This window comes from Paraburkholderia sp., assembly GCF_026225065.1.
In the GTDB taxonomy this organism is placed as follows: domain Bacteria; phylum Pseudomonadota; class Gammaproteobacteria; order Burkholderiales; family Burkholderiaceae; genus Paraburkholderia.
This window is the reverse complement of sequence record NZ_JAMFSB010000303.1, coordinates 1-44,871: the sequence shown is the minus strand read 5'-3', so window position 1 is coordinate 44,871 and position 44,871 is coordinate 1. Positions and strand designations below refer to the sequence as shown.

General features: G+C 62.1%; 41 protein-coding genes and 1 tRNA gene. 22 read left to right on the top strand and 20 right to left on the bottom strand.

The features are described 5' to 3' along the window. Positions 1–2,517, bottom strand: a 2,517-nt coding sequence (locus M0954_RS21930) for a maltotransferase domain-containing protein (RefSeq protein ID WP_297355463.1), incomplete at its 3' end; no start/stop codon positions are given. Positions 2,518–2,962: 445 nt separating this feature from the next. Further along, the gene (locus tag M0954_RS21925) at positions 2,963–3,625 is read right to left on the bottom strand and encodes a DUF1345 domain-containing protein (RefSeq protein ID WP_122157644.1); all 663 of its coding nucleotides are present in this window, start codon (positions 3,623–3,625) and stop codon (positions 2,963–2,965) included. A 276-nt stretch (positions 3,626–3,901) separates the two neighbouring features. Here M0954_RS21925 and M0954_RS21920 point away from each other — a divergent pair, with 276 nt between their 5' ends. From M0954_RS21920 to M0954_RS21905, 4 genes are all read left to right on the top strand, one after another. Next, on the top strand, positions 3,902–4,483 hold the full coding sequence (locus M0954_RS21920) for a sugar dehydrogenase complex small subunit (protein WP_122157645.1): 582 nt from the start codon (positions 3,902–3,904) through the stop codon (positions 4,481–4,483). Between the two features lie 88 nt (positions 4,484–4,571). Beyond that, entirely contained in the window at positions 4,572–6,173 is a 1,602-nt protein-coding gene (locus M0954_RS21915) for a GMC family oxidoreductase (RefSeq protein ID WP_297355461.1), read from the top strand. A gap of 19 nt (positions 6,174–6,192) precedes the next feature. Continuing rightward, positions 6,193–7,620 carry a c-type cytochrome gene (locus M0954_RS21910; RefSeq protein ID WP_122157647.1) on the top strand — a complete coding sequence of 476 codons (1,428 nt, stop codon included), beginning with the start codon at positions 6,193–6,195 and terminating at the stop codon, positions 7,618–7,620. Between the two features lie 165 nt (positions 7,621–7,785). After that, positions 7,786–8,523: a metallophosphoesterase gene (locus M0954_RS21905; RefSeq protein ID WP_122157648.1), complete on the top strand. Its 738-nt coding sequence runs from the start codon at positions 7,786–7,788 to the stop codon at positions 8,521–8,523. Positions 8,524–8,546: 23 nt separating this feature from the next. Here the strand turns inward: M0954_RS21905 and M0954_RS21900 are convergent, their stop codons facing one another. The 3 genes from M0954_RS21900 to M0954_RS21890 form a co-directional block, all read right to left on the bottom strand. Then, positions 8,547–9,248: an RES family NAD+ phosphorylase gene (locus tag M0954_RS21900; RefSeq protein WP_297355458.1), complete on the bottom strand. Its 702-nt coding sequence runs from the start codon at positions 9,246–9,248 to the stop codon at positions 8,547–8,549. Then, positions 9,245–9,607 (bottom strand): MbcA/ParS/Xre antitoxin family protein, encoded by a 363-nt coding sequence (locus M0954_RS21895; protein ID WP_122159409.1) that lies wholly within the window; start codon positions 9,605–9,607, stop codon positions 9,245–9,247. The genes M0954_RS21900 and M0954_RS21895 overlap by 4 nt, the downstream gene beginning before the upstream one ends. Before the next feature lie 868 nt (positions 9,608–10,475). Continuing rightward, positions 10,476–11,330, bottom strand: coding sequence for a LysR substrate-binding domain-containing protein (locus M0954_RS21890; RefSeq protein WP_122157651.1), 855 nt, complete (start codon positions 11,328–11,330; stop codon positions 10,476–10,478). 98 nt (positions 11,331–11,428) lie between these two features. On the opposite strand from M0954_RS21890, the gene M0954_RS21885 reads away from it, so the two are divergent. Next, on the top strand, positions 11,429–11,812 hold the full coding sequence (locus tag M0954_RS21885; protein ID WP_074266572.1) for a tautomerase family protein: 384 nt from the start codon (positions 11,429–11,431) through the stop codon (positions 11,810–11,812). A 49-nt stretch (positions 11,813–11,861) separates the two neighbouring features. On the opposite strand, the gene M0954_RS21880 is transcribed toward M0954_RS21885, so the two are convergent. Continuing rightward, the gene (locus M0954_RS21880) at positions 11,862–12,572 is read right to left on the bottom strand and encodes a phosphatase PAP2 family protein (protein ID WP_297355456.1); all 711 of its coding nucleotides are present in this window, start codon (positions 12,570–12,572) and stop codon (positions 11,862–11,864) included. A 420-nt stretch (positions 12,573–12,992) separates the two neighbouring features. Here M0954_RS21880 and M0954_RS21875 point away from each other — a divergent pair, with 420 nt between their 5' ends. Together M0954_RS21875 and M0954_RS21870 are read left to right on the top strand one after the other, a co-directional pair. Continuing rightward, positions 12,993–14,183 carry a PHB depolymerase family esterase gene (locus M0954_RS21875; protein ID WP_297355454.1) on the top strand — a complete coding sequence of 397 codons (1,191 nt, stop codon included), beginning with the start codon at positions 12,993–12,995 and terminating at the stop codon, positions 14,181–14,183. Positions 14,184–14,315: 132 nt separating this feature from the next. Further along, positions 14,316–14,492 carry a DUF3563 family protein gene (locus M0954_RS21870; protein ID WP_122157654.1) on the top strand — a complete coding sequence of 59 codons (177 nt, stop codon included), beginning with the start codon at positions 14,316–14,318 and terminating at the stop codon, positions 14,490–14,492. 81 nt (positions 14,493–14,573) lie between these two features. On the opposite strand, the gene M0954_RS21865 is transcribed toward M0954_RS21870, so the two are convergent. The 6 genes from M0954_RS21865 to M0954_RS21840 form a co-directional block, all read right to left on the bottom strand. Next, positions 14,574–16,073: a deoxyribodipyrimidine photo-lyase gene (locus tag M0954_RS21865; RefSeq protein ID WP_297355452.1), complete on the bottom strand. Its 1,500-nt coding sequence runs from the start codon at positions 16,071–16,073 to the stop codon at positions 14,574–14,576. Between the two features lie 36 nt (positions 16,074–16,109). Continuing rightward, the gene (locus M0954_RS21860) at positions 16,110–16,529 is read right to left on the bottom strand and encodes an organic hydroperoxide resistance protein (RefSeq protein ID WP_122157656.1); all 420 of its coding nucleotides are present in this window, start codon (positions 16,527–16,529) and stop codon (positions 16,110–16,112) included. Between the two features lie 147 nt (positions 16,530–16,676). Further along, positions 16,677–17,129, bottom strand: a complete 453-nt coding sequence (locus M0954_RS21855; protein WP_122157657.1) for a MarR family winged helix-turn-helix transcriptional regulator — start codon at positions 17,127–17,129, stop codon at positions 16,677–16,679. Between the two features lie 129 nt (positions 17,130–17,258). Further along, positions 17,259–18,065: a BPSS1780 family membrane protein gene (locus M0954_RS21850; protein WP_122157658.1), complete on the bottom strand. Its 807-nt coding sequence runs from the start codon at positions 18,063–18,065 to the stop codon at positions 17,259–17,261. Then, positions 18,056–19,051, bottom strand: a complete 996-nt coding sequence (locus M0954_RS21845; protein ID WP_122157659.1) for a homoserine kinase — start codon at positions 19,049–19,051, stop codon at positions 18,056–18,058. Before M0954_RS21845 ends, M0954_RS21850 begins: the two co-directional genes overlap by 10 nt. 178 nt (positions 19,052–19,229) lie before the next feature. Further along, complete coding sequence (locus M0954_RS21840; RefSeq protein WP_123386873.1) at positions 19,230–19,625, bottom strand: hypothetical protein; 396 nt, start codon at positions 19,623–19,625, stop codon at positions 19,230–19,232. Positions 19,626–19,824: 199 nt separating this feature from the next. On the opposite strand from M0954_RS21840, the gene M0954_RS21835 reads away from it, so the two are divergent. Continuing rightward, positions 19,825–21,351 carry an AMP nucleosidase gene (locus M0954_RS21835; protein WP_122157661.1) on the top strand — a complete coding sequence of 509 codons (1,527 nt, stop codon included), beginning with the start codon at positions 19,825–19,827 and terminating at the stop codon, positions 21,349–21,351. Between the two features lie 12 nt (positions 21,352–21,363). Here M0954_RS21835 and M0954_RS21830 read toward each other — a convergent pair whose 3' ends face one another. Both M0954_RS21830 and M0954_RS21825 read right to left on the bottom strand, forming a co-directional pair. Further along, complete coding sequence (locus tag M0954_RS21830) at positions 21,364–21,894, bottom strand: chromate transporter (RefSeq protein WP_122157662.1); 531 nt, start codon at positions 21,892–21,894, stop codon at positions 21,364–21,366. After that, positions 21,891–22,460 (bottom strand): chromate transporter, encoded by a 570-nt coding sequence (locus M0954_RS21825; protein WP_297355450.1) that lies wholly within the window; start codon positions 22,458–22,460, stop codon positions 21,891–21,893. Before M0954_RS21825 ends, M0954_RS21830 begins: the two co-directional genes overlap by 4 nt. A 98-nt stretch (positions 22,461–22,558) precedes the next feature. Between M0954_RS21825 and M0954_RS21820 the strand changes: the two genes are divergently transcribed. Further along, positions 22,559–23,467, top strand: coding sequence for a transcriptional regulator GcvA (locus M0954_RS21820; protein ID WP_133893745.1), 909 nt, complete (start codon positions 22,559–22,561; stop codon positions 23,465–23,467). Between the two features lie 10 nt (positions 23,468–23,477). Here M0954_RS21820 and M0954_RS21815 read toward each other — a convergent pair whose 3' ends face one another. Then, positions 23,478–24,221 (bottom strand): TIGR00730 family Rossman fold protein, encoded by a 744-nt coding sequence (locus M0954_RS21815; protein ID WP_297355448.1) that lies wholly within the window; start codon positions 24,219–24,221, stop codon positions 23,478–23,480. A gap of 1 nt (position 24,222) precedes the next feature. On the opposite strand from M0954_RS21815, the gene polA reads away from it, so the two are divergent. The 3 genes from polA (at position 24,223) to M0954_RS21800 (ending at position 29,528) form a co-directional block, all read left to right on the top strand. Beyond that, positions 24,223–26,976 carry a DNA polymerase I gene (gene polA, locus M0954_RS21810; protein WP_122157665.1) on the top strand — a complete coding sequence of 918 codons (2,754 nt, stop codon included), beginning with the start codon at positions 24,223–24,225 and terminating at the stop codon, positions 26,974–26,976. 166 nt (positions 26,977–27,142) lie between these two features. Next, positions 27,143–28,498, top strand: a complete 1,356-nt coding sequence (locus M0954_RS21805; RefSeq protein ID WP_122157666.1) for an NAD(P)/FAD-dependent oxidoreductase — start codon at positions 27,143–27,145, stop codon at positions 28,496–28,498. A gap of 160 nt (positions 28,499–28,658) precedes the next feature. Then, entirely contained in the window at positions 28,659–29,528 is an 870-nt protein-coding gene (locus M0954_RS21800; protein ID WP_122157667.1) for a dienelactone hydrolase family protein, read from the top strand. 89 nt (positions 29,529–29,617) lie between these two features. Here M0954_RS21800 and M0954_RS21795 read toward each other — a convergent pair whose 3' ends face one another. Further along, positions 29,618–30,487 carry a sulfurtransferase gene (locus M0954_RS21795; protein WP_122157668.1) on the bottom strand — a complete coding sequence of 290 codons (870 nt, stop codon included), beginning with the start codon at positions 30,485–30,487 and terminating at the stop codon, positions 29,618–29,620. 218 nt (positions 30,488–30,705) lie between these two features. Continuing rightward, positions 30,706–31,812 carry an aromatic ring-hydroxylating dioxygenase subunit alpha gene (locus M0954_RS21790; RefSeq protein ID WP_122157669.1) on the bottom strand — a complete coding sequence of 369 codons (1,107 nt, stop codon included), beginning with the start codon at positions 31,810–31,812 and terminating at the stop codon, positions 30,706–30,708. A gap of 286 nt (positions 31,813–32,098) precedes the next feature. Here M0954_RS21790 and M0954_RS21785 point away from each other — a divergent pair, with 286 nt between their 5' ends. The 4 genes from M0954_RS21785 (at position 32,099) to folE2 (ending at position 36,263) form a co-directional block, all read left to right on the top strand. Then, positions 32,099–32,404: an exodeoxyribonuclease VII small subunit gene (locus M0954_RS21785; protein WP_297355446.1), complete on the top strand. Its 306-nt coding sequence runs from the start codon at positions 32,099–32,101 to the stop codon at positions 32,402–32,404. Continuing rightward, complete coding sequence (locus tag M0954_RS21780; RefSeq protein WP_133893741.1) at positions 32,401–33,282, top strand: polyprenyl synthetase family protein; 882 nt, start codon at positions 32,401–32,403, stop codon at positions 33,280–33,282. Before M0954_RS21785 ends, M0954_RS21780 begins: the two co-directional genes overlap by 4 nt. Before the next feature lie 85 nt (positions 33,283–33,367). Further along, entirely contained in the window at positions 33,368–35,275 is a 1,908-nt protein-coding gene (dxs, locus tag M0954_RS21775; protein ID WP_133893740.1) for a 1-deoxy-D-xylulose-5-phosphate synthase, read from the top strand. Positions 35,276–35,453: 178 nt separating this feature from the next. Then, positions 35,454–36,263, top strand: coding sequence for a GTP cyclohydrolase FolE2 (gene folE2, locus M0954_RS21770; RefSeq protein WP_297355444.1), 810 nt, complete (start codon positions 35,454–35,456; stop codon positions 36,261–36,263). A 60-nt stretch (positions 36,264–36,323) separates the two neighbouring features. Here folE2 and tsaD read toward each other — a convergent pair whose 3' ends face one another. Continuing rightward, positions 36,324–37,352 carry a tRNA (adenosine(37)-N6)-threonylcarbamoyltransferase complex transferase subunit TsaD gene (gene tsaD, locus M0954_RS21765; RefSeq protein WP_122157674.1) on the bottom strand — a complete coding sequence of 343 codons (1,029 nt, stop codon included), beginning with the start codon at positions 37,350–37,352 and terminating at the stop codon, positions 36,324–36,326. A gap of 79 nt (positions 37,353–37,431) precedes the next feature. Between tsaD and M0954_RS21760 the strand changes: the two genes are divergently transcribed. From M0954_RS21760 to dnaG, 4 genes are all read left to right on the top strand, one after another. Beyond that, complete coding sequence (locus M0954_RS21760; protein WP_297355442.1) at positions 37,432–38,649, top strand: NAD(P)/FAD-dependent oxidoreductase; 1,218 nt, start codon at positions 37,432–37,434, stop codon at positions 38,647–38,649. 68 nt (positions 38,650–38,717) lie between these two features. Next, complete coding sequence (gene rpsU, locus M0954_RS21755) at positions 38,718–38,930, top strand: 30S ribosomal protein S21 (protein WP_122157676.1); 213 nt, start codon at positions 38,718–38,720, stop codon at positions 38,928–38,930. Positions 38,931–39,154: 224 nt separating this feature from the next. Beyond that, positions 39,155–39,601, top strand: coding sequence for a GatB/YqeY domain-containing protein (locus M0954_RS21750; RefSeq protein ID WP_122157677.1), 447 nt, complete (start codon positions 39,155–39,157; stop codon positions 39,599–39,601). 92 nt (positions 39,602–39,693) lie between these two features. Next, a complete protein-coding gene (dnaG, locus tag M0954_RS21745) occupies positions 39,694–41,559 on the top strand; it encodes a DNA primase (RefSeq protein WP_297355440.1) in 1,866 nt (621 codons plus the stop codon). A 23-nt stretch (positions 41,560–41,582) separates the two neighbouring features. Here the strand turns inward: dnaG and M0954_RS21740 are convergent, their stop codons facing one another. Continuing rightward, entirely contained in the window at positions 41,583–41,924 is a 342-nt protein-coding gene (locus tag M0954_RS21740) for an RNA polymerase subunit sigma (RefSeq protein WP_297355465.1), read from the bottom strand. Here M0954_RS21740 and rpoD point away from each other — a divergent pair. Both rpoD and M0954_RS21730 read left to right on the top strand, forming a co-directional pair. Next, a complete protein-coding gene (gene rpoD / locus M0954_RS21735; protein ID WP_297355438.1) occupies positions 41,812–44,025 on the top strand; it encodes an RNA polymerase sigma factor RpoD in 2,214 nt (737 codons plus the stop codon). The genes M0954_RS21740 and rpoD overlap by 113 nt on opposite strands. A 164-nt stretch (positions 44,026–44,189) precedes the next feature. Then, a tRNA-Ile gene (locus tag M0954_RS21730) sits at positions 44,190–44,277 on the top strand. A 399-nt stretch (positions 44,278–44,676) separates the two neighbouring features. Here the strand turns inward: M0954_RS21730 and M0954_RS21725 are convergent. After that, the coding region (locus tag M0954_RS21725; RefSeq protein WP_297355436.1) for a helix-turn-helix domain-containing protein at positions 44,677–44,871 on the bottom strand (195 nt) is incomplete at its 5' end.

The following is a 44,871-nucleotide window of genomic DNA, read 5'->3' as shown; positions in this document are numbered from 1 at the left end:
GCCCGCTTCGATCCAGAACAGGATCACATCGCGCAATGCGAGCCACAGGTCGGGCTTGGCATCGTGCGAATAGAAATCCGGGTTGACGATGTCCTGGTACTTCTTCGGCGGATTCTCGGCATACCTCAATGTGCCGTCGGGGCGCCACGCGAACCAGGTGGGATGCTCCTTCAGCCACGGGTGATCCGGCGAGCACTGGATTGCGAAGTCGAGCGCGATCTCGAGACCCTGCTCGTGCGCGGCGGTGAGCATCTGCTTGAAATCGTCGAGTGTGCCCAGCTCCGGGTGGACCGCGCTGTGGCCGCCTTCCGCCCCGCCGATCGCGTAGGGGCTCCCAACGTCGCCCGCCTGGGCCGTTAGCGTGTTGTTGCGGCCTTTGCGGTTCGCGACGCCGATTGGATGGATCGGCGGGAAGTACAGCACGTCGAAACCCATGTCGCGGATGCGCGGCAGTTTCTTCGTGACATCCGCGAAGGTGCCGTGCCGCGTTTCGTCGTCGCTCATCGAACGCGGGAAGATCTCGTACCAGCTTGCAAAGCGCGCTGCAGTCCGTTCGGCATCGATGCGGTACGTGATCGGGTCGCGTGTCTGGAACGGGCGATGACGAGCCGCGGCCATCGCTTTGGCGGTGGTCGGGGCGAGCAGCAGGGCAAGCTTGGTGTCCGGGTCGGCCTTGGTGAAGACCTTGACGATATGTTCGAGCGGTTCGGTCACCGCGCCTTCCACCGTTTCCACTTCGGCCAGCACCAGCGCGAACAGATGGCCCGCTTCGGCGATCTCAAGCTCCACCGTCTGCCCGGCCTTCAGCTTCTTCTGCACGTGCTCGACCAGCGAGGCGAAGTCGTCGCGCCATGCAAGCACCGTGAATTCGTGGCGGCCCACCCGTTCGAGCGGGATGCGCGCATGCCACAGGTCATTGCCGGCCGGTGGCGCGGGGACCATCGGTGTTTCGTGCCAGGCGGTTTCGTCGGCGGCGCGCCACATCACGGCGGCGGCAATCTTGTCGTGCCCTTCCGCGAAGATCGCAGCCTTCACCTCGACCCGCTCGCCCACCGTGCGCTTGACGATGAAGCGGCCATTGTCGACCGACGGCGTCACGCTTTCGATTGCCACGCGCGGGGCAGCGATGGCTTCCTGTACCGATTTGCGACCACTGCGCTTGCTGCCCGCCTTGTCGATGGGCGGGGCAAGCCGCACGGGCTTTTCGGCTTGCGCGCTAAACAGGCGGCAGGCGCCGGGTCCGAGCGTAAAGGGGCTGAGGGTCGCGGGTTTGGTGTTCGCGGGGGCATTGAGCGGGACGAAGCGCGTGAAATTGCCGGGCACCCCGGCCAGGAAACGCGCGGGATCGACGCGCAACGGCGTGCCGAGGTCCGGGTTGATGACGATCAGGATCGCCTGCTGACTGTCACGCAGATCAAGGTGATCGCCGCGCAACAGCACGGCTGCGGGCGCGCTCGGACCGCTCAGGGCGCGCAGTTCGCCGACGCTCTGCAGGGGCTCGGACCCATGTAACACCTCGTTGATATGCTTGATGGGCCCGGACAGGTCGAAGCGCGCTGTCTTGCACTGCTCGGCGTACTGCGCAGCATTGGCACGTGTGTACGACATCGGCGTCGCGACGCCGTATTCGAAGCCCATCGGCAGCAGCCAGCCAGTGCCGGTCGATGCGGAGGTGAACAGCGCGCGGCGGTAGGCGCGCTCCAGCATCGCGGCGTCATGCACGTCGTCGAGATCGGCGGCGAGGCGAGTGCCATAGGGCGCTTCCGGAAACGCGATGGGTGCGCCGATGCGAATCAACGAGGCGTGCTCGTCGGTCATCCAGCTGGAGCGGAAGTCCCACCAGCGCACTGACGAAAACACGCTGTCGAAGCCTGCGTCATCGAGAGGCTGCAGATCGCCGCGTGCGAGACCCGGCGTGGCGGCAAGAAAGCGTATCTCCGGATACTGCGCCCGCACGGCTGCACCAAGCTGGCGCCAAAACGCAACCGGCACGCGGTGCGGCGAATCGAAACGAAAGCCGGCTACGCCCGCTTCGGCGAGCGCGCCCAGTTCGCGAGTCCACCAGTCGAGCAGCGCAGCGGTGCTGCCCTCGTTGCCGAAGTTCACATAGGCAACGTTGTCCTCGCGATGCGCGTGGCGCGGATCGAGCCGCGCCTCTTCCGATTCGAACGGATGAAACCAGTCGGGATGCTCGGAGAAGAGGGCGCTGTCTGCCGCGAAGCGATCGATCACGACGTCTGCCAGCACTTTCAGGCCGTGCTGGTCCGCCGCGGCGGTAAGGCCGCGCAGCGCTTCGGGCGCGTCTTGCTGCGCTCCGAAGACAGGGTGCAACTTACGGTGATCGCTGACAATCTGCGCGTGTCCCGCCCGTCCGGGCTGGAACAGCGCGCCGATCAGCACATGGTCGAAGCCTAGCGCGGCGGCGTGCGCAAATTGCGCTGGCCACGCGTCGAGCGGCCCGACGAGGAGAGAGTGGAGAAAATAGATCCGCGGCGCATACCTTTGTGAAGGTTCCATCGGTCGTTTCCAGATTCGTCCTGCCGCGATGTAGATGCATCGGGATGCGATTACACCGCTGTTTGGGGCTTCCAGAGCCGGAGACTGCACGCTGCGTGAATTCAACGTGCGTACTGGTCAATGTAGTGCAAAGATCGCTTGCCCGCCGGGCAGTATCGAACACTACGCACGCGCATGCGCCAGTCGCGCGGTTCTGGACCAGATAAATGTAAAGTCTGCAGCAAACGCTGTGCCAGCGGCGATAGCTGCCGCGAAAACGGAGGGAAGTGCGAGTACTCAGGGAGCGCATCGGCGCCGCAGATCGTCTGGCCCGCGGCTGGCGTGTAAATCGGGTGAGCGCCCAGCGGGTTTTACATGAAACGGATTTCGGGAACGGCATCGTCGACAATCTGCGATGCCGGTTGATCTGATTATGGGCGCATCCGGGTGCGCCAGTCTAGTTGCGTTACGAGCCGAGCAGCCCGGCCGCGATGTTGACGCACAGGCCTAGTACGGCCACGTTGAAGTAGAACGACAGGATCGATTGCGCCAGCGCGGCACGCCGGATCGTGCGCGATCGCAGAACCACATCCGAGGTTTGCGACGCCACCGCAATGGTGAACGAGAAGTACAGGAAGTCCCAGTAGTTCGGTTCGAGCTTGTCATCCGGGAACAGCAACGCGGTCTCGTGTGCGTCCGGCGTGTAGTAGAGGCGCGCGTAATGCAGCGTGAAAATGGTCGGGATCAGGAACCAGGCGCCGAACATGGTCAGGCCCGTGAGCAGGTAGTGCGCGAGCGTCGACGCGGTGCCGAGGTTTTTTGCGGACGCCAGTTCGAGGACGATGGCCGCGATGCTCGCCAGCGTCGCAAGACAGATGACGAACAGGACGACGCCGGCATTTTCGTCGTCGCGTTGCGCGAATTCGCGGACGTCGTGCTCATCTGCCTTGGCCATATGAAGCCAGATGAGAACAAGGTACAACCAGACCGTGAGGTCCCAGCCGGCCAGCACGCGCACCATCGGCCGCATGTGCGCGGGCACTGCCAGCGCGCCGACGATGCCGATTCCAAGCGCGACAACCATGCGTGGACGGTTGCGTAGAACCTGTGGGTAAAAATTCGTTGGCATGTGTGGTGTCAAGCAGGATTGAGCGTGGCCGATTCTACCTTGAGCTTCGGGCGCCAATTGTCGAATGCTCGCGAGGCAGCTATAGTCTGTCGCAGCGGCCTTGCGCCGGGCTTTCACTTTGTCATTTCTTTTCATATCGCAGCAGCTGCAACACGAGACCGCTTAAGCGGCGCAGACCAAGTTTGGGGCGGGCGACCGGAACAACTTGCAGGGCAGGCATGTCTTTACCTGCAATGTTGGCCGGTTGAAAATCGATTCATCATCTGTGGAGCCGCCATGACAGATGTTCACCAGAACGATAAAAATTATGCGCACCCAAGGGTGACGCATGTCCGTTCCGCCGGCCGCCGGACCTGGCTGCTCGGCGCATGCGCCGCGGCTGCTGCGCTGGCGTTCACGAGTACCGGACGCTTCGGGACGTCATTTGGCATTCCTTCCGCCTTTGCCGACGCGCCCGCAAGCGGCGGACTCGATGCTTTCCTTGCACTGTCCCAGCATTTAACCGCTCGAACCAGCTTTAACCCGGTCCTCGGCAAGCGTGTCTACGACGCGCTCGTACACGCGGACAACCAGTTCCCGCAGAACGTCGGCGCCCTCAATACGTGGCTGCAAGGCCATGGCGGCGTGCCGTCGGACACGGTCACGCAAGCGCTGCAGACCGATCAACCGGTGCTCGCGAAGACGGTGAGCGCCATCATGCGCGCGTGGTATCTCGGCCTCGTCGGCGAGATGCCGCATGTTCAGGTGGTGGCCTACGAAAGCGCATTGATGTTCGATCCGGTCAAGGACGTGTTGACGATTCCGTCCTATTGCCGCGACGTGCCGTTCTACTGGACGCAAAAGCCCTCCGGCGCTTGAAGCACGGCATGCCTCTCGAACGTGTCGTGGCTCGCGTCGTCTGCGACCGCGGCATGCACAAATAAGCAAGCAGCAACAGAGGGCAACAATGGCAAATTCCAATTACGCCGACGTCGTTGTAGTCGGCTCGGGCGTGGCGGGTGGTCTGGTCGCGCATCAGATGGCGCTGGCTGGCGCCTCGGTGATCGTGCTCGAAGCAGGACCGCGCATTCCGCGCTGGCAGATTGTCGAGAACTTCCGTAACTCGCCAGTCAAGGACGACTTTGCGACACCTTATCCTTCCACGCCGTACGCGCCGCATCCCGAGTACGCGCCGCCGAACAACTATCTGATCCAGAAAGGCGAGTATCCGTACAACTCGCAGTATGTGCGGCTGGTGGGCGGCACCACCTGGCACTGGGCGGCTGCCGCGTGGCGTTTGCTTCCTTCGGACTTCCAGTTGAAGAAGCTATATGGGGTGGGCCGCGACTGGCCTTATCCGTATGAAACGCTGGAGCCCTGGTACTCTGCCGCTGAACTGCAGCTCGGCGTATCGGGTCCAGACAGCAGGATCGATCTCGGCTCGCCCCGCTCGAAGCCGTATCCGATGAGCCAGTTGCCGTTGTCGTACATGGATCAGCGCTTTAGCGACGTCCTCAACGCGCAAGGCTTCAAGGTGGTGCCCGAGCCGGTGGCGCGCAACAGTCGGCCTTACGACGCTCGCCCCACTTGTTGCGGCAATAACAACTGCATGCCGATCTGCCCGATCGCCGCCATGTATAACGGTGTCGTGCATGCGGAGAAGGCTGAGCAAGCAGGGGCGAAGCTGATCGCGGAAGCCGTTGTGTATCGCGTCGAAGCGGACAACAGTGGACTCATTACCGCGGTCCACTACAAGGATCCGAACGGCAACAGCACGCGCGTGAGCGGCAAGCTGTTCGTGCTCGCGGCGAACGGCATCGAAACACCCAAACTGATGCTGATGTCGACTTCCGATAAATTTCCGCACGGTATCGGCAACAGTTCCGACCAGGTGGGCCGTAATCTGATGGACCATCCGGGTACGGGCGTGACCTTCCTCGCCAACGAGCCGCTGTGGCCGGGACGCGGGCCGATGGAAATGACCTCGGTGGTGAATTTCCGTGACGGTGCGTTCCGCTCCGACTACGCGGCGAAGAAGCTGCATCTATCGAACGGCGTGCCGACGATGTCCGTCACCGCCGGTCTGATCAAAAAAGGCTTGACCGGCGCCGAACTGGACCGCCAGATTCGCGACCGCGCGGCGCGTACGCTGAACATCAATAGCTTCCACGAACATCTGGCCGAGCCGCAGAACCGCATCATGCCCTCGGCGGATCAAAAGGATTCGCTTGGCATTCCGCAACCGGAGATCTACTACTCGATCAACGACTACGTGAAGAAGAGCGCGGCGAACACGCACGAACTGTATGCGCAGATCGCGGCGCTGTTCGGCGGCACCGAGGTCTCGTTCGACGACACCTTCGCGCCGAACAATCACATCATGGGCACCACGATCATGGGCAACGACGCAGCGGATTCCGTCGTCGATGCGGATTGCCGTACGCATGACCATTCGAATCTGTTCATCGCGAGCAGCGGTGTCATGCCCACGGCGGCCTCGGTGAACTGCACGCTGACGATTGCGGCCTTGTCGCTCAAGCTGGCCGACAAGCTCAAGCATGAAATCTGAACCGAGCCGGAGAGCCACAATGACGAACAAAACGTCTCGCGTGCAGCCGGCCGGTTTGCTCGCACAGGGCGTGCGCCGCCGCCGTATCCGGATGGCCACGCTTGCTGCTGCTTTCTCGCTGTTCGCGATGTATCTCGCATGGGACAACGCCTATGGTCCGCCGGTGCGCCGCGACGACGAATCGCCGATAAGCCAGGCGATGGCCGATGACTCGTCGTCAGTCGGGGACGCAGCGCCGAGCGGGACTGCAGCCTCCGATCTGGATCTGGTGAAGCGCGGCGAATACCTGGCGCGTGCCGGCGATTGCGTGGCCTGTCACACGGCCGATAAAAGCCGTCCGTTTGCCGGCGGTTTGCCGATTGCCACACCGTTCGGCACGATCTACACCCCGAACATCACACCGGACCCGGACACCGGTATTGGCCAGTGGACCGACGCCGATTTCCAGCGGGCGATGCATGAGGGCATCGGCAAAGGTGGCGAGCGCCTCTATCCGGCGTTCCCCTACGCCGAATACACGAAGGTCACCGGGCAGGACGTGCAGGCGATTCGCGCCTATCTGAACACGCTGCCGCCGATCCATTACGCGCCGCCGCGCAACGAAATGCGCTTTCCGTTCAACCAGCGCTGGCTGATGGTGTTCTGGAATCTGTTCAATTTCACCGAAGGGCGCTTTGTGCCCGATCCCAAGCAGAGCGCGGAATGGAATCGCGGTGCGTATCTGGTGGTGGGGCTCGCGCACTGTGAGGAGTGCCATACGCCGCGCAATATCCTGCAAGGGCTGAAGTCGACCGATCGCTTTTCCGGCGCGACCCAGGCCGGCTGGCACGCGTTCAATATCACGCCGGATAAAAATAGCGGCATCGGAAACTGGAGCGACGATGATCTGGTCAAATACCTGTCGACAGGTGTGGTGCCAGGCAGGGCGAACGCGGCGGGACCGATGGGACAGGTCGTCGAGGACAGCACGCAGTATCTGACGCCTGAGGATCTGACCTCCATCGTGACGTATCTGCGTTCGGTTGCACCGGTGAGCGGCGGCGAAACGCATCCGCGCGACCAACTGGGTACGCCCGCCAGCGACGTGACCGCGCTGCGTGGCACCGAGATTACCGGCGTGAACGGCGCGCAACTGTTTGTCGCCAACTGCGCGTCGTGCCACAACTGGACTGGGCAAGGCGCCGGCGCGAGCGCGCCTGGGGCGTATCCTTCGCTGATTCACAACTCGACGGCCGGCGCGAACGATCCGGCGAATCTGGCGATGGTGATCCTGCACGGCGTTAGCCGTACGACGAAGCAGTCCGATGTGCTGATGCCGGCATTCGGCGGCGAACTCACCGACGATCAGGTCGCGGCGATCACGAACTATGTGACGAAACAGTTTGGTAACCCGCAAGCCACGCTGTCGGTAGATCAGGTGGCAAAGCTGCGGGCGCAGCAACAATGACCGCTTAACGGCTGAAAAATGCGGTGCAATCCGGCATGCTTTTCCGGGTTGCATCGTTCAATCGGCAAAAAGCAAAGCGCGGCAGTGTGTGTCGTGCAGCAACCGTTTAGGAAAAGATAGAAAGCGCGCATACGCGCTTTGCGTTCGCGTTCTATTATGGTCCCCATGACTCCAGCAATCGTTCCTACCGTCGAGCATCACGACGTCAACCGCACCGGCCGCGACTTTGTCGTGGGCGATCTGCACGGTTGTGTCGATGCATTGCGCTATTTGTTGCGCGAGGTGGAGTTCGATCCGTCACGTGACCGGCTGTTTTCGGTTGGCGATCTGATCGATCGCGGCACCCAGTCCGAGGAGGCGCTGGCGCTGCTCGACAAGCCCTGGTTCTATGCCGTGCTCGGTAATCACGAAGACACACTGTGTGCCGTCGCCGACGGGCGCTTGCGCCGGCAGTGGTGGTACGGCATTGGCGGCACCTGGGCGGCGGAATTGTCGGATGAGAAACTGCGTCACTATGGGCAGCGTTTGTCGCGTTTGCCGCTGGCACGCGTGGTCGGCACCGGCCGCGAGCGGTTCAATGTGCTGCATGCGGAATTCTTCGGCACCGACGCCGATCTTGACCTCGCCGACTTTTCCGTCGACGAACGGCAGCAAATGCTGTGGGGGCGCCGGCTCGCGATGGGCAACGGCGACCCGAGCCGGCAGCGCAGTCTGTCGCTCACCTATTGTGGCCACACGCCGATGCGTGAAGTTCAGCAGATCGGCGCTCAGGTGTTCATCGACACCGGCGCGTTCGGGCCGGGCGGCAAGCTGACCCTGGTCGAGGCCCGCAAGATCGAGCGCTGGTCGGTGACCGTCGAGACGGCGCGCGTCGAAGGCGCCGCGGCACTCGCGTTGCCTTGAGCGAACCGCTTCAGCGGTCGCTCCTATCCCACCTGATTCAGTTCGAACACGATATCGACGGCGTTGCCGTTCCAGTTGTATTCAAGATAGGCGGCGTGATGACAGTCCCGCAACAGCGCGGTTCTGAACGCCGCGAGACATTCGCCGCCGGGATCGCGCACGGACGGATAGGCGATTCCCGGCGCCCCCGCCTCGCGTATTACTCGACCTAGCGATTGTCCGGCGCTGTAGTCGTGCGGCGACAAAACCGCGGGATCTAGCGACGCGTCGTTGCGCAGATCGGCCACCTCGCCACCCGCGATCACCGTGTATAGACGCATCTGCTGACGCGTCGGCGCCTCGGTTGTGGCCGCGAGGAACTTACCGGTGTGATAGCGCGTCTCCGCGATCGCAGTAGCGCGTGAACGGGCGCAGTAGAACACGCCGTAGTTGCCGTCCGAAAAGCGGCTGCCAAGCGGGTTCAGATGCGTGAACGCGGCCATGATGGGCCCATAGCCTGGACCGAAGCGTCGTTCCTCGCGCGGCACCAGATCGAGCTCGCCGACTTCGGTGCGTAAGCGGTCGTTGGTCATCGCCTCGAGCGCATAAAGCGCGTCGAAGTCTTCGGGAGAGGCGACCCGGTCGTACAGATTCACTGCGGGAAAGCGCGTTGGAATGACGCGATACGCGGGCGACCAGTCGAGCGGCGCGACGCGCCAGCGGTCCTGCCAATACAGTTCTGTCACGCCCAGCCGCCTCGCATCGCATCGAGATATTGGCGCACGGCGACGAGGTCGCTGATATTGCCGGCGAGCATCCGGTCGAGCGCGCGGCGGCCGCCGAACGGCGCCGCGCTGTTGGGGCGCTTGATCCACCCATCGGCTGCGGCGGGTTGCGGCAACAGGATCTGCAGCGCTTTGTAAATGCCGAGCAGCAGCGAAAGCCGCTCGACGGTGTCTCGCCCCACCCGTGCTGTTTGCGGCTCGGCCTTCCATTTGAAGAACGTCGAGCGTCCGGGCGAGCCGAGCAGGATGATCTGTTCCTCCGTGCTCAGATCCCAGTCGCGCGCGATCTTGAAGAAGGCGCGCAGGCCTGCCGCCGACATTTCGGTCAGCGAGGGTTCCGTGACGGGCCGGCGTAGCGGCGGATCGTCAGGGGTGAGACGGGCGGCGTGAGGCATGTGGTCTGGTCCTGATCTGTACTTTGTATCAATATTAGTCCAGATGTGGATTATTGCAAGGATAATTGGGTATAATCGCGTCGCCAACAAGCGAACGAGATGACGAGGAGTAGCGGGTGATGTGGGTGCGAGCAGTGGCGGTAGCGGTGGTGGCAGTGGCCTGTTGTGCAGTGACGGCGCAGGCGGCCCAGTATTCGGAGGTGTGGAATCCGCCTGAGGCTGCGCATCCGGTGAAGCGGGTCAAGGGGCGTAACGCTGAACCTGTGGCGGCCAGGAAGGTTGCGGCTAAGGGCGCGGCGGGCGGTAGGGGGAAGAGGGCTGTGCCTCTGAAAAAGGTGGCGTCGGTTCATGCGGCTCGTGGAGCCAAGACGCCCCTCGCGCGTCAAACGACGCCCCACGTGAAGGTCGCTGCTGCAGGTGTATCTGGTAAGTCTGCACGCGCCGGGACTGTAAAGATGGCTGGCGCCAGGAGCGCATCGAACAAGCCAGTCAAGACGGCTCGTTCCGGTAGCGGGCATGTGCAGATGGCGGCGGTGCATCCCAAGGCGACGCACCTCAAGCAGCAGAAAATTGCTGCAAAACCAGCTTCTCCACAACCGGCGTCCACAATGGCGAGCGTTGCGTCGAGACCGGCGCCTGCGCAGCCGGTTACCACGATGGCTGATACGACGGCGAGGCCTGTAGCCCAGAGCAGCAATCTACCGCCGATCCTGCACTGAGCTCGTGTGGTTGGAGTGGGTTTGCTTTTTGGCGCCTGAGTCGGCGTTGGTGGCTAGCACTTTTACTTAGCGTTCTAAACCCCGCTTCCCAACCCACCCGCCAACAACCTCAGTGTCTCCGCCGAGCGCGTGTCCCGCAGCCGTGAATGCAGCGTGACGCGTGATTCCGGCAACGGCGGCAAGCCAAGCCTCGCGCCGACGTCGATCAATCCCCGCGGCGCCACCCGTCGCGCCAGCGGCGCCACAGCCAGGCAGGCCGCTGCCGCTGCACCGACGGCAGCCACCCCGCCGCCAACAAACGCCTCGCGCCACGCGATGCCCGCCTCATCCAGCGAATGAATTGCCACAGCGCGCACATTGCACGGCGCGGTGAGCAGCGCCAGCGGCAGCGGCTCGCCGACCCGCAACAGCCACTCCGGCGCCGCAAGCCAGCCCAGCGGTTCACTGAACAGCACCGTCGCGTCGTCGCGCGGCGCATCCTCTGGTTCGTAGCGGACGATCACGGCGTCGAGCCGTCGTTCGTCAAACTGCGCGAGCAGCGCCGCCGACATGCCCAGATGCAGTTCGATTACCAGCCCCGGATCGTAGCTGTTGAGCTTTGCCAGCAAGTCCGGCAAGTCTCTGCCGGCGACATGCTCGCTCAAGCCTAACGCCAGCCTGCGCCGTTCCACCGACAACGAACCGAGCGCCCGTTCATGTGCATTCAGCAGATCGCGCGCGGCCACGAGAAATGCGTGGCCATCCGCGGACAGCCGCACCACGCGTGGCGTGCGTTCCACCAACTGCTTGCCTAGATGGGCTTCCAGCCGCTTGAGCTTCAGGCTCACGGCGGATTGCGTGGTATCGAGCGCATCCGCCGCGCGGGTGAAGCTGTGCAGATCTGCGACCAGAACGAACGCGCGGACCGCATCGAGATCGAGTACTTTCATTTCAATTGGAAATATATGAAATAGCGGATGATGTCTGTCAATTATGATTGATGCGGCCTAAGCTGTGTACTCAATCTTCATCGAAAGGAGTTTTCATCATGCCGTTCACCCGAATTGCAGTCCGCGCCGGCAAGCCGGCGGCCTACCGGAAGGCCCTTACACAAGGCATTCAGCGTTCGTTGATTGAGGTGTTCAATGTGCCGGAGGACGACATGTTCATGGTCGTCACCGAGCACGATGAGGACAACTTCTTTTATGGCAAGCACTACCTGGACATCAACCGTAGCGACGATCTCGTGCTGATCCAGATCACCGCGAACAATACGCGCACGGTCGAGCTGAAAAAGGCGTTGTACAAGCGGATTGCCGAGCTTCTGGCGGAGAGTCCGGGCGTGAGGCCGGAAGACGTGTTTGTGAATCTCGTCGACGTGCCGAAGGAAAACTGGTCGTTCGGTAACGGGATTGGGCAGTACGCGACCTAGGATCTAACCGTTTGGCGGCCCTGCCTGGACGGGCAGCGCTGCCGCGCGGTCATACGTTGCCGTTGTTCAAAATAACCGGCGGCGCCAACGTGTTTTGAGTCTGCGACAGCGGCGCGGCACTCGGAGAGTCGTAGCGACCCGCCTTCCAGCGCGCACGAATGAACGGCCGATCGTGGCCGGAGACTTTCAGGGCGATGTGCGTGACCCAGCGCTGTGTCGGCACATGGACGCCGTGCAGCCCGACCGTCAGCATCATGAGGCTGACAGCGACGGGCACCGCGGACAACCTGCCCGGTTCTGCATCCCACGACCAGCGCACGAACAGCAGCGCGGTCACCGCGCCGACGATACAGCCCGTGATTGCCTCAGAGGGCGAGTGCGCACTCAGCACCACACGTGACATCCCCACCGCGATGCCCGCGGCCAGCCCGAACAACACGCCCACAAGCCGAAACTTGGACCGCGCGGGCAGCAGCATCAGGAACAGAGCGACCGGATATACGGCGGTGGACAGCATGGCGTGACCGCTTAGGCCGGTGAAATCCAGTTCGCGCACGCCGACGCCCCAGCCGAGAAAAGCCAGTTTGGTGACGGTCACCACGCCGATTGCCATGCCCAGCAGCAACAGCCAGCCCGCCGCCATGCGCCACGAGTAGCCGAGCGCCAGCCACAGTGCGATCGCAATGGCGAGCGGCAGCGTCAGGGCGGGACCGCCGAGGCCGGTGATCAAATACCAAAGGTGATAGGACAAGTCAGGCATGGAAAGAAACGCGGCAAGCGCCGCGTAGAATCAGGACCGTGGTTATTTAACGCGCCAGCCTTCGGTCTGGCCGACAAGGATCAAGACAGGGTTTACGTGTTCAATCTATCTGACTGTCAGTATAGACGGGAGTGCCCGACGGAGTTTGTAGGGCGGCCGTGTGGCGCGGTTTTTGGCGGGAAGCGCCGACATGCCGGTTAGTCCCGCTAACGTATGAAACCCTGGGCAAAAAGTCTTGGCAATGCGCCGTACCACGGCGGACAGCTAGGCACTGCGTGACTGCGAGCCCGAAAATCGGGATGCTCCAGGCGTTCGGCGCAGCATCGGAATCGGTGTTATTGTGCATTGCACAACGACCTGCGGTTCGAACCTGAGGTTCTGTAGAACAGTATCGGTCCCTTTTTGCGAGGTCACCATCCGATGGCAAAAAGTCTGACGAAAATCTGGCTCGGCGGTCTGAAGCGTCTGATGTCGATTCAGGCCAAACATGCGCGCGACGTCAAGCGCACCGCCGCGCGGCCGGCCCGGCCGACGGGCAAAGTGTCCGCCAAGCTCAAACCGGTCAAACCGGCGCCCACACTGCGTACGCCCGCCAAACGCGAGACGCCCCGGCCGGGCGCGCGCGAATCGCGTGTGCGACCGCGGGCGGCCGCGTGGGCGAGCGGATCGTGGACACGCTCGTTCCATTCGGCGCCGGCTGCGCCGGGGCGTCTGGTCAATCATCTGCAATATGGCTTGTATATGCCGCCTGGAACGGCGTCCGCGCCGCTGCCGCTCGTCGTGATGCTGCACGGCTGCAAGCAGTCCATTGACGAATTCGCCGAGGGTACTCGCATGAACCTGCTCGCCGACCGGTTCGGCTTTGCGGTGGTGTACCCCGAGCAGTCCAAGCATGTTCACGCGCATCTTTGCTGGCACTGGTACGACGCCAGCGACACTGCCGGCGGCGCCGAGGCGCGCGCCGTGGTGTCGTTGGTCGACGCAATGGTCGCTGAACATGGCTTCGACGGCGAGCGCGTCTATGTGGCGGGGTTGTCGGCGGGAGCAGGGTTGACGGCCTTGCTCGCGACGCACTATCCCGAACGGTTTGCCGCGGTTGCGATGCATTCTGGACCGGCGTTCGGCGAGGCCCGCTCCGGGATCGCAGCAATGGACGTCATGCGGCGCGGCACGCGGCACGACCCGATCGTGCTGATCGACGAAGCTGTCGATGCGCGGGGTTTTCCCGGTATGCCGGCCGTCATCATTCATGGCGATGCGGATCACGTGGTCGCGCCGGCCAATGCAGATCAGTTGACAGCCCAATTTCTGCGCCTGAACGGGTTGGTGGATGCCGAGGGCAAGCTCATAGCGGGCGAAGAGCGAGAGGAGCGCAAAGCGGGCGTCGTGACGCGCGACTACATCCGGGGCGGACGGCGCGTGGTGCGTATGTGCCGCGTTCAGGCTCTGGGTCACGCCTGGAGCGGCGGCGACGACGCAGTGCCGTTCCATTCGTCCAAAGGACCCGATGCGAGCGCGCTGATCTGGGAGTTTTTCAAATATCAGCGACGCGCGGCGGCGACTCAGGAGATCGAGGGTATTTCTGTGCGAGTCGCGTCAGGCGGGGCTTAGCGGGGAAAGGGCCGAGACCGGACAGCAGTAGAGCAACACCTCAGAAAAGATATCTTGGCATAACCTAGGGTTTTCCCTATAATGGGGGTTATTCACTAGGCACTAACCCTAGATCACTGTCCGAGGTTCACCATGTATCTCTTGACCCGCTTGTTCCTGTTCCTGACGAAATCCGCTGACCAGATGGCCAAAGAGCGTAGCGACGCTTATCTGGCTGAAGCTACGGACCTGTATGACCTCGAGTTTCGTATGCGTAAGCTCGACCGTGAAGCGGCAACGCGTCACCCGGCGTGGATGGGCCAGCACTAAGCAGTGCTGTAGATAGCCTGACCGGTGTTGCTGTGGTTTGAGCATGTGAGTGCTTACTATTGGGCGAATAGCTCGAGCGAGTCACTTGCCGAATCGAGCCAAGGTCCGTTCACGCGCTTCGGCGTGGTCGATGATCGGCGCCGGGTAGTCTTTTCCAAGCGTCACTCCGAAGTCCGCCAGACGATCCACGCCAGCCAGCCAAGGCGCGTGAATCCACTTCGGCGGCACGTTCGACAATTGCGGAAGGTAGCGCTTGATAAAGCGTCCTTCCGGATCGAATTTCTCCGATTGGGTCACCGGGTTGAAAATCCGAAAGTAGGGTTGCGCATCGCAGCCCGTTGACGCCGCCCATTGCCAGCCGCCGTTATTGGCCGAAAAATCGAAGTCGTTCAACTGCTCGGCGAAATAGCGTTCGCCGAGGCGCCAGTCAATTCCCAGATCCTTCACCAAAAAACTCGCCGTCACCATGCGCAGCCGGTTGTGCATGTAGCCCGTCTGGTTCAACTGCAGCATGGCTGCGTCGACCAGGGGGTAACCGGTGCGCGCATCGCACCACGCCGCAAACGCGGCGTCGGCGTGTGGGCCGGTTTCCCAGCGCAGCTTGTCGTACTCGGCTTTGAATGCCGACCCGCTCGCCAGCTTCGGGTGATACGACAGGATCATGAAATAGAAATCCCGCCAGATTAGCTCCGAGAGCCAGGTTGCCGCGCCTTGTCCGTCCGGCTGCAGCGAGAGCTCGTGTGCGAGCCGTGCCAGTGTGCGGATCGACACAGTACCGAAACGCAGATGCATCGAGAGATAACTTGGGCCCTTTACGGCCGGGAAATCGCGACGCTCGCCGTAACCTGCGATCCGGGTGAGGAAATCGTCGAGCAGATGCCCGGCGCCGCTCATGCCGGTAGGCAACTTCAGTTCGGCGAGGTTGCTGGGCGCGAAGCCCAGTTGTTTGAGCGTGGGCAGACCGCGATCCAGCTCGGCCGGCGGAGCGGCCAGATTCGCTAAATACGTCTCGACCGGATACGGCTTGAGATCGAAAGCGTTGAGTTGCTTCAACCACGCATTCTTGTACGGCGTGAACACCGTGAACGACTTGCCCTGTCCCGTAAGAATCTCGTCGCGTTCGAAGATCACCTGATCCTTGAACGTGATCAGCTCGCGACCCTGTTCGGCCAACTGTTCGCGTACGGCTTCGTCACGCTCGATCGCGGCGGGTTCGTAATCATGGTTCGTGAAGACCGCTTCGACCGCGAGTTGCGCCGCCAGCGCGGGAATCGCATGGCGCGCATCCTCATGCAATACGATCAGGCCGCCGCCATTCTGGCGCAGCGCGTGATCGAGTTCCTCCAGCGCGGCGAGAATGAATTCGACGCGCCGGTCCTCGGGTAGATGATCTGGCCGACGGCTACGCCATGTCTCGACGATCGGCTGCAGGATCGTCGTGTCGAATACGAACACGCACCAGACCCGCCGGCAATGCTTCAGCGCGTAGTAAAGCGCGGCCTGGTCCGTGCTGCGAAGATCGCGGCGAAACCACACGAGGCCAGTGTCGAATTCGGTATTCAGGCGTCGGACGCGCGTCATGAGTATCGATTGATGGAATGGGCGCGCCGTCTCAGGTCAGGCAACCTGCAAACGCACATCAACATTATTGCGCGTGGCGTTCGAGTATGGGCAGACCTGATGTGCTGCGTCCACCAGTTCGCGTGCCGCTTGAGCATCGAGACCCGGCAGGGAGACGCGCAGTTCGATGTCCAGTGCAAAGCCGCCATTTTCGTTCGGACCCACGCCGACATCTGCCGTGACCGTTGTATCAGCGGGCAATGCCTGCTTGCGCTGGCCGGCGACAAACTTCATCGCGCTTAGAAAGCATGCCGAGTAGCCGGCGGCGAAGAGTTGCTCCGGATTCGTGCCGACCGTGCCGTTGCCGCCCAGTTCACGCGGCGCGGCCAGCTTGACGTCCAGAACCTGATCCGACGATACCGCGCGGCCATCGCGTCCACCCGTGCTGGTTGCCGTTGCTTTGTAAAGTACGCTCATCTCGCTGCTCCTTGGTTTGGGTCGGAAGATTGCCGTGCTTCGCGCTGACCATCGTCGAGCCGGCATGCTACAAAGATAGCTCACTAATCGTTAGCGTGCAAATGAAATTGCAAATGGCAATGATAGTTGTCGTGCGGGTCGTGCGAGTTAGTGGTCGAGATAGTCGTTGAGCGTGCCACGCAACTGTGTCAGGTCGTCGCGCAACTGGATGAGGAATTCTGGGGACTGTTGTGTAGCGCAGAAAATATCCGCCGGCACGTCTCGCGCCATGCGTTTGAGCGCCGCGCCCTGCTTGGAGAGCCGGATATAAACCAGCCGCTCGTCTTCGATGCCGCGCGTCCGCTCGAGATAACCCTGCGCTTCGAGCCGTTTCAACAGCGGCGTGACGGTGGCGGAATCGAGATTCAACCGCGCCGCGATGTCCTTCACGGTCACATCGTCGCTTTCCCAGAGCACCAGCATGGCGAGGTACTGCGGATAGGTCAGCCCGAGCTTTTCGAGCAACGGCTTATACGCCTTCGTCATCGCGAGCGAGGTTGAATAGAGCGCGAAGCAGAGTTGCTCGTCGAGCGTAAGTGGGAGGGCGGGGCGTTGGGTCATGATGTGGCTCAGTCAAAAGGAAGCGCACGAATGGATTGTGCGCAAACCAATTGTGACGTAATTCCGCCGCACACGCAGCACCGGACCGGCTAAGGACGACAACCTGGCGCGGCGCATAAAGATAAAACTTCAGCTAGCCGGCGTAGTAGGCAGATCAGGCGTGTCGGACGTTTGGACCCCAAAACATCCGCGATAGGTTGCGTAGAAGGAGCAGTAGAGCATCGTCGTGACGATGATCGTGGCTGGCATCAACGCGGCGACCGCGAAGTCTCCCGCGCCGAGAGCCTGCATGAGTGCTGTCAGTCCAAACGATACGGTCGTGGCCACCGCAAACCACAGCGCGCCAAACACGATAAACGCGCCGCGGTTGCGCCAGCAACTGACGATGCTGAAAAACATCGCCTTGACGGGTGACACGTCGTGCCACGCGGCGAGGATCGGCGCGAACCAGAACAGCATTGCCACCGGAATATAGAAGACCAGTGCTGCAAGGAAGCCCATCGTGATGTTGCTGTTGACAATCGTTTCCGGGTCCATCGTCGTGGTGCCCAGCATGACCTTCAGCAGCATGCCGTCATCGGCGAGCGCCGAGCCGGCCAGCACGAGTGCCATCGCGACGAGGTACAGCACCCCAAGCAGAAGCAGGCGCTTTGCGACGACCGAGCCGTACGAACGAAATCCGTCTATCAGAATGGTGGGAAATACCGGCTTGCCCGCGATGGTGTCGCGGCAGGCGGCCATAAAGCCGACCGCGACGCCTGGAATGAACGCGAGCGGCAGCACGCCGCCGACGTAAGGAATCTGCGCGACCAGCGTCATCACCAGCAGATACGCGAAGAACAAGGTCAGGAAGGCGAGCGGGTTCTTGCGAAACAGCCAGATACCTTGCCGAAACCATACATAGCCGGTCTTCGCGGGAACTTCAATTAGTTGCATGAGGTATGGATGCCTGGAAGTGCAACGCCGGAAAGGCGTTCGCGCAGAATGCGCTCGAAATGGCCCGGGTCGTGCGGCTTGAGCAGTTCGGCCGCACGCGGCATATGAAAATCATACAGGCGCGAGACCCAGAAGCGGTAGGCCCCGGCGCGCAGCATGTCACCCCAGTGGCGGTTCTCTTCGGGGGTAAACGGCCGCACCGTCTGATAGGCGCGCAGCATTGCCTCGACGCGCGCGTCGTCCAGCCTGCCGGTCGTCAGGTCGATGCACCAGTCGTTGACGGTTACCGCCACGTCGAACAGCCATTTGTCGCAGCCGGCAAAATAAAAATCGAAGAAGCCGCCCAGGCGGACGGTATGCCCGCTGGCCGGCGCCGCGTGGGCGAACAGCACGTTGTCGCGGAACAGATCGCAGTGGCACGGACCTTCGGGCAGTGCGGCGTAGTCCGGTGAGGCGAAAAACCCCTGCTGGTGTGCCAGCTCTTCGCTGAGCAACGCACGCTGCTCGACGGTGAGGAACGGTAGCACGCTGGGCACGGTTTCCTGCCACCACGAGAGGCTGCGCAGGTTCGGCTGATGACGCGGGTAGTCGCGCCCGGCGAGGTGCATGCGCGCCAGCATCTGACCGACCTCGATGCAGTGCTCGACGCCTGGCGCCAGTTCCGGTCCACCCTCAAGCTTGGTCACGATGGCGGCTGGCTTGCCGTGCAGCGTGCCGAACAGGGCACCGTCTTCGCGCGGCATCGGGTCCGGTACCGGCACCTTGTGTGCCGCCAGATGCTGCATCAGGTCGAGGTAGAACGGCAGTTGCCCGGCCGTCAGCTTTTCGAAAATCGTGAGGACGTATTCGCCGCGCGTCGTCGTCAGAAAGAAGTTGCTGTTTTCAATACCCGAGGAAATGCCACGAAACTCGACGACTTCGCCGAGATCGTAATGTTGCATCCATTCAGCCAGTTGGGGTTCGGTGACAGCAGTGAAGACAGCCATGCGGGAAACGTCGGATCAGGTGGTCGGGCTGGCGCGGTGCGGCCAGTGCGGCAAGATATGGGTAATCACGGCAAGCGGGACAAACCGGTTGAAGGCCCGGGCGCCGGGCCGCGGGCGATTCACTGCATGCGAGCGGAGCCACCCGCGCTCCGCTGCTGGGTCGCACTCAAACGATCGATTAGTAGCTCAGGCTCATGGACGGCAGACGCGTGCTCGGATGGCCGCTGTTGTTTGCGCTAGGCGACGTGTCGAGCGGTGCACCCATGTGATAGCTCGTGCCGAAGTTCGAATGCACGTCGATTTCGACCGGCTTGCCCTTGTCGCGATATTCGGTAATTTCAGTGCCGTTCGGGCTCTTTTCGTAGAAACTCGGCAGGCGCGGCTGGTTGATTTCGACCTTCGAGCTGACCTCAGCGGCCGGACGGTTGATCGCGGCCAGGTCAGGCAGCCCGGCCTGTTCATTGGCGGACAAGGGCGGGCTGGCGGGCGGCGGTGCGTCTGCGGACTGGGCAGCCATCGCGGTGTTGCCGATGGCGAGCGCCAAAGCAACGGCGACGGGAAGGAGCGGCTTCATGGTCATTCTCCAATAAGGTGCCCCGATTCTAGCAAATCCAGCCTTGCCCACACGGAGCGTCAGGCTTATTTTGCGCCGCTTTCGCGCTTCATGTGCGCGGCATGCGCTCAAACGTGCAGACGCTAGCTGGTCCGTCCCCGGATGACCAAACGGTCAGGTTTCCGTGGTAATGTGGATTCATCACTCGAGGCGAACGAAGATGAACAACAACACCAATCAGCGCGCGGTGCAGACACCCGCCAATGACTTCCCGACCGAGGCCTTCGACGACGCAGCGGATGCCGTGACCCACCTGTCCGCCATCTACGAAGCGAACACCTCATTCCTGCGCGACGCATTCGCGCGTTACCGGCGTAATGAACTGTTCGAACGCCGGGTGCGCGCGTGTTACCCGTTTGTCAGGGTGTCGACCGATGTCAACACGCATATCGATTCGCGCCGTTCCTATGGTTTCGTGGCCGGCCCGGGTGTGTTCGAAACCACCGTGACGCGGCCGGACCTGTTCGGCAACTATTATCGGGAGCAGCTACGCCTGCTGGCGAAAAACCATCACGTGCAGATCGAAGTGGGTGTGTCGGATCAGCCCATTCCGGTTCATTTCGCCTTTGCGGAAGGGATCCACCTGGAAGGTGATCTCGATCGTGAGCGGTTGCTCGGCATCCGCGACGTCTTCGATACCCCGGATCTGCGGTTTCTGGACGATCGCATTGTCAACGGCACCTACGAGCCGGGACCCGGCGAGCCGCACCCGCTTGCGCTGTTCACGGCCGCGCGGGTCGATTTCTCGCTGCACCGGCTCAAGCACTACACGGCGACCTCGCCCACGCACTGCCAGAACTACGTGCTCTACACGAACTACCAGTTCTACATCGACGAGTTCGTCAAACTCGGCCGCACGATGATGGGACATACGGACGACGAAGAACTGCGCGCATATCGCAGCGAGTACACGTCGTTCGTCGAGCCGGGCGACGTGATCACCTACAACGAGAATCTCGGCGAGCAGGCCGTCGAAGGCACGGCGCCGCCGCGTCTCCCGCAGATGCCGGCATACCATCTGAAGCGCGCCGACGGCAGCGGCATCACGATGATCAACATTGGCGTGGGTCCGTCGAACGCGAAGACAATCACCGATCACATCGCCGTACTGCGCCCGCACGCGTGGGTCATGCTTGGCCACTGCGCTGGCTTGCGCAACACGCAGCGTCTGGGCGACTACGTGCTGGCGCACGGCTACGTTCGTGAAGACCACGTGCTCGACGATGACCTGCCGCTGTGGGTGCCGATTCCTGCGCTCGCAGAAGTGCAGGTGGCGCTGGAGCGAGCGGTTGCGCAGGTGACGCAGCTCGACGGCGTCGAACTGAAGCGCGTGATGCGCACCGGCACGGTGGCGAGCGTCGACAACCGCAACTGGGAGTTGCGCGATCACCGCGAGCCGGTGCAACGTCTCTCGCAAAGTCGGGCGATTGCGCTGGATATGGAAAGCGCGACGATTGCCGCGAATGGCTTCCGGTTCCGCGTGCCTTACGGCACCTTACTTTGCGTCTCGGACAAGCCCTTGCACGGCGAACTGAAGCTGCCGGGCATGGCGGACCAGTTCTATCGGGCGCAGGTGGATCAACATCTGCAGATCGGCGTCAAGGCGATGGAACTGTTGCGCATGAACGGTCTGCATCGCCTGCATAGCCGCAAGCTGCGCAGCTTTGCTGAGGTGGCGTTCCAGTAACAGTAACCTGCTCTAGAACTGGCCGAGGCCGGTCAGCCCGATCAGGCTGCCGGCGGCCAGCAGCCACAACGGATGGATGCGCGTCTTGATCGCTAGCACGGCGCATACGGCGGTAATTGCCCACGCAATCAATGTCGTATCGGACGCATGCGCGATCAGCGCTGCACTCGCTGCCACTAGCCCAGCCGTCACCGGCACCAGCCCAGCTTGCGCATAGCGCCGCCACGGGCGGTCCTTGAAGCGCTCCCAAGCCTTGAGCGCGAGGATCGTCACAATCGAAGACGGACCGAACTTCGCCACCGAAGTCACCAGCATTCCCGCCCATCCGGCCACATGCCATCCCACCAGCGTCACGACCATCAGGTTCGGGCCGGGCGCGGCCTGCGCGAGCGCGAAGAGCGCGCTGAACTCGCTGGCCGGCATCCAGTGATGCACGTCTACCACCTGGCGCTGCATCTCCGGCAGGATCGTATTGCCGCCGCCGAAGGCAAGCAGCGACAACTGACTGAAAATGATGGCGAGTGAAATCAGGGTGCCGCTCATCGTGCAGCCCTCGATGCGAGATAGATACTCAGCGGCGTAAGCACCAGCATGGTGGGCAGCAGCGGGAAACGCAGCAGCGCGATCGCCACGAAACCTAGCGCGGCAATAGCGATCGCGGCCGGTTTGCGCCATAGCGGCAGCAGGATCTTCACCGCCATCGCGATCAGCAGCCCGGCAGCCGCGGCCGCGAGTCCAGCGAACAGATGACGGATGTGCGGATCGTTCTGCGTGTGCTCGTACAACACACCGAGGCCGATCACGACCAGCGACGGCCCTGCAATCAACCCAAGCAGACCCGCCAGCGCGCCCGGCAGACCACGAAAGCGCATGCCGATCGCCACCGAAAGGTTGATCACGTTGCCGCCCGGCAGGAACTGGCACAGGCCGAGCAGATCGGTAAAGTCCGAGGCGCTGAGCCAGCGGCGTCGCTCGACGATCGCGCGCCGGGCTAGTGGCAGCGCGCCGCCGAAAGAGATCAGTCCGAGACCGAGGAAGCCGCCAAAGATCTCGCCGACGGTGGGCGGCGACGCGGTGCCGGCGTCGGCAGAAGTGAGGTTTTGATTCATGGTGTGCGCCGAGTTGTCCATGCTGCGGAGGTTAACTCCGATTCAGCTTTGGGCAAAACGATTTTTCGGGCGGCTCCTTGTGATCTAGAATCACAAGCATGGCTCGCAATCTTCCCCCCTTTCCGGCGTTACGCGCCTTTGAAGCCGCGGCGCGGTATGACAGTTTCACTGCTGCTGCGAACGAACTTCATGTGACTCACGGTGCAATTAGCCGGCAGGTCGCCGCCTTCGAGGCGTGGGTTGGCGTGCAGGTATTTCATCGTGTCGGCAAGCGTGTGCGGCTCACCGACGACGGCCGCCGCTACCTGGCAACCGTCCAGGCCGCGTTTGACAGCATCGCCCTCGCGACCAATCAGCTACGCGACAGCGGCGTGGTGCATGTGCTGCGCATCAACGCGTTGCCAACTTTCGCCATGAAATGGCTGCTGCCGAGGCTCAACCAGTTTCAGCGCAAGGCGCCCAACGTGGAGTTGCGGTTGTCGACGTCGAGCGTGCCGTTCGAAATGCTCGAAGGTTATGACGTGGCGGTCAGGCGCGGTCCCGAACATTGGCCGAACTGTGTGAGCGGACACTTCCTTGGAGAGAGCGAGCTGCCGGTGTGCAGCCCCGCGCTATTGCAACGCTCGCCGATCAAGGTGGCTGATGATCTCGCGCGTCATGTGCTGCTGCATTCCGATACACGACCCGATGCATGGCGCAACTGGCTGACGGCGGCAGGCGTGAAAGCGAAGTGTCGCAAGAAGCAGTCGTTCGATCACTTCTATCTGGCGTTGCAAGCGGCTGTGGATGGACTGGGCGTCGCGCTTGGGCCGCTGCCGATGCTGGCGGATGAACTGGCTTCGGGCCGCCTAGTGATGCCGCTCGACGCGCCGCGCACCGACGCGCGCGGCTATTGGTGGGTGGCGCGCCGCGAAGTCGCGCACGCGCCGGTCGTCGAGCAATTTTGCCGCTGGCTGCAGGAGCAGGGTGATCAGGCGGACGAAGTTGGGGATGCTTCGTCCGCCTGATCAGCTCAGATCACAGGTAGAACATCCGGTCTTCATCGGACTTCGCAGGATGCGGTTCTGCCTCGTCGCGGTCTTCGTAGAACTTCAGCACCGCTTCGAGCACCTGGTCCGGGTCGTCGATCACCTGCATCAGGTTCATGTCGTCCGGATTGATCAGGCCCATCGGCACCAGCGATTCCTTGAACCAGCAGAGCAGACCTTTCCAGAATTCGCCACCCACCAGAATGATCGGCACATGGCGCGACTTCTTGGTTTGAATGAGCGTGAGCACTTCGGCCAGTTCATCCAGCGTGCCGAAGCCGCCCGGCATCACTATCACCGCATCCGAGTTCTTTACGAAGGTGACCTTACGCGTGAAGAAATGGCGGAAACGCAGCGAGATGTCTTGCCACTGGTTGCCCGATTGCTCGTGCGGCAGCTCGATATTCAGGCCCACTGACGGTGCCTTGCCTGCATGAGCGCCCTTGTTGGCCGCTTCCATGATGCCGGGGCCGCCGCCGGAGATCACCGCAAAGCCCGCGTCAGAAAGCTTGCGCGCGATTTGCATGGCGAGTTTGTAGTACGGCGAGGCCGGTTTCAGACGCGCTGAGCCATAGATACTGACGGCCGGGCGAATCTCCGAGAGGTACTCGGTCGCCTCAATAAACTCTGCCATAATCGTGAACATCTGCCACGATGCGCGGGCCTTTTTGGCTGTCGCGCGCTCTTGATCTGCGAGCGATCGCAGACTCGGACTCACTTTTCTCTTGTTCATAATGCCTGAAGAACGAATCCTGGAAGCTGAGCTGGAAGGTAAGACCCTGCTACTGGTTGACGGTTCGAGTTATCTGTACCGGGCCTACCATGCGATGCCTGATCTGCGCGGACCCGATGGCGGACCGACCGGTGCGCTGTATGGGATCATCAACATGCTGCGGCGCATGCGCAAGGAAGTCACAGCAGAGTATAGCGCGTGCGTGTTCGACGCCAAGGGCAAAACGTTCCGCGACGACTGGTATCCCGACTATAAAGCGAACCGTCCGTCGATGCCGGAAGACCTCGCGCGGCAGATCGAACCGATCCATGTAGCGGTGCGAGCGCTTGGCTGGCCGCTGCTGATGATTGACTACGTCGAAGCCGATGACGTGATCGGCACGTTGAGCGTCGCCGCCGAGAAACGCGGCATGAAGGTGATCGTCTCGACCGGCGACAAGGATCTGGCGCAGCTCGTGACGGACAAGGTCACGCTCATCAACACGATGACCAACGAGACGCTCGACCGTGCCGGCGTGGTGGGCAAGTTCGGTGTGCCGCCGGAGCGGATTGTCGATTATCTGTCGTTGATCGGAGACACCGTCGACAACGTGCCCGGCGTCGAGAAGTGCGGTCCCAAGACGGCCGTCAAGTGGCTTACGCAATACGAAACGCTCGACGGCATCGTCGCTCATGCTGACGAGATCAAAGGCGCAGTAGGCGACAACCTGCGCCGTGCGCTGGATTTCCTGCCCATGGCGCGCAAGCTCGTGACCGTGGATACGGCATGTGAGTTGACGCCGCATCTCACATCGATCGAAGAGAGCCTGACGAGCCGCCCCGAAGCGCGCGACGAGCTACGCGATATTTTCTCGCGTCATGGCTTCAAGACGTGGCTGCGTGAAGTCGAAGTGGCGGAGGTCGTGGAAGGCCCGGGCGCTGGTGTGGATGTGGCACCTGTGATTGACGGCGAGCGTAAATACGACACCGTACAGACGTGGGAACAGTTCGACACGTGGCTCGCGAAAATCAATGCGGCGGAACTGACCGCATTCGATACTGAAACCACCGCGCTCGATCCGATGCTGGCGCAACTCGTCGGCATTTCGCTGTCGGTCGAGGCGAACTCGGCAGCGTACATTCCGGTGGGTCACCGCGGGCCGGATCATCCCGAGCAGTTGCCGCGCGACGAAGTGCTCGCGAAGCTGAAGCCGTGGCTCGAAAGCGCCGAGCATAAGAAGGTCGGTCAGCACATGAAGTATGACGAGCAGGTGCTCGCGAATTACGGCATCGCGATGAACGGCATCGAGCACGACACGCTCTTGCAGTCGTATGTGCTCGAATCGCATCGCACGCATGACATGGACAGCCTCGCGCTGCGCCATCTCGGCATCAAGACGATCAAGTACGAAGAGGTCGCGGGCAAGGGCGCGGGGCAGATCGGCTTCGACGAAGTCGCGCTCGAACAGGCCGCCGAATACGCAGCGGAAGATGCCGATATCACGTTGCGCCTGCATCAGGCGTTGTATCCGCAGGTTGCGGCAGACGCGGGCTTGAAGCGCGTATACAGCGACATCGAGGTGCCCACGTCTCGCGTATTGCGCAAGATGGAGCGCAACGGCGTGCTGATCGACGCTGAAAAACTGCGCCTGCAAAGCAATGAAATTGCGGCGCGGCTGATCGAGTTGGAGACCGAAGCTTATGTTTTGGCCGAGGGCGAATTCAATCTCGGCTCGCCCAAGCAGATCGGGCAGATCTTCTTTGAAAAGCTGCAATTGCCGGTGGTCAAGAAGACGCCCAGCGGTGCGCCTTCGACCGATGAAGAAGTCTTGCAGAAGCTGGCTGAAGACTATCCTTTGCCCAAGCTGCTGCTCGAACACCGTGGCCTGTCGAAGCTGAAGTCCACGTATACCGACAAACTGCCGCGCATGGTCAACGCGCAAACGGGCCGCGTGCATACCAATTATGCGCAGGCCGTGGCGGTCACCGGACGGCTTGCTTCGAACGATCCGAATCTGCAGAACATCCCCGTGCGCACGGCGGAAGGCCGTCGCATTCGCGAGGCGTTCATTGCGGCGCCGGGTCACAAGCTTGTGTCCGCGGATTATTCGCAGATCGAACTGCGTATCATGGCGCACATCTCCGGCGATGCGTCGCTGTTGCGCGCCTTCGCTCAGGGCGAGGACATTCACCGCGCCACCGCTGCGGAGATCTTTAGCGTGACGCCGCTCGAAGTTTCGAGCGACCAACGGCGCGTCGCCAAGGTAATCAACTTTGGCCTGATCTACGGAATGAGCGCGTTCGGGCTGGCTGCCAATCTCGGCATCACGCGCGACGCGGCGAAGCTCTATATCGATCGCTACTTCGCTCGCTATCCCGGCGTCGCGAGTTACATGGATGAAACCCGCGCGAGCGCGAAGGAAAAGGGCTACGTCCAAACCGCGTTCGGGCGCCGGCTATGGCTGCCGGAAATCAACGGCGGCAACGGACCGCGTCGCCAGGCGGCGGAACGCGCTGCTATCAACGCGCCGATGCAGGGCACCGCCGCCGATCTGATCAAGATGTCGATGATCGCCGTGCAGGACTGGCTGGAGGCGTCGAAGGTCGGCACGCGCATGATCATGCAGGTGCACGACGAACTGATCCTCGAAGTGCCCGACAGCGAGCTGTCAGAAGTACGCAAGCGTTTACCTGAGCTGATGTGCGGCGTTGCCACGCTGAAAGTGCCGCTGGTCGCCGAGGTGGGTGCCGGCATGAACTGGGAAGAGGCACATTGACGCAGACCTGGCTATCAAGCGATATCGTCGTGCGCATGTCACATATGCGCTTTGATGGCTTGTGGCAAACCCTGCTGCTCGCAGACAATCTCTGACAGACGGCTCCTTGCGCGGATGACGCTGGCCGTCTCGACGCACAACCGATCGGCAAATACGGAGAACTGCGATGCATCGTTTTATCGTCGTTGGTGGAGGTGCGGGAGGACTGGAACTGGCGACGCGTCTTGGCGATCGCTATTCCCCACACAAGAACAAAGGCGAGGCGCGTGTGCAGGTCACGCTCGTCGACCGCAATCCAACCCATATCTGGAAGCCGCTGCTGCACGAAGTGGCGGCCGGCAGCATGGACCCGTTCACGCAGGAACTTGCCTATGCGGCGCAGGCGCGCTGGCATCACTTCGAGTTTCAGCAGGGCGAGCTGAAGAGCCTTGACCGCACGGCGAAGCGCATCACGCTTGCGGCCGTGATGGACGACGAGGATGGGGCGGAACTGCTGCCGCAACGCGTGCTGGAGTACGACACGCTGGTAATTGCCATCGGCAGTACGACGCATTTTTTTGGCGTGCAAGGCGCGCCTGAATATTCGCTTGCGCTCGATACGGTCAGTCAGGCCGAGCGTTTTCGCAAACGCCTGATCGCTGCCTGCGTGCGCGCGGAGCACCAGGCGCACGAACTGGTGGAGTCGACGCCGGATGCGACGATCCCGTCGACGGAGCCGCGCATTCAGGTGGCGATTGTTGGCGGCGGCGCGACGGGCGTCGAATTGTCAGCGGAATTGCGTAACACCGCTCAGGTCTTGTCTGCGTATGGGTTGCATAAGCTCGATCCGCGTAACGACGTTGGCATTGTACTGATCGAGGCGGGACCGCGGATCTTGCCGGCCTTGGCGGAGCGCGTGTCGACCGCGACCGCGGAACTGCTGACGAAGCTGGGCGTGAAGCTGATGACCGGCGAAACGGTTGCCGAAGTCGCGCCCGGAGTGGTGCGGACTGCTAGCGGCAAGGCGATCCGTGCCGACCTGACTGTTTGGGCGGCGGGCATCAAGGCGCCCGCGATCCTGAGCCAGCTCGACGGCCTGCCGGTCAACCGGCTCGGCCAGCTGGTCGTGCGCCGTACCTTGCAAACCGAAACCGACGACAACGTTTTCGCGCTCGGCGATTGCGCCGCTTGTCCGTGGCCGGGCAACGAACGCAACGTGCCGCCGCGAGCGCAGGCCGCTCACCAGCAAGCGAGTTTCCTGCTGAAGGCGCTGGCCGCGCGGCTCGAGAATCAGCCGCTGCCGGAATTCACCTATCGGGACTTCGGTTCGCTCGTGTCGCTCGGGCATTTCAGCGCGGTGGGCAACCTGATGGGCGGGGTGATCGGCGGCAATATGCTGATCGAAGGCCTCTTTGCGCGCTTTATGTATATGTCGTTGTACCGGCTGCATATTGCCGCGCTGCATGGGTACGCGCGCATGGTGCTCGACACTTTCGCGCATTGGCTGCGCCGTACGACGCTGCCACGGGTGAAGCTGCACTAAGGCTGAGGCTGAGGTTCGGGCAGAGGGCGGCTCAAGGCCGCCATTCGGGCGCCAGGCGGACATCAGGCAAGCCACTGCAAGAGGATGCGCACGAGCGTATCCTGTGGCCTTCGCCTCGTCCGTCACCGCCGTTCACTGCCCATCACTCAAGGAGTGCTGCATGCTGAAGCCCGAAGTCGACAGCCTGGTTCCACACGTTCCCTTCAATCGACGCACCTTCATCAAGGCCGCACTCGGCACCGGATTTGCGGCCGCCGTGTTGCCGGTGTCCGCACAAACCATCCATACCGATAGCGAAGGGCTCGAAGCCGGCGAAATCGCCGTGCATTCCGGCGACACGCTGGTGCCGGCCTATCGCGCGCAGCCCGCGGGCAAGACGCATCTGCCGGTGATCATCGTCGTGCACGAGATCTTTGGCGTGCATGAGCATATCTCCGACGTCTGCCGGCGCTTCGCCAAGCAGGGCTATCTGGCGATTGCGCCAGACCTCTATGTGCGGGAAGGCGATGCATCGGTGTATCCGACGATCCAGCAACTGAGCGAGCAGCTGGTCAGCAAGGTCCCCGATGAGCAGGTGCTGGGCGATATCGACGCGACGGTCGCGTGGGCTGGGCAAAACGGCGGCGACCTGAACCGGCTCGGCGTCAACGGCTTCTGCTGGGGCGGGCGGATTGCGTGGCTGTACGCCGAGCACAATCCGCGTGTGAAGGCTGGGGTGGCGTGGTATGGCCGGGTCGCTGGCGATCACACGGCAATGACGCCCGAGAATCCGATCGACCGCGTGGCCGACCTGCATGCGCCCGTGTTGGGCCTCTACGGATTACAGGATCAGAGCATTCCGCAGGACACCCTTGCGCAGATGAAGCAGCTGATTGCGCAAGGACCGGAGGCGGGAAGAGGCTCGCAGTTCGTCGTCTATGACGATGCGGGACACGCCTTTTTTGCGGACTACCGGCCGAGCTATAAGAAGGTCGACGCCGAAGATGGCTGGCGCCGCGCGCTGGTCTGGTTCAAGCAGCACGGGGTATAGGGTAGGCGCGGCGGTAAGGAGCGGTAAGGCGTGAGCGTAGGCATGACGGAGGGCGGGCACGCGGCCCACCCGACGCTCGCATGCCACCGTTACGGATTCGGCCCGGTCGCAACCGGTCGTGCCGGATTGGAACTCCACTCGCTCCACGAGCCTGCGTAAAGCGCCGCGCCATGCAGACCCGCGACCTCCATGGCCAGCGCGTTGACACACGCCGTCACGCCCGAGCCGCATTGCAGCACGACGTGATCGGGCGCGATGCCTGGCAACAGCGCCTGAAACTCCTCGCGTAGTGAATGGGCCGGCTTGAAGCGGCCGTCGGCCGTCAGGTTGTCCTTGAAGAAGCGGTTCAACGCGCCTGGGATGTGTCCGCCGACCGCGTCGAGCGTTTCGTTCTCGCCGCGATAGCGGTCCGCAGCTCGCGCGTCGATCACCACCCGCTCATGCGTGCCGAGGTTACGCTCCACCGCCTGCACGTCGAACGTGACAGCGAGCGGCGCCCCCGCCTTGAAATCGCCGGGACTTTGCGACGCAACATCTTGTGACAGCGCGTAGCCTGCTGCCTGCCACGCCTGCAGCCCGCCGTCGAGCAGCGCCACCGCATCGTGGCCGAGCCAGCGCAGCAGCCACCAGGCGCGCGCAGCGTACATGCCGCCTTGCGAGTCATAGGCAACGACCTGCTGGCCCTGCTTCAGGCCGCGTGCGGCCAGCACGGCAACCAGCTTGGCGCGGTCCGGCAGCGGATGGCGGCCATTGACGCCGGTCTTCGGGCCGGACAGGTCGTGGTCCAGGCTCAGATACTGCGCACCGTGCACGTGGCCCTCGGCATAGGCCTTTGCACCCGCCTCGGGATTGGCGAGATCGAAACGGCAGTCGATCACGAATACGCTGCCTGGTGCAGCGGCGAGCCGCTCCGCGAGATTCGTCGCAGAGATCAGCGTGGTGTAGTGGGTGTGCGGCATGACGGCTCCTCTGTCGACCGGGGTTAGCGCTTTAGCGCTTACTCCGGTCCCATGCAAGATAGTTGCGGAACGGATGACTTCGGTGCGGCGGCAGCGAGGACATCTAGCGAGTCCAAGCTGCTCAACCGACTGATGTGTTAAGTCTAAACAAAAAAAGACGGGCCGAAGCCCGTCTTTCCATGAATGCTATCACCGCGCGCGCCACATGGCGCTGCCGTTCAGATCGTGCCAAGCTCGCGCCGCAGGAACTCGTGGAAGTGCTGCATGCCGTCTTCCATCGGGCTCTGGTACGGGCCTACCTGCGACTCGCCTCGCTCCATCAGCGCGCGGCGGCCGGCGTCCATCCGTTCGGCGATCTCGTCGTCTTCGCGGGCCGTTTCCATATAGGCGGCGCGCTCAGCCTCAATGAACTCACGCTCGAACAGCGCGATTTCCTCGGGATAATAGAACTCCACGACGTTGGTGGTTTTCTGCGGACCGCGCGGAATCAGCCATGACACAACCAGCACGTGCGGATACCACTCGATCATGAGGCCCGGGTAGTACACCATCCAGATTGCGCCGAAGTCGGGGGCCTTGCCCTCGCGGAAGCGCAGCACCTGATCGTGCCACTTCCGATACGTCGGGCTGCCCGGCTTTTCGAGGCCCTTGTGGACGCCGACCGTCTGCACGCTGTACCACTCGCCGAATTCCCACTCCAGATCGTCACAGGAGACAAAGCTGCCGAGGCCCGGATGGAACGGCGCGACATGGTAGTCCTCGAGGTAGACCTCGATGAAGGACTTCCAGTTGTAGTTGCATTCGTGGACTTCGACGTGATCGAACATGAAGTTCGAGAAGTCGAAGTGCTGCTTGGTGCCCAGACGTGCAAGATCTTTGGCGACGTTGCGCCCTTGTGCTTCGAACAGCAGCCCTTGCCAGTTCTGCAGCGGCGTAGCGCCGAGATTCAGGCAGGGGTTGTCCGCGAAATGCGGTGCACCGAGGAGCTGGCCGTTCAGATCGTAGGTCCAGCGGTGCAGGGGGCAGACGATGTTCTCCGTCTGGCCGCGGCCGTTCAGCATGATGGCTTGCCGGTGGCGGCACACGTTCGACAGCAGTTCGATTTGTGACTGCTGGTTACGGACGAGCACACGCCCTTCGCTTTCGCTGGGCAAAGCAAAATAATTCCCCGCATCTGGCACCATGAGTTCATGGCCGATGTAGCGAGGACCTTTCTTGAAAAGGGTTTCGATTTCGCGCGTTAGAAGCGCTTCGTCAAAGTAAGCCGTGACTGGCAGCTGGCTGTGAACAGACCGCAACTGCAATGCATTGCTCAGATTGGACATTCCCACTCCCGTGAAGACGTGAAAGCAGTGAACAACCCAACCATCGAAGATTCGATTTAGGGAGCCCGCGATTATACCCGTTTCCCCTTCCGAGGGGCGACTAAGTGTCTGATTTGGGTCAAAATTGTGAAGATGGTTCACCCCTTTCATCCGAGCAAAAAGGATTTTTTTCTGTCACGCTCTGGTTGAGCCGTAAGGGACGCCAGCAGGGCGGAGGGAGTCGAGCGGGTCGGATAAGTCGCTTTTGCCGTAGAATGTCCGACTTGTTTTAATTTTGCGACCATTCATGGCGAAGACCGCGTCGAAAGATACCGCAGCAACAGCCGAAGGCGCCGACAGCACGGCGCTGCCCGAGAATTACGAAGCGGCGCTGGCGGAGCTGGAAGGGCTCGTTGCGCGGATGGAAGGCGGTAGTCTGAGCCTGGAGGAATCGCTGTCCGCGTACCGGCGCGGCGCGAGCCTCGTGACGTTTTGCCAGCAACAACTGGAAAAGGTCGAGCAGCAGGTGCGGGTCCTCGATGGCGAGACCCTCAAACCGTTGCCCATGAGTGGCGCAAGCACAGCCGCTACAGATAGCGGGGACGACCTATGACTTTCGAACAATGGATGCACTCGGTACTCGAGCGCGTCGAGACGGCACTCGGACACTATTTGCCGGAGCCGACCGTCGAGCCTGCGCAACTGCACGAAGCGATGCGCTATGCCGTTCTGGGCGGCGGTAAACGGGTCCGCCCGTTGCTTTGCCACGCCGCCGGCGAGCTGACCGGCGCACGTGTCGAAGGCCTCGACGCGGCCGCGGCGGCGCTGGAGATGATCCACGTGTACTCGCTCGTGCATGACGACATGCCCTGCATGGACGACGACGCGCTGCGTCGCGGCAAACCCACGGTGCATGTTCAGTATGATGAGCCGACCGCGCTGCTGGTCGGCGACGCGCTGCAATCGCAAGCTTTCGTTACGCTGACGGCCGACGTTTTGCCGCCGGCGCAACAGGCAGCGCTGGTGCGCGAACTGGCTTTGGCGAGCGGTTCGATCGGTATGGCTGGGGGCCAGGCGATCGATCTGGCGAGCGTCGGTCACAGGCTGACCCGGCCGCAACTCGAAACGATGCACCGCATGAAGACCGGCGCGCTGTTGCGTGCTTCGGTTCGCATGGGGGCACTGGCGGGCGAAGCGCCGGGCGCGGACGCAATGCGTTCGCTCGACGCCTACGCGGCCGCTGTGGGCCTAGCGTTTCAGGTCGTGGACGATATTCTCGACGTCACGACCGACTCCGCGACGCTCGGCAAAACGGCAGGCAAAGACGCGAAGGACGGCAAGCCGACCTACGTGTCGATTATTGGGCTCGAGGCGTCGCGCGAACTCGCCGCGCAACTGCGCACCGACGCCCACGCTGCGATCGCGCCGTTTGGTGCGCGGGCGCAGCGTCTTGCCGAACTGGCTGACCTGGTGGTGAACCGGGTGAGCTGAACGCGAAAGCCCGCCGCCGCGCATTCGTCACGATGAATGCGTGAATGAAGTGCGGGCGCGTAAGTTTTCCTACAATGGAACGACGATGTACGACTTGCTGAAAACCATCGACGACCCGGCAGACCTCCGCCGCCTCGATCGCCGCCAATTGCAACCGCTTGCAGACGAGTTGCGCGCCTACGTGCTCGACAGCGTCTCCAAGACGGGTGGACACCTGTCGTCCAATCTTGGCACGGTCGAACTGACGATTGCGCTGCACTATGTGTTCGACACGCCGCGCGACCGGATCGTCTGGGATGTCGGCCATCAGACCTATCCGCACAAGATCCTGACCGGCCGGCGCGACCAGATGCACACGCTGCGTCAGTACGGCGGCATCTCCGGTTTTCCGCGCCGCGCCGAGTCGCAGTACGACACGTTCGGCACCGCCCACTCCAGCACGTCGATTTCCGCAGCGCTCGGCATGGCCGTCGCCAGCAAGCTGCAGGGTGAGAACCACATGGGTATCGCCGTGATCGGCGACGGCGCAATGACGGCCGGCATGGCCTTCGAGGCAATGAACAACGCGGGCGTCGAAGACGACGTGCCGCTGCTCGTCATCCTCAACGACAACGACATGTCGATTTCGCCGCCGGTGGGCGCGCTCAATCGCCATCTGGCGCGTCTGATGTCGGGCCGTTTCTACGCGGCCGCACGTGCCGGCGTAGAGCGCGTGCTGCGCGTCGCTCCGCCGATGCTCGACCTCGCCCGTAAGCTCGAAGAGCATGCGAAGGGCATGATCGTGCCGGCTACGCTGTTCGAAGAGTTTGGTTTCAATTACATCGGGCCGATCGACGGTCACGATCTCGACTCGCTGATCCCGACGTTGCAGAACATCAAGGAACTGCGCGGTCCGCAATTCCTGCACGTCGTGACGAAGAAAGGCCAGGGATACAAGCTGGCCGAAGCCGATCCGGTGCTGTACCACGGTCCTGGCAAGTTCAATCCGGCGGAAGGGATCAAGCCTGCGACCACGCCTTCGAAGAAGACGTACACGCAAGTGTTCGGCGACTGGTTGTGCGACGCCGCGGAACTCGATTCGCGCGTTGTCGGCATTACGCCGGCCATGCGTGAAGGCTCAGGCATGGTGGAGTTCGAAAAACGCTTCCCGAACCGTTACTTCGACGTCGGTATTGCCGAGCAGCACGCCGTGACCTTCGCGGGCGGTCTTGCGGCGGATGGCATGAAGCCGGTCGTGGCGATCTATTCGACGTTCCTGCAGCGCGCCTACGACCAGTTGATCCACGACGTCGCTTTGCAGAACCTGCCGGTGGTCTTTGCAATCGACCGCGCGGGTCTCGTTGGTGCAGACGGCGCCACGCACGCAGGCGCATACGATCTGGCATTCCTGCGCTGTATTCCGAACATGACGGTGATGGCGGCTTCGGACGAGAACGAGTGCCGTCAGATGCTCTACACAGCGCTGCAGCAATCGAATCCGACGGCAGTGCGCTATCCGCGCGGTTCCGGCTCCGGTGTGGCGACGGTCAAGCAGATGACCGCTCTTCCTGTCGGCAAGGGCGAAGTGCGTCGCGAGACCGCGCAGCCGGCTGGCAAGCGGATCGCGATTCTGGCGTTCGGCACGATGGTTGCGCCGGCGCTGGCCGCAGCAGAGCAACTGGATGCGACGGTGGCGAACATGCGCTTCGTCAAGCCGCTGGATGCCGAGCTGGTGCGCCAACTCGCGGAGTCCCACGACTACATCGTCACGGTCGAAGAAGGCTGCATCATGGGCGGCGCGGGTTCGGCCTGCGTCGAAGCCCTGCTCGCCAGTGGGGTTATGCGTCCCGTACTACAATTGGGCCTCCCCGATCGCTTCATCGATCATGGGGATCCGGCCAAGCTGCTCGCGGAGTGTGGTCTGGATAGCGCGGGCATTGCTAAGTCGATCCGCGAACGCTTCACGGATCACGCCACGGGTGCCGCAGGCAAATCCGTCAAGCGCGTCGCGTAAGAGAGAGCCGGCGAGCGAGTCGCAAGGCCGAGCCGGGCGCCGAGGTGTACAGGCGCTATTGCGGCTATAGCAATCTCCAACTTGAATCGATGGGCCCTCGGGCCCATCATGCAACGCCGGCACCAGCCGGCGTTCGCCATTGCGTGTGTCGTTCCGCTCGGCTGCTGAGGAAAAGAACATGAATCAAATGAATCCCGCTTTTGTGATGCCCGACGTGCAAAGCACCGTCGACACCCGGCAGATCCCGATTCAACGGGTCGGCGTGAAGGCCGTGCGTCATCCTCTGACGGTGCGCGCACAGGGCGGCGATGTGCAGCCGACGGTCGGCACATGGAACCTCGACGTTCACCTTCCGGCCGATCAGAAGGGCACGCACATGTCGCGTTTCGTGGCGCTGCTAGAAGAGAACAAGGCGCCGCTGGAGCCGTCGACGTTCCGCAAGATGCTGGCTGCGATGCTCGAGAAGCTTGAGGCCGAAGCGGGCCGCATCGAAGTGTCGTTCCCGTACTTCGTCAACAAGACGGCGCCGGTGTCGGGCGTGCAAAGTCTGCTGGACTACGAAGTGACGCTGACGGGCGATACCCGCAACGGTGTTACGCGTGTGTTCCTGAAGGTGCTGGTGCCGGTCACGAGTCTGTGCCCATGCTCGAAGAAGATCTCGCAGTACGGTGCGCACAATCAGCGCTCGCATGTGACGATCAGCGCGGAGCTGTCAGATGACGTGCCGGTGGAAGACTTGATTCGGATTGCCGAGGAAGAGGCGTCGTGCGAGCTGTGGGGCTTGCTGAAGCGCCCGGACGAGAAGTTCGTCACCGAGCGTGCGTATGAGAATCCGAAGTTCGTCGAAGACCTGGTGCGTGATGTGGCGCAGCGTCTGAATGCGGATACGCGGATCGTGGCTTATGTGCTCGAAGCTGAGAACTTCGAATCGATCCACAACCACAGCGCGTATGCGGTGATCGAACACGACAAGCGGGCTAGCCGCTAAGCTGCCGCTTTAGCGGCCGTTTTCAATTGCAATCTGATGCACCCTCGGGCAATGCTTCTTTTAGCGCGCGAGCGAGGTCAGGTCCCAACGCGGTTTCACCGTGAATGCATAGTCCTTGCCCGATTGCGCCGGCCAGCGCTGCAGGCGCAGTGCGCCGGCTAGTGCAATCATCGCGCCGTTGTCGGTGCACAGTGACAGGTCCGGGTAATGGACGTCGAAGCCACGCTTCTTTGCAGCCGCCGAAAGCGCTTCGCGCAACTGCCGGTTCGCGCCTACACCACCCGCGACCACCAGCCGCTTGAGCCCGGTCTTCTTGAGCGCGGCCAGTGACTTTGCGGCGAGCACATCCACCGCGGCATCGACGAAGCCGCGTGCCAGATCGGCCTTGGCCTGTTCGCAGATATTCGCGCCACCGAGCTTCTTCACGTGCGTCAGCACCGCGGTCTTCAGGCCGCTGAAGCTGAAATCGAGGTCGCCTGAATGCAGCATTGGGCGCGGCAGCACGACTGCTCCAGGCGTGCCGAATTCCGCCAGCCTTGAGACTTCCGGTCCGCCCGGATAACCGAGTCCGAGCAGCTTGGCGGTCTTGTCGAAGGCTTCGCCGGCGGCGTCGTCGAGTGTCTCGCCGAGCGTCTCGTAGACGCCGACATCCGACACGCGCATCAACTGCGTGTGACCGCCGGAGACCAGCAGGGCGACGAACGGAAACGGCGGCGGCTCGTCGACCAGCAGCGGTGACAGCAAATGCCCTTCAAGGTGATGGATGCCGATGGTGGGCTTGTCCCACGCCATGGCGAGCGCATTGGCGATGCTGGCGCCGACGAGCAGCGCGCCAGCCAGTCCGGGCCCTTGCGTGTAGGCAATCGCGTCGATTTCGGCGCGCGCCGTGCCGGCGCGCTCCAGTACTTCTTCGAGCAGCGGCAGCGCGCGCCGGATGTGGTCGCGCGACGCGAGTTCCGGCACCACGCCACCGTACTCCCGATGCATCGCAATCTGCGAATGCAGCGCGTGCGCAAGCAGGCCGCGCTCCGTGTCGTAGAGCGCGAGTCCGGTTTCGTCGCAGGAGCTTTCGATGCCGAGAACCAGCATGTTCAGGTGCCCGAAAAGTAAAAAAGCAAGCCTTAAAGTATAGCAGTGCAGGGCAGGGGCCGCAGGTACAATGCGCGCCATGGAATCCTTCGATATCGCGGTCATCGGCGCGGGCGCGGCCGGCATGATGTGCGCGGCGGTGGCCGGGCAACTCGGACGCCGTGTCGTGCTGATCGACCACGCGCCGCGCCTCGCGGAGAAAATCCGCATTTCCGGCGGCGGCCGCTGCAACTTCACGAATCTGTACGCGGGACCGGCCAACTACCTGTCGGCGAATCCGCATTTCTGCCGTTCGGCGCTCGCGCGCTATACGCCGCGTGACTTCATGGCGCTACTCAAGCGCCATCACGTGACGTGGCACGAAAAGCACAAAGGGCAGCTGTTCTGCGACCAGTCGAGTGACGCGGTTATCGAGGTGCTGAAAAACGAGTGCGACGCCGGCGGCATTGCCTGGCGCCGGCCACTTGCCGTGGAGCAGGTGCGGCACGACGGGACCGAGGGCTATACCCTCGACACGCATGCCGGCGCGATCCACGTTCGTGCATTGGTGATGGCAACCGGCGGTCTGTCGATCCCCAAAATCGGCGCGACGGACTTTGCCTATCGGCTCGCCAAGCAGTTTGGCCACAAGCTGATCGACACGCGTCCGGCACTCGTGCCGCTGACGTTTGCGGCAGCCGACTGGGAACCGTTTTCGGCGCTATCCGGCGTTTCGCTGGAGGTGCAGATAGCAACGGGCAACAAGAAAACGGGCGCAGAGTTCGTCGAAGACCTGCTGTTGACCCATCGCGGGTTGTCCGGCCCGGGCGTGTTGCAGATTTCGAGCTACTGGCAGCCGGGCGAGCCGATCCACGTCAATCTGCTGCCGGAGCGGGACGCGGCCACTGCGCTGCTGGAAGCAAAAACCAGCACCAAGCGCCAGATTGCCAACCTGCTCGCGGAATGGGTCCCCACCCGGCTCGCCCACGTCTGGCTGGAAACGCACCAGATTCCCGCGGACGCGCGCATCGCCGATCTGCCGGACAAGACGCTGCGCCGCATCGGCGAGGCACTGTCGCGCTGGACGCTCACCCCAAACGGCACCGAAGGCTACCGGAAGGCCGAAGTTACGCGTGGCGGGATCGATACGCGCGACCTGTCGTCGGCCACCATGATGAGCGCCCGGGCGCCGGGCCTCTACTTTATCGGCGAAGCGGTCGACGTCACGGGCTGGCTTGGCGGCTACAATTTCCAGTGGGCGTGGGCTTCCGGCGTGGCCGCGGGCCAGGCTGCCGCGGAGTACGTAAAGGGGGCTTGACGCGGACGTGTCTTTGTGAGAAAGGTCTGCTATACTCCTGAACCTTTACAAAGTTCCGTTATTGCAAAATGACGATCATCCGCGTAAAAGAAAACGAGCCTTTTGAAGTCGCGATGCGCCGCTTCAAACGCACGATCGAGAAGAACGGCCTGCTGACCGAACTTCGAGCGCGCGAGTTTTACGAAAAGCCTACGGCTGAGCGCAAACGCAAGAAGGCATCGGCGGTGAAGCGCCACTTCAAGCGGCTGCACAGCCAGATGCTGCCAAAGAAGTTTTACTGATTCGGACGCCGCTGCGGTTTCTACGGAGCGTCGGCACGCAACCGGTGGCGGCGCTAAACGCAGCACCGTTTGGACAACCTGGCCGCGAGGGCCATCCTGGTCAAGCCGCATCTACTCCGCGAATTCGCACCAACCCGCTTGAGGAAGCAGTCCCAAGCGGGCTTTTGTGTTGATGTACCGCGCATGGCCAGATCTTTTTACATTCCAACGCATTCAGGTGAGTAATGAGTCTCAAGGATCGGATCAACGACGACATGAAGGCCGCCATGCGGGCCCGCGAAACCGAGCGTCTCGGCACCATCCGCCTGCTGCTCGCCGCGATCAAGCAGCGTGAAGTCGACGAGCGCATCGTGCTCGACGACGCTGCTATCACTGCCGTCATCGACAAGATGATCAAGCAGCGCAAAGACTCCATCAGCCAGTTCGACGCGGCCGGCCGCACGGATCTGGTCGACAAGGAAAGCGCCGAACTCACCATCCTCGCCGCCTACATGCCGGAGCAGCTGTCGGACGCGGAAATCGCCGCTGAAGTGCAGGCTGCGGTCACGCAAACTGGCGCTGCCGGCCCACAGGACATGGGCAAGGTGATGGGCATCCTCAAGCCGAAGCTCGCGGGCCGTGCCGATATGACCGCCGTGTCCGGGCTGGTCAAGGCTGCGCTTGCGAAGTAATTCGGTTTCTCCGGTGTTTTCCCGGTCTGCGCGGCCTGCTTCTGGACGGGCTAGCCGCGCAGCCTTCAGGTTTTAAAGGTAGCGCCCCCACTGTGATTCCGCATTCGTTCCTGCAGGATCTGCTGAACCGCGTCGATATCGTCGACGTGGTCGGCAAGTACGTGCAATTGAAAAAGGGCGGCGCTAATTTCATGGGGCTTTGTCCGTTTCATAACGAAAAGAGCCCTTCTTTTACGGTTAGTCCGACTAAGCAGTTCTATCATTGCTTCGGTTGCGGTGAGCATGGCACAGCGATCGGCTTCCTGATGGAGCACGCCGGCTTGACGTTTCCCGAAGCGGTCAACGAACTGGCGCAATCGGTCGGCCTGACGGTGCCGCAGGAGCCGTCGGCGAATCAGGGCGGCGGAGGCGGCGGTTATTCGCCGGCGGTTTCGAAGGCTGTGACGACGGCGCTGTCCGATGTGATGCAAACGGCTTGCGACTTTTACCGTAAGCAGTTGCGCGGCGCGCCCAACGCGATCGAGTACCTGAAAAAGCGTGGCTTGACGGGCGAGATCGCACTGCGGTTCGGGTTGGGTTACGCGCCCGACGGCTGGCAGAATCTGGAAATCGCGTTTCCTAACTATCGGGACGACGCGCTGGTGGAGTCGGGTCTCGTGATCGTCAGCGAAAAGGCCGACGCTCAGGGTCAGAACCGCCGCTACGACCGCTTTCGCGAGCGGATCATGTTCCCGATCCGCAACGTCAAAGGTCAGGTGATTGGCTTCGGCGGCCGCGTGCTGGACGGCGGTGAACCCAAGTATTTGAATTCGCCGGAAACGCCTCTATTTAACAAGGGCAGCGAGTTGTACGGGCTGTTCGAGGCGCGTCTTGCTATTCGTGAACAGCAGTACGTGCTGGTGGTCGAAGGGTACATGGATGTGGTCGCGCTGGCTCAATTAGGGTTTCAGAACGCGGTCGCCACGCTGGGCACGGCCTGTACGCCGATTCATGTGCAAAAATTACTGCGTCAGACGGATACAGTCATTTTTAGCTTCGACGGCGATTCAGCCGGCCGCCGTGCGGCGCGCCGGGCGCTCGACGCTTGCCTGCCGCACGCGGCGGACAACCGGACCATCCGCTTCCTGTTCCTGCCTACGGAGCACGATCCGGACAGTTACGTGCGGGAGTTCGGCACCGAGGGATTTGCCGAGCAGGTGGAGCGGGCCATGCCGCTGTCGCAGTTCATGCTGAACGAGGTGCTGGCGGGCAAGGAGCTGGACCAGCCGGAAGGCCGGGCGCGCGCGCTGTTCGACGCGAAGCCGCTGCTGCAGGCGTTGCCGGCCAATGCGCTGCGTGCGCAGATCATGCATATGTTCGCCGACCGGCTCGACGTGCCGTTCGACGAGGTGGCCGCGTTATGCGAGGTCGATTCCCGGATTGCTGTGGCCGCGCGCCGGGCGCCGGCCCGCAAGGACCGGCGCAGTGTGACCGGAATTGAGGAAAAAACGCTCCGTAACCTCGTGATGCATCCACGGACGGTTGCGGTGCTGGACGAGGAGGCCGAGCAGGCGCTGCTGACGATTACGCGCCACGGCGAGCTCTTTGAGGAAGTGGCGACGCACGCCCGCGCGCTCGGCGACGCGGCGGAGTTCCAGTTGCTGTCCGATCTCTTGCGAAATGGCGCTAACGCCCCGACTTTCGAGGAAATCTTTCGCAAAATTCTGGACTATGATGAAAACGTTCGGGATTTGTTGCTGAAGGACCCTACGGATGCGGCCGTCATCGAGGAACGGCGCGAGCAGGAACGGATTGTCGGCGAGGAGCTGAAGGCCGCAATCCTGAAGATGCGCTATGACGCCTATTGTGAGCGGCTCGAGCAACTTTCACGGCAATCGAGGCACACCGCCGAGGAATTTGCTGAACTGACGGATCTGAATCAGAAACGGGCTGACATGAAGCGTCAGCTCGGGCTGTAAGAAGGGTGGGCTGAGGCCAGGTGCTACAATAAAAGGTTTTCAGCGGTTTGTTTTCCAGGCAAAAGGCGAAAGGCGATTGCAATGGCAAAGACTACAGGCGGAAAGAAAGGGACAGGCACGGGCTCCGAGGAGCCAACCATCAAGGTCACAGGGGCCAGGTCCGCTTCCTCCGCGAAAAGAGCGTCTGCCGCAAGCGTTACGTCCGCTGTGAGGAAGAAATCCTCGACTACTTCCGCCGCGCAAGCGGCGTCGGTGAGTACGGCGAAAGCCGCTACGCCGGTTGCGAAGCGGCCGAGTGCCAGAAGCGCAAGGGAAGCCGTTGCCGCCCAGGACGATGCGGTAATGCGCGAGACTCCAGTATCCACGGTTCCGCCGGCTGTTGTCCAACAGCCGCGAGTCGAGACTACAGCCGGTACGGCGAACTCCATGACGAAAAAGCTGAATGAAGTATCCGTCGATGACGACGCAACCCCGAGCGAGGAAACTACTGCAGCTCCGGGCAAAGGCGAAAAGGCCAAGGCACGCGACCGCCGCGCGAAGGAAAAAGCGCTACTGAAAGATGCTTTCGCGTCCTCCCAGCCTGGCACCGTCGAAGAGCTTGAAGAGCGCCGCTCGAAACTGCGCGCGCTGATCAAGCTCGGCAAGGAGCGCGGCTTCCTGACCTACGCCGAAATCAACGATCACCTCCCGGATAACTTCACTGAGACCGAGGCGATCGAAGGCATCATCAGCACGTTCAACGACATGGGTGTGGCCGTCTACGAGCAGGCGCCCGATGCCGAAACGCTGCTGCTGAACGACAACGCCCCGGCAGCCTCGTCAGACGACGAAGTCGAAGAGGAAGCCGAAGTCGCGCTGTCCACCGTCGATTCCGAATTCGGCCGCACCACCGACCCGGTCCGCATGTACATGCGTGAAATGGGTACGGTCGAGCTGCTGACGCGCGAAGGCGAAATCGAAATCGCGAAGCGGATTGAAGACGGCCTGAAGCACATGGTGATGGCTATCTCCGCGTGCCCGACGACGATCGCCGACATCCTCGCGATGGCTGAGCGCGTCGCGAACGAGGAAATCCGTATCGACGAACTGGTCGACGGCCTGATCGATGCCAACGCGGAAGATGCGGATGGCTTCTCCGTGCAGGAAGCGGAAGCGATCGAGAGCGAAGAGGAAGAAGCCGAAGAGGGTGAAGAGGAAGACGAGGAAGACGACGATGGCGCGGCGCAAGCCACCGCCAACGCTGCGCAGATGGAAGCGTTGAAGCGTGCCTCGCTCGAGAAGTTCGCCCTCATCAGCGAATGGTTCGACAAGATGCGTCGTGCGTTCGAGAAGGAAGGCTACAAGTCGAAGTCGTACCTGAAGGCTCAGGAAACGATCCAGAACGAGCTGATGACCATTCGCTTCACCGCGCGTACTGTCGAGCGTCTGTGCGACACGCTGCGTGCTCAGGTGGACGAAGTGCGTCAGGTCGAGCGTCAGATTCTGCATACGGTGGTCGACAAGTGCGGCATGCCGCGTGCCGAGTTCATTGCGCGTTTCCCGGGCAGCGAAACGGATCTCGAGTGGGCCGACAAGATCGTGACGGAAGGTCACGCGTACAGCGCGATCCTCACGCGTAACATCCCCGCGATCCGCGAGCAGCAGCAACGTCTGCTGGACCTGCAGGCGCGTGTCGTGCTGCCGCTGAAGGACCTGAAGGAAACCAACCGTCAGATGGCGGCCGGTGAACTGAAGGCCCGTCAGGCCAAGCGTGAAATGACCGAGGCTAACCTGCGTCTCGTGATCTCGATTGCGAAGAAGTACACGAACCGTGGTCTGCAGTTCCTCGATCTGATCCAGGAAGGTAACATCGGCCTGATGAAGGCCGTGGACAAGTTCGAATATCGTCGCGGCTACAAGTTCTCGACGTACGCCACTTGGTGGATCCGTCAGGCCATCACGCGTTCGATTGCGGACCAGGCACGTACCATCCGGATTCCGGTTCACATGATCGAGACGATCAACAAGATGAACCGCATCTCGCGTCAGATTCTGCAGGAAACCGGTCTCGAGCCGGATCCGGCAACGCTGGCGGAGAAGATGGAGATGCCGGAAGACAAGATCCGCAAGATCATGAAGATCGCGAAGGAACCGATCTCGATGGAAACGCCGATCGGTGACGACGACGATTCGCATCTGGGCGACTTCATCGAAGATACGAACACGGTTGCCCCAGCCGACGCAGCGCTGCATGCGAGCATGCGCGATGTCGTGAAGGACGTGCTGGACTCGCTGACGCCGCGCGAAGCGAAGGTGTTGCGGATGCGTTTCGGTATCGAGATGAGCACCGATCACACGCTCGAAGAAGTCGGTAAGCAGTTCGACGTGACGCGTGAGCGGATCCGTCAGATTGAGGCGAAGGCATTGCGCAAACTGCGTCACCCGAGCCGTTCTGACAAGCTGAAGTCGTTCCTCGAAGGGAACTGATCGAGGAGCGTCGGGCTACTGCTGCGGATATAGGGGCTTCCTGGTCGTTTTGCTCACGCGAAGCGGTCACGGAAGCCCCTTTTTCGTGTAGTATGTCGGCCAATCAGCGAATAGGCCCGGCCTCTGTTTAGACCGGGTCTTTTTGTTGGTTTCATATCATCTCAGGGCCGGACGCCGTGCTGGTTGCAGGCAGCGGACTCATAATCCGCCTCCGAAAGGACACCGTGGGTTCGACTCCCACCCGGCCCACCAAAGAGATCTCATTGGCTTCCAGAGAAGTCCAGTATTGACTTGCAGAACAACACCGCCTAGGCCCTCGGAGAATCTCGAGCAGGCCGACAGGGTCAAGTTCAATGCACTGGCACCCCGCACACGAACGCAACCGAAGCTGACGCGAAATGCGCTCATGCTTGGTCATCGATAAGCGTCCCGCTGGATTGTCCATCGTCAACAGCATTTCCGCCATCTTCGCTGTAGCCGCGGAAATATGGCCTTGAATGACCGAGGCTTCAGCTTGCAATGCGCCTAGCGCCGGATTCGGCATGTCCCCGTGACCGGGCCGAGCCGCGGCGGCGGAGATTTGGGCTGCGCTTCACGTGTTACCCATGAGGGAAGACCAACGGGAGGTTCTTGCCGCGAGCCTGCAGAAACCTAGCCCTTCGCGCGGCGTTTCAAGAAGCTTGGGGGATGGCCGTAGAACTTCTTGAAAGCCTGCGCATAGGAGCCTTCTGTGGCATACCCTACTGCAAGTGCAACGTCGAGTTCCCGCATGCCAGACATGTGCATTTCAAGAGCCCTTGTCATCCTCACGTGATTGCGCCACTGCTGGAAGGCCATACCAGTTTG

Coding starts and splice junctions, on each gene's coding strand:
- M0954_RS21880 (WP_297355456.1), bottom strand. CDS start 12,572: ATGCCTGACTTGTCCTATCACCTTTGGTATTTGATCACCGGCCTCGGC.
- M0954_RS21795 (WP_122157668.1), bottom strand. CDS start 30,487: ATGCCGCACACCCACTACACCACGCTGATCTCTGCGACGAATCTCGCG.
- M0954_RS21820 (WP_133893745.1), top strand. CDS start 22,559: ATGGCTCGCAATCTTCCCCCCTTTCCGGCGTTACGCGCCTTTGAAGCC.
- M0954_RS21890 (WP_122157651.1), bottom strand. CDS start 11,330: ATGAAAGTACTCGATCTCGATGCGGTCCGCGCGTTCGTTCTGGTCGCA.
- M0954_RS21870 (WP_122157654.1), top strand. CDS start 14,316: ATGTATCTCTTGACCCGCTTGTTCCTGTTCCTGACGAAATCCGCTGAC.
- M0954_RS21760 (WP_297355442.1), top strand. CDS start 37,432: ATGGAATCCTTCGATATCGCGGTCATCGGCGCGGGCGCGGCCGGCATG.
- dxs (WP_133893740.1), top strand. CDS start 33,368: ATGTACGACTTGCTGAAAACCATCGACGACCCGGCAGACCTCCGCCGC.
- M0954_RS21895 (WP_122159409.1), bottom strand. CDS start 9,607: ATGTCGGCGGCAGGCCTGCGCGCCTTCTTCAAGATCGCGCGCGACTGG.
- M0954_RS21855 (WP_122157657.1), bottom strand. CDS start 17,129: ATGACCCAACGCCCCGCCCTCCCACTTACGCTCGACGAGCAACTCTGC.
- rpsU (WP_122157676.1), top strand. CDS start 38,718: ATGACGATCATCCGCGTAAAAGAAAACGAGCCTTTTGAAGTCGCGATG.
- M0954_RS21885 (WP_074266572.1), top strand. CDS start 11,429: ATGCCGTTCACCCGAATTGCAGTCCGCGCCGGCAAGCCGGCGGCCTAC.
- M0954_RS21830 (WP_122157662.1), bottom strand. CDS start 21,894: ATGAGCGGCACCCTGATTTCACTCGCCATCATTTTCAGTCAGTTGTCG.
- M0954_RS21875 (WP_297355454.1), top strand. CDS start 12,993: ATGGCAAAAAGTCTGACGAAAATCTGGCTCGGCGGTCTGAAGCGTCTG.
- M0954_RS21850 (WP_122157658.1), bottom strand. CDS start 18,065: ATGCAACTAATTGAAGTTCCCGCGAAGACCGGCTATGTATGGTTTCGG.
- M0954_RS21905 (WP_122157648.1), top strand. CDS start 7,786: ATGACTCCAGCAATCGTTCCTACCGTCGAGCATCACGACGTCAACCGC.
- M0954_RS21910 (WP_122157647.1), top strand. CDS start 6,193: ATGACGAACAAAACGTCTCGCGTGCAGCCGGCCGGTTTGCTCGCACAG.
- M0954_RS21780 (WP_133893741.1), top strand. CDS start 32,401: ATGACTTTCGAACAATGGATGCACTCGGTACTCGAGCGCGTCGAGACG.
- M0954_RS21835 (WP_122157661.1), top strand. CDS start 19,825: ATGAACAACAACACCAATCAGCGCGCGGTGCAGACACCCGCCAATGAC.
- M0954_RS21920 (WP_122157645.1), top strand. CDS start 3,902: ATGACAGATGTTCACCAGAACGATAAAAATTATGCGCACCCAAGGGTG.
- M0954_RS21915 (WP_297355461.1), top strand. CDS start 4,572: ATGGCAAATTCCAATTACGCCGACGTCGTTGTAGTCGGCTCGGGCGTG.
- folE2 (WP_297355444.1), top strand. CDS start 35,454: ATGAATCAAATGAATCCCGCTTTTGTGATGCCCGACGTGCAAAGCACC.
- M0954_RS21845 (WP_122157659.1), bottom strand. CDS start 19,051: ATGGCTGTCTTCACTGCTGTCACCGAACCCCAACTGGCTGAATGGATG.
- M0954_RS21825 (WP_297355450.1), bottom strand. CDS start 22,460: ATGAATCAAAACCTCACTTCTGCCGACGCCGGCACCGCGTCGCCGCCC.
- M0954_RS21785 (WP_297355446.1), top strand. CDS start 32,099: ATGGCGAAGACCGCGTCGAAAGATACCGCAGCAACAGCCGAAGGCGCC.
- tsaD (WP_122157674.1), bottom strand. CDS start 37,352: ATGCTGGTTCTCGGCATCGAAAGCTCCTGCGACGAAACCGGACTCGCG.
- M0954_RS21805 (WP_122157666.1), top strand. CDS start 27,143: ATGCATCGTTTTATCGTCGTTGGTGGAGGTGCGGGAGGACTGGAACTG.
- M0954_RS21840 (WP_123386873.1), bottom strand. CDS start 19,625: ATGAAGCCGCTCCTTCCCGTCGCCGTTGCTTTGGCGCTCGCCATCGGC.
- M0954_RS21925 (WP_122157644.1), bottom strand. CDS start 3,625: ATGCCAACGAATTTTTACCCACAGGTTCTACGCAACCGTCCACGCATG.
- polA (WP_122157665.1), top strand. CDS start 24,223: ATGCCTGAAGAACGAATCCTGGAAGCTGAGCTGGAAGGTAAGACCCTG.
- M0954_RS21815 (WP_297355448.1), bottom strand. CDS start 24,221: ATGAACAAGAGAAAAGTGAGTCCGAGTCTGCGATCGCTCGCAGATCAA.
- M0954_RS21865 (WP_297355452.1), bottom strand. CDS start 16,073: ATGACGCGCGTCCGACGCCTGAATACCGAATTCGACACTGGCCTCGTG.
- M0954_RS21750 (WP_122157677.1), top strand. CDS start 39,155: ATGAGTCTCAAGGATCGGATCAACGACGACATGAAGGCCGCCATGCGG.
- M0954_RS21800 (WP_122157667.1), top strand. CDS start 28,659: ATGCTGAAGCCCGAAGTCGACAGCCTGGTTCCACACGTTCCCTTCAAT.
- M0954_RS21860 (WP_122157656.1), bottom strand. CDS start 16,529: ATGAGCGTACTTTACAAAGCAACGGCAACCAGCACGGGTGGACGCGAT.
- M0954_RS21790 (WP_122157669.1), bottom strand. CDS start 31,812: ATGTCCAATCTGAGCAATGCATTGCAGTTGCGGTCTGTTCACAGCCAG.